This is a genomic window from Mesorhizobium sp. B2-3-15 (genome assembly GCF_006442875.1).
Taxonomy (GTDB): domain Bacteria; phylum Pseudomonadota; class Alphaproteobacteria; order Rhizobiales; family Rhizobiaceae; genus Mesorhizobium; species Mesorhizobium australicum.
On the sequence record NZ_VFVO01000015.1, the window covers coordinates 109,734 to 161,288 of the forward strand.

56 protein-coding genes, 1 tRNA gene and 1 pseudogene (1 of these 58 cut by a window edge) are annotated in these 51,555 nt (G+C 62.4%); 41 read left to right on the forward strand and 17 right to left on the reverse strand.

Annotated elements, in window-relative coordinates; translation table 11 throughout:
• On the reverse strand, positions 1 to 374 hold the beginning of the coding sequence (locus tag FJ954_RS26685) for a DUF2182 domain-containing protein (RefSeq protein ID WP_140664470.1). It extends 556 nt beyond the left edge of the window; only the first 374 of its 930 coding nucleotides appear in the window; it begins with the start codon at positions 372 to 374; its stop codon lies beyond the left edge, outside the window.
• A 72-nt stretch (positions 375 to 446) separates the two neighbouring features.
• Here FJ954_RS26685 and FJ954_RS26690 point away from each other — a divergent pair, with 72 nt between their 5' ends.
• Together FJ954_RS26690 and hspQ are read left to right on the forward strand one after the other, a co-directional pair.
• Positions 447 to 1,661: a UbiH/UbiF family hydroxylase gene (locus FJ954_RS26690; RefSeq protein ID WP_140664473.1), complete on the forward strand. Its 1,215-nt coding sequence runs from the start codon at positions 447 to 449 to the stop codon at positions 1,659 to 1,661.
• Between the two features lie 147 nt (positions 1,662 to 1,808).
• Positions 1,809 to 2,132, forward strand: coding sequence for a heat shock protein HspQ (hspQ, locus tag FJ954_RS26695; RefSeq protein WP_027142695.1), 324 nt, complete (start codon positions 1,809 to 1,811; stop codon positions 2,130 to 2,132).
• An 84-nt stretch (positions 2,133 to 2,216) separates the two neighbouring features.
• Here the strand turns inward: hspQ and FJ954_RS26700 are convergent, their stop codons facing one another.
• Positions 2,217 to 2,846: an invasion associated locus B family protein gene (locus FJ954_RS26700; RefSeq protein ID WP_015317881.1), complete on the reverse strand. Its 630-nt coding sequence runs from the start codon at positions 2,844 to 2,846 to the stop codon at positions 2,217 to 2,219.
• 232 nt (positions 2,847 to 3,078) lie between these two features.
• Between FJ954_RS26700 and FJ954_RS26705 the strand changes: the two genes are divergently transcribed.
• From FJ954_RS26705 to mgtE, 4 genes are all read left to right on the forward strand, one after another.
• The gene (locus FJ954_RS26705; RefSeq protein WP_140619652.1) at positions 3,079 to 4,899 is read left to right on the forward strand and encodes an extracellular solute-binding protein; all 1,821 of its coding nucleotides are present in this window, start codon (positions 3,079 to 3,081) and stop codon (positions 4,897 to 4,899) included.
• Positions 4,900 to 4,914: 15 nt separating this feature from the next.
• Positions 4,915 to 5,595, forward strand: coding sequence for a DsbA family protein (locus FJ954_RS26710; RefSeq protein ID WP_015317879.1), 681 nt, complete (start codon positions 4,915 to 4,917; stop codon positions 5,593 to 5,595).
• Between the two features lie 539 nt (positions 5,596 to 6,134).
• Complete coding sequence (locus FJ954_RS26715) at positions 6,135 to 8,027, forward strand: ABC transporter ATP-binding protein/permease (protein WP_181173931.1); 1,893 nt, start codon at positions 6,135 to 6,137, stop codon at positions 8,025 to 8,027.
• A gap of 270 nt (positions 8,028 to 8,297) precedes the next feature.
• Positions 8,298 to 9,662, forward strand: coding sequence for a magnesium transporter (gene mgtE / locus FJ954_RS26720; protein ID WP_140664478.1), 1,365 nt, complete (start codon positions 8,298 to 8,300; stop codon positions 9,660 to 9,662).
• A 57-nt stretch (positions 9,663 to 9,719) separates the two neighbouring features.
• On the opposite strand, the gene gor is transcribed toward mgtE, so the two are convergent.
• The 3 genes from gor to rpiA form a co-directional block, all read right to left on the reverse strand.
• Positions 9,720 to 11,111 carry a glutathione-disulfide reductase gene (gene gor, locus FJ954_RS26725; protein ID WP_140664503.1) on the reverse strand — a complete coding sequence of 464 codons (1,392 nt, stop codon included), beginning with the start codon at positions 11,109 to 11,111 and terminating at the stop codon, positions 9,720 to 9,722.
• A 116-nt stretch (positions 11,112 to 11,227) separates the two neighbouring features.
• Positions 11,228 to 11,860, reverse strand: coding sequence for a DUF2059 domain-containing protein (locus FJ954_RS26730; protein WP_140619662.1), 633 nt, complete (start codon positions 11,858 to 11,860; stop codon positions 11,228 to 11,230).
• A complete protein-coding gene (rpiA, locus tag FJ954_RS26735; RefSeq protein WP_140664506.1) occupies positions 11,847 to 12,578 on the reverse strand; it encodes a ribose-5-phosphate isomerase RpiA in 732 nt (243 codons plus the stop codon). Before rpiA ends, FJ954_RS26730 begins: the two co-directional genes overlap by 14 nt.
• 253 nt (positions 12,579 to 12,831) lie before the next feature.
• On the opposite strand from rpiA, the gene FJ954_RS26740 reads away from it, so the two are divergent.
• From FJ954_RS26740 to FJ954_RS26760, 5 genes are all read left to right on the forward strand, one after another.
• A complete protein-coding gene (locus FJ954_RS26740) occupies positions 12,832 to 13,515 on the forward strand; it encodes a phosphoglycolate phosphatase (protein WP_015317873.1) in 684 nt (227 codons plus the stop codon).
• Positions 13,516 to 13,654: 139 nt separating this feature from the next.
• Positions 13,655 to 13,729 (forward strand) — tRNA-Val (locus tag FJ954_RS26745).
• A 151-nt stretch (positions 13,730 to 13,880) separates the two neighbouring features.
• On the forward strand, positions 13,881 to 14,138 hold the full coding sequence (locus tag FJ954_RS26750; protein WP_140664508.1) for a PepSY domain-containing protein: 258 nt from the start codon (positions 13,881 to 13,883) through the stop codon (positions 14,136 to 14,138).
• A 137-nt stretch (positions 14,139 to 14,275) separates the two neighbouring features.
• A complete protein-coding gene (locus FJ954_RS26755; protein ID WP_246681156.1) occupies positions 14,276 to 15,019 on the forward strand; it encodes a lysozyme inhibitor LprI family protein in 744 nt (247 codons plus the stop codon).
• Between the two features lie 103 nt (positions 15,020 to 15,122).
• A complete protein-coding gene (locus FJ954_RS26760) occupies positions 15,123 to 15,599 on the forward strand; it encodes a hypothetical protein (protein ID WP_140664511.1) in 477 nt (158 codons plus the stop codon).
• Positions 15,600 to 15,602: 3 nt separating this feature from the next.
• Here FJ954_RS26760 and FJ954_RS26765 read toward each other — a convergent pair whose 3' ends face one another.
• Both FJ954_RS26765 and FJ954_RS26770 read right to left on the reverse strand, forming a co-directional pair.
• A complete protein-coding gene (locus FJ954_RS26765; RefSeq protein ID WP_140664513.1) occupies positions 15,603 to 17,486 on the reverse strand; it encodes a murein L,D-transpeptidase in 1,884 nt (627 codons plus the stop codon).
• A 209-nt stretch (positions 17,487 to 17,695) separates the two neighbouring features.
• Positions 17,696 to 18,442, reverse strand: a complete 747-nt coding sequence (locus tag FJ954_RS26770) for a 3-oxoacyl-ACP reductase family protein (RefSeq protein ID WP_015317868.1) — start codon at positions 18,440 to 18,442, stop codon at positions 17,696 to 17,698.
• A 100-nt stretch (positions 18,443 to 18,542) separates the two neighbouring features.
• Between FJ954_RS26770 and FJ954_RS26775 the strand changes: the two genes are divergently transcribed.
• Both FJ954_RS26775 and FJ954_RS26780 read left to right on the forward strand, forming a co-directional pair.
• Complete coding sequence (locus FJ954_RS26775) at positions 18,543 to 19,157, forward strand: TetR/AcrR family transcriptional regulator (RefSeq protein ID WP_140664515.1); 615 nt, start codon at positions 18,543 to 18,545, stop codon at positions 19,155 to 19,157.
• Between the two features lie 63 nt (positions 19,158 to 19,220).
• Positions 19,221 to 19,616, forward strand: a complete 396-nt coding sequence (locus FJ954_RS26780) for a rhodanese-like domain-containing protein (protein ID WP_140664517.1) — start codon at positions 19,221 to 19,223, stop codon at positions 19,614 to 19,616.
• Positions 19,617 to 19,628: 12 nt separating this feature from the next.
• Here FJ954_RS26780 and FJ954_RS26785 read toward each other — a convergent pair whose 3' ends face one another.
• Complete coding sequence (locus tag FJ954_RS26785) at positions 19,629 to 20,540, reverse strand: alpha/beta fold hydrolase (protein ID WP_140664520.1); 912 nt, start codon at positions 20,538 to 20,540, stop codon at positions 19,629 to 19,631.
• Positions 20,541 to 20,587: 47 nt separating this feature from the next.
• On the opposite strand from FJ954_RS26785, the gene FJ954_RS26790 reads away from it, so the two are divergent.
• Positions 20,588 to 21,040 carry a MarR family transcriptional regulator gene (locus tag FJ954_RS26790; protein ID WP_023773737.1) on the forward strand — a complete coding sequence of 151 codons (453 nt, stop codon included), beginning with the start codon at positions 20,588 to 20,590 and terminating at the stop codon, positions 21,038 to 21,040.
• Positions 21,041 to 21,056: 16 nt separating this feature from the next.
• Here the strand turns inward: FJ954_RS26790 and FJ954_RS26795 are convergent, their stop codons facing one another.
• Positions 21,057 to 21,668 carry a pyridoxamine 5'-phosphate oxidase family protein gene (locus tag FJ954_RS26795; protein WP_140664523.1) on the reverse strand — a complete coding sequence of 204 codons (612 nt, stop codon included), beginning with the start codon at positions 21,666 to 21,668 and terminating at the stop codon, positions 21,057 to 21,059.
• 65 nt (positions 21,669 to 21,733) lie between these two features.
• A complete protein-coding gene (locus tag FJ954_RS26800; RefSeq protein ID WP_140619676.1) occupies positions 21,734 to 22,087 on the reverse strand; it encodes a DUF971 domain-containing protein in 354 nt (117 codons plus the stop codon).
• Positions 22,088 to 22,280: 193 nt separating this feature from the next.
• Here FJ954_RS26800 and moaA point away from each other — a divergent pair, with 193 nt between their 5' ends.
• From moaA to FJ954_RS26860, 12 genes are all read left to right on the forward strand, one after another.
• Positions 22,281 to 23,276 carry a GTP 3',8-cyclase MoaA gene (moaA, locus tag FJ954_RS26805; protein ID WP_140664526.1) on the forward strand — a complete coding sequence of 332 codons (996 nt, stop codon included), beginning with the start codon at positions 22,281 to 22,283 and terminating at the stop codon, positions 23,274 to 23,276.
• 28 nt (positions 23,277 to 23,304) lie between these two features.
• Positions 23,305 to 23,805, forward strand: coding sequence for a hypothetical protein (locus tag FJ954_RS26810; RefSeq protein WP_246681157.1), 501 nt, complete (start codon positions 23,305 to 23,307; stop codon positions 23,803 to 23,805).
• Between the two features lie 136 nt (positions 23,806 to 23,941).
• On the forward strand, positions 23,942 to 24,301 hold the full coding sequence (locus FJ954_RS26815; RefSeq protein ID WP_015317859.1) for a hypothetical protein: 360 nt from the start codon (positions 23,942 to 23,944) through the stop codon (positions 24,299 to 24,301).
• 178 nt (positions 24,302 to 24,479) lie between these two features.
• Positions 24,480 to 25,400, forward strand: a complete 921-nt coding sequence (locus tag FJ954_RS26820) for a DMT family transporter (protein WP_140619722.1) — start codon at positions 24,480 to 24,482, stop codon at positions 25,398 to 25,400.
• Between the two features lie 53 nt (positions 25,401 to 25,453).
• Positions 25,454 to 26,080 (forward strand): molybdenum cofactor guanylyltransferase MobA, encoded by a 627-nt coding sequence (mobA, locus tag FJ954_RS26825; protein ID WP_140664529.1) that lies wholly within the window; start codon positions 25,454 to 25,456, stop codon positions 26,078 to 26,080.
• Entirely contained in the window at positions 26,077 to 26,586 is a 510-nt protein-coding gene (gene mobB, locus FJ954_RS26830; protein ID WP_140619683.1) for a molybdopterin-guanine dinucleotide biosynthesis protein B, read from the forward strand. The genes mobA and mobB overlap by 4 nt, the downstream gene beginning before the upstream one ends.
• A gap of 159 nt (positions 26,587 to 26,745) precedes the next feature.
• Positions 26,746 to 27,531, forward strand: a complete 786-nt coding sequence (locus FJ954_RS26835; protein ID WP_015317855.1) for an ABC transporter substrate-binding protein — start codon at positions 26,746 to 26,748, stop codon at positions 27,529 to 27,531.
• 74 nt (positions 27,532 to 27,605) lie between these two features.
• Positions 27,606 to 28,322: an ABC transporter permease gene (locus FJ954_RS26840; protein ID WP_015317854.1), complete on the forward strand. Its 717-nt coding sequence runs from the start codon at positions 27,606 to 27,608 to the stop codon at positions 28,320 to 28,322.
• On the forward strand, positions 28,319 to 29,143 hold the full coding sequence (locus FJ954_RS26845; protein ID WP_140664531.1) for an ABC transporter permease: 825 nt from the start codon (positions 28,319 to 28,321) through the stop codon (positions 29,141 to 29,143). The genes FJ954_RS26840 and FJ954_RS26845 overlap by 4 nt, the downstream gene beginning before the upstream one ends.
• A gap of 113 nt (positions 29,144 to 29,256) precedes the next feature.
• Complete coding sequence (locus FJ954_RS26850; RefSeq protein WP_140664534.1) at positions 29,257 to 30,126, forward strand: NAD(P)-dependent oxidoreductase; 870 nt, start codon at positions 29,257 to 29,259, stop codon at positions 30,124 to 30,126.
• A 5-nt stretch (positions 30,127 to 30,131) separates the two neighbouring features.
• Positions 30,132 to 30,836 (forward strand): DNA alkylation repair protein, encoded by a 705-nt coding sequence (locus FJ954_RS26855; protein ID WP_140664537.1) that lies wholly within the window; start codon positions 30,132 to 30,134, stop codon positions 30,834 to 30,836.
• 102 nt (positions 30,837 to 30,938) lie between these two features.
• Positions 30,939 to 31,502, forward strand: a complete 564-nt coding sequence (locus tag FJ954_RS26860) for a DUF3299 domain-containing protein (RefSeq protein WP_140664540.1) — start codon at positions 30,939 to 30,941, stop codon at positions 31,500 to 31,502.
• Positions 31,503 to 31,511: 9 nt separating this feature from the next.
• On the opposite strand, the gene FJ954_RS26865 is transcribed toward FJ954_RS26860, so the two are convergent.
• The 4 genes from FJ954_RS26865 to FJ954_RS26880 form a co-directional block, all read right to left on the reverse strand.
• Positions 31,512 to 32,003, reverse strand: coding sequence for an Lrp/AsnC family transcriptional regulator (locus tag FJ954_RS26865; RefSeq protein ID WP_006205209.1), 492 nt, complete (start codon positions 32,001 to 32,003; stop codon positions 31,512 to 31,514).
• Positions 32,004 to 32,111: 108 nt separating this feature from the next.
• Entirely contained in the window at positions 32,112 to 32,786 is a 675-nt protein-coding gene (locus FJ954_RS26870; RefSeq protein ID WP_140664542.1) for a uracil-DNA glycosylase family protein, read from the reverse strand.
• Positions 32,726 to 33,337: a glutathione S-transferase gene (locus tag FJ954_RS26875; protein WP_140664545.1), complete on the reverse strand. Its 612-nt coding sequence runs from the start codon at positions 33,335 to 33,337 to the stop codon at positions 32,726 to 32,728. Before FJ954_RS26875 ends, FJ954_RS26870 begins: the two co-directional genes overlap by 61 nt.
• A 33-nt stretch (positions 33,338 to 33,370) precedes the next feature.
• On the reverse strand, positions 33,371 to 33,994 hold the full coding sequence (locus FJ954_RS26880) for a thermonuclease family protein (protein ID WP_140664547.1): 624 nt from the start codon (positions 33,992 to 33,994) through the stop codon (positions 33,371 to 33,373).
• 76 nt (positions 33,995 to 34,070) lie between these two features.
• Between FJ954_RS26880 and FJ954_RS26885 the strand changes: the two genes are divergently transcribed.
• Positions 34,071 to 35,591 carry a HAMP domain-containing sensor histidine kinase gene (locus FJ954_RS26885; protein WP_140664550.1) on the forward strand — a complete coding sequence of 507 codons (1,521 nt, stop codon included), beginning with the start codon at positions 34,071 to 34,073 and terminating at the stop codon, positions 35,589 to 35,591.
• A gap of 49 nt (positions 35,592 to 35,640) precedes the next feature.
• A complete protein-coding gene (locus tag FJ954_RS26890) occupies positions 35,641 to 36,168 on the forward strand; it encodes a GNAT family N-acetyltransferase (protein ID WP_140664553.1) in 528 nt (175 codons plus the stop codon).
• 21 nt (positions 36,169 to 36,189) lie between these two features.
• Here the strand turns inward: FJ954_RS26890 and FJ954_RS26895 are convergent, their stop codons facing one another.
• Positions 36,190 to 37,188: a nicotinate-nucleotide--dimethylbenzimidazole phosphoribosyltransferase gene (locus FJ954_RS26895; RefSeq protein WP_140664556.1), complete on the reverse strand. Its 999-nt coding sequence runs from the start codon at positions 37,186 to 37,188 to the stop codon at positions 36,190 to 36,192.
• 198 nt (positions 37,189 to 37,386) lie between these two features.
• Between FJ954_RS26895 and FJ954_RS26900 the strand changes: the two genes are divergently transcribed.
• Together FJ954_RS26900 and FJ954_RS26905 are read left to right on the forward strand one after the other, a co-directional pair.
• Entirely contained in the window at positions 37,387 to 37,617 is a 231-nt protein-coding gene (locus FJ954_RS26900) for a DUF1289 domain-containing protein (protein WP_041163452.1), read from the forward strand.
• 10 nt (positions 37,618 to 37,627) lie between these two features.
• A complete protein-coding gene (locus tag FJ954_RS26905; RefSeq protein WP_224587214.1) occupies positions 37,628 to 38,332 on the forward strand; it encodes a TIGR02281 family clan AA aspartic protease in 705 nt (234 codons plus the stop codon).
• A 2-nt stretch (positions 38,333 to 38,334) separates the two neighbouring features.
• Here the strand turns inward: FJ954_RS26905 and dusA are convergent, their stop codons facing one another.
• A complete protein-coding gene (dusA, locus tag FJ954_RS26910; protein ID WP_140664559.1) occupies positions 38,335 to 39,330 on the reverse strand; it encodes a tRNA dihydrouridine(20/20a) synthase DusA in 996 nt (331 codons plus the stop codon).
• 458 nt (positions 39,331 to 39,788) lie between these two features.
• Here dusA and FJ954_RS26920 point away from each other — a divergent pair, with 458 nt between their 5' ends.
• The 10 genes from FJ954_RS26920 to FJ954_RS26965 are packed head-to-tail and all read left to right on the forward strand — an operon-like array spanning position 39,789 to position 48,975.
• On the forward strand, positions 39,789 to 40,523 hold the full coding sequence (locus tag FJ954_RS26920) for a heme-binding protein (RefSeq protein ID WP_246681158.1): 735 nt from the start codon (positions 39,789 to 39,791) through the stop codon (positions 40,521 to 40,523).
• Positions 40,520 to 42,397: a methanol/ethanol family PQQ-dependent dehydrogenase gene (locus FJ954_RS26925; protein WP_140664562.1), complete on the forward strand. Its 1,878-nt coding sequence runs from the start codon at positions 40,520 to 40,522 to the stop codon at positions 42,395 to 42,397. The genes FJ954_RS26920 and FJ954_RS26925 overlap by 4 nt, the downstream gene beginning before the upstream one ends.
• 46 nt (positions 42,398 to 42,443) lie before the next feature.
• Positions 42,444 to 43,247 (forward strand): substrate-binding domain-containing protein, encoded by an 804-nt coding sequence (locus tag FJ954_RS26930; protein ID WP_246681160.1) that lies wholly within the window; start codon positions 42,444 to 42,446, stop codon positions 43,245 to 43,247.
• Positions 43,244 to 43,777 (forward strand): c-type cytochrome, encoded by a 534-nt coding sequence (locus FJ954_RS26935; protein ID WP_140664568.1) that lies wholly within the window; start codon positions 43,244 to 43,246, stop codon positions 43,775 to 43,777. The genes FJ954_RS26930 and FJ954_RS26935 overlap by 4 nt, the downstream gene beginning before the upstream one ends.
• Positions 43,774 to 44,787, forward strand: a complete 1,014-nt coding sequence (gene coxB, locus FJ954_RS26940) for a cytochrome c oxidase subunit II (protein WP_140664570.1) — start codon at positions 43,774 to 43,776, stop codon at positions 44,785 to 44,787. The genes FJ954_RS26935 and coxB overlap by 4 nt, the downstream gene beginning before the upstream one ends.
• Positions 44,784 to 46,760, forward strand: coding sequence for a cytochrome c oxidase subunit I (ctaD, locus tag FJ954_RS26945; RefSeq protein WP_140619713.1), 1,977 nt, complete (start codon positions 44,784 to 44,786; stop codon positions 46,758 to 46,760). The genes coxB and ctaD overlap by 4 nt, the downstream gene beginning before the upstream one ends.
• Positions 46,757 to 47,362, forward strand: a complete 606-nt coding sequence (locus tag FJ954_RS26950; RefSeq protein ID WP_015317834.1) for a cytochrome c oxidase subunit III — start codon at positions 46,757 to 46,759, stop codon at positions 47,360 to 47,362. Before ctaD ends, FJ954_RS26950 begins: the two co-directional genes overlap by 4 nt.
• Positions 47,362 to 47,703, forward strand: a complete 342-nt coding sequence (locus tag FJ954_RS26955; RefSeq protein ID WP_015317833.1) for a hypothetical protein — start codon at positions 47,362 to 47,364, stop codon at positions 47,701 to 47,703. Before FJ954_RS26950 ends, FJ954_RS26955 begins: the two co-directional genes overlap by 1 nt.
• Complete coding sequence (locus FJ954_RS26960; RefSeq protein WP_140664573.1) at positions 47,700 to 48,578, forward strand: cytochrome c oxidase assembly protein; 879 nt, start codon at positions 47,700 to 47,702, stop codon at positions 48,576 to 48,578. Before FJ954_RS26955 ends, FJ954_RS26960 begins: the two co-directional genes overlap by 4 nt.
• Entirely contained in the window at positions 48,559 to 48,975 is a 417-nt protein-coding gene (locus FJ954_RS26965; RefSeq protein WP_140664576.1) for a c-type cytochrome, read from the forward strand. Before FJ954_RS26960 ends, FJ954_RS26965 begins: the two co-directional genes overlap by 20 nt.
• A 184-nt stretch (positions 48,976 to 49,159) precedes the next feature.
• Here FJ954_RS26965 and FJ954_RS26975 read toward each other — a convergent pair whose 3' ends face one another.
• Positions 49,160 to 49,396, reverse strand: a complete 237-nt coding sequence (locus tag FJ954_RS26975; protein ID WP_041163447.1) for a hypothetical protein — start codon at positions 49,394 to 49,396, stop codon at positions 49,160 to 49,162.
• Between the two features lie 848 nt (positions 49,397 to 50,244).
• On the opposite strand from FJ954_RS26975, the pseudogene FJ954_RS26980 reads away from it, so the two are divergent.
• A pseudogene (locus tag FJ954_RS26980) lies at positions 50,245 to 51,555 on the forward strand (hypothetical protein); the annotation flags it as partial.

Below are 51,555 nucleotides of genomic sequence, written 5' to 3' on the forward strand. Positions count from 1 at the left end.
GCGGCGATCGCCATCAGGAACCACATGAGGATGAGTGCCAAAGCACGCGGGCCGATGCTTGCGTCCAGCGGCGCTGGCGAAAGGCAAAGAACGAAAAAATGGTCCAGGAAATCGGGCAGCGGCAGCTGTGGCAGGTTGCGCAGGAGAGCGTCACCCGGCGCGCTGATCCGCGCCTCGGCGCCGCGTATCGCCATCGCGGCAAGCAGCAGCCAGGCCAACGCGATGCTTGCACAGACGACGACGTTGACCGTCAAACGCGGGTCGCGCGCGACATTTGCCGTGGCGCGGCCGGCGCGGTCGAGATGGCTGAAGTCGTCCTGTTGGCCGGTCATGACATCCGAATGGGCCGAATCGCCGCGTTGATCAAGCCGCATGATCTGCCCTATATGCCTGTTTGGACTGGCAGGTCTGGTGGCCGCCTCTCAACTGCAGACCGGAAGCCGATCTTGGAGCATCAGGAAACAGCGCGGATACTGATTGCGGGCACGGGGCCGGCGGGGTTGATCGCCGCGCTTGCCTTGGCCGATGCCGGCTTTCCGGTGACGATTGCCGGGCCGGAAACCTCGGCTCCCGACGGTCGCACTACGGCGCTCATGACGCCTGCCCTGAAGATGCTGGAACGGGTGGGCGTGCTCGATGACATCAGACCCAAGGGCGCGCCGTTGAAGGTGATGCGCATTGTCGATGCGACCGGCCGGCTGATCCGCAGCCCCGTCGTCACCTTCCGCGCCAGCGAGATCGGCGAGGAACAGTTCGGCCTGAACCTGCCCAACGGCGTCCTTGGCCCGGCGCTTGCCAGCAAGGTGGCCGCGCATTCCGGGATCGAGTGGCGCAGATCCATGGTGAAGGCATGGCATCTCGGCGCCGGCAAAGCGCATGCCACGCTGGCTGATGGCAGCGAGATCGATGCGTCCCTTGCGGTCGCCGCCGACGGCCGCCTGTCGCCGGCCCGCGAGGCCGCGGGCATCTCGACGGCGGCGCGCGCCTACCCTCAGGCGGCGTTTGTCCTCAATTTCGGCCACAACCGCGAACATGGCTTCACCTCGACGGAATTCCATACAGAGACCGGCCCGTTCACGCAGGTTCCACTGCCGGGCAATCGCTCCAGCCTTGTCTGGGTGGTCAAGCCAGAGACCGCCAAGGAGCTTGCCGCTTTGGACGATGCAACGCTCTCGCTCCGCGTCGAGCAAAAGATGCAATCGATGCTGGGCCGGGTATCCGTCGAGCCGGGTCGCCAGATTTATCCATTGTCGACGGTGACCCCCCTGCGTTTCGCGGCGCGACGGGTGGCGCTTGTCGGTGAGGCGGCGCACGTGTTCCCGCCGATCGGCGCGCAAGGCCTCAACCTAGGCATCAGGGATATTGACGATCTGGTTGGAATCGCGCGTGAAAATCGTGAGGATCCGGGGGCTGTTGCGGCCCTTGCTGCATACGATTTCAAGCGCCGGCCCGATATTCTGGCGCGCAGCAGCGCAGTCAATCTGCTCAACATGTCGCTGCTTTCGGACATGTTGCCGGCGCAGATGGCGCGTGGCGTTGGCCTGGGTGTACTTGGCGGCTTTACGCCGCTGCGCGCCTTCTTCATGCGGGAAGGGCTTCGCCCGGGCAGCGGCTTTGCGGCAGTTGCGGGCGGCCTTCGGAAGCCGGCTCGGCAGCGGTAGCGATTTTGCGGACTTTGCCGCGGTATCGCGACGTTCATCAAAACCTTTGTTGCGCATACCGCGTATCTTGAAGGCGCTCAGACGCTCGGGATTGAATTGATGCGGAGTCTGCGCCAAATAAAGCCAAGGAATTCAGTGGTGAGTGCGATGAAAACGGCCAAATTCGCGATCGGACAGGTGGTTCGCCACCGGCTGTTCCCGTTCCGAGGCATCATTTTCGACGTCGATCCGCAATTCGCCAACACCGACGAATGGTACGAGGCCATCCCCGCCGACGTACGGCCGCGCAAGGACCAACCATTCTACCACCTGCTCGCCGAGAATTCGGAAACCGAATACATCGCCTATGTGTCCGAGCAGAATTTGCTCGAGGACCAATCGGGAGAACCTGTCCGCCATCCGCAAATCAAGGAAATGTTCGACAAGAAGCCGGATGGGCGCTATGCGCCGAAACGGCAGTCGAGGCACTGACTTCCGGCATGCTGAGTATGGCCAGAAATGAAAAAAGCGGGGCATGACCCCGCTTTTTTGACTCGCTATATTCCCGACGCCGGATCAGTTGGCGGTCTTCGCCTTGTCCTGCTCGTCCTTGAGCTTCTTGGCGAAATCCTGGTTGTTCTTGGCGACGAAGTCCTGAAGCTTCTTCTGCCGGTCCTCGATGTCCGACTGCTGCAGCGGCGGGCCGTCATAGGCGCCGCTGAAGCCCTGCAGCGCGATCTTGATCGGGTTGGCCTGGTTCTGGAAATTGATCGAGGTCAGCGTGATCCCCTGACCCTTCTTGAACGAAGCGACAAGCTGATCGGTCAGCGGCACTTCCGCCACGCAACGATCCGGGAAGCAGATGACATAGTCGAGCTTCTGCGCCTTGCCGGTGTCGATCTGCAGGCCGATGCCGGGAGGCACGAGGCGGCCGGTCGGGACCGTCACCTGGAACACTTTGCGGTTCACCTTGCCCTTGAGCTCGATCAGGCTGACGCCGGTGACGAGTTGGCCATTGCCAGCGGTGACGATGTTCTGGACATTGCAGATGTCGACGTCTTCCTGCTTGGTGCAGGCCTTGAACCAGCCCTGCGGAATCTGCGGCTGCTGCTGCGCGGAAGCAGAGGGAAGTCCTGCGCCGAGAAAGCCAACCACGCCTGCGGCCATGACCGACAGGCGGTACGCGTTGCTGTTCAGGCTCGTCATGTCGTGCACTTCCTCTCAATGATCCCGGGACCGGCTTCTTCGCGCCGTGTGGTCCAGCTACCTGTTGCCAAAATGAGGCAACAGAATGACTTCGGACGGCGTGTTACACTGCAAGCGGCGTCGAATCCAGCCCGCCGACCGGTAATTCTTGACGACGCCATTGGCCGCCACGCAGGTGCCCCATGCTAGGGTGCGGACCGAATCATCAAGCCGACCTGTTAAGGAGACGGTCATGGGCCGCGTTCTTGTTTGGCTGGTCACCGCATTATCGTTTTTCAGCCTGTCGTCGCCTCCGGCGCTGTCGGAGCCGAAACACGCGATTGCGATGCAGGGCGAACCGGCCCTGCCGCCGGACTACACCCATTTCAGCTACGTCAATCCCGACGCGCCGAAGGGTGGCAGCATTACCTATTGCGTCGTCGGCAGCTTCGACAATCTCAACCCTTTCATCCTGAAAAGCCTGCGCACGACCGCGCGCGGCATGATGGACACGATTTACGGCAATCTGGTCTTCGAGCCGCTGATGCAGCGCAGTGCCGACGAGGCCTTTACCCTTTATGGGCTTCTGGCCGACACCGCCGACATGGATCCCGAGCGCAAGACCATCGAATTCCATCTCAACCCGAATGCCAAATGGTCGGATGGTCAGCCAGTGACGCCGGAAGACGTGCTGTTCACCTACGATGCCTATACGCAGAAAGGCCGTCCGCCCTACAGCGACCGCATGGCCAGGATCGCCAAGCTCGAAAAGACGGGCGACCATAGCGTGCGCTTTACCTTCAATGACAAGGCCGATCGTGAGTTTCCGCTGATCATCGCGCTGACACCGATCATCCCCAAGCACGCTTTCGACATCGACACTTTCGACAGGACGACGCTGAAGCCGTTGATCGGCAGCGGTCCCTACAGGATCGCGCAGGTGACGCCCGGCCAGCGCATCGTCTTCAAGCGCAACCCCGACTATTGGGGCAAGAACGTTCCCGCCAAGCGCGGTTTCGACAATTACGACCAGATCACCATCGAGTATTTTCTCAACGCCAACGCCAAGCTCGAAGCTTTCAAGAAGGGTCTTTGCGCCATCGACGACGACAGCGATCCGGTGAAACGCGAGCGCGATCTCGACTTTCCGGCGTTTCATAGGGGAGACGTTGTCTCAGAAACCTTCGATACCGGCATTCCACCCGTCGTGACGGGTTTTCTGTTCAACACGAGGCTGCCGAAGTTTTCCAACCCCGTGGTTCGGCGCGCGCTCGGCATGCTTTATGATTTCGAATGGGCCAACAAGAACCTGTTCGGCGGCAAGTACACCCGCACGATGAGCTACTGGCAGAACTCGGAGCTTTCCGCGCTCGGCCATCCGGCTGATGACAGGGAAAAGGCGCTGCTGGCGCCCTATCCCGGCCGCGTGCCGGCCGACGTCATGGACGGCACCTGGAAACCGCCGGTGACGGACGGTTCGGGCCAGGACCGCAAGGTGCTGAAGACCGCTTTCGATCTTCTGAAAAGCATCGGCTACCATGTGCAGGACGGCACGATGATCGATCCCGACGGTAAACCTTTCGGCTTCGAGATTCTGACCGCCTCGCAGGATGAAGAACGTCTGGCCGGCATCTATCAGCGCACGCTTGAGAAGATCGGCATCAATGTCAGCATCCGCAGCCTGGACGGCGACCAGATCCAGTCGCGCAAGCAGCGTTTCGATTTCGAGGTCCTGATCGGCTCCAGCGGCTTCAACAATTCGTTGTCCCCTGGCATTGAGCAGATCGGGCGCTGGTCGTCCGCCGCGGCCAGGACCGAGGGATCGTTCAACCTCGCCGGCGTCGCCGATCCGGCGATCGATGCGGCCATCGACGCAATGCTGCGAGCCCGTTCGAAAGAGGATTACGTCGCGGCGGTTCGCGTTCTCGATCGGCTGCTGATCTCCGGCAATTACATGGTGCCGATGCAGTACAATACGCAGCAGTGGCTTGCTTACTGGAATTATCTGGAACATCCGCGCAAGACGCCCATATTCGGTTATCAGCTGCCAACATGGTGGCGCAAACCGAACTGAAGTCCGGAGATCGAGATGAGCGAAGCGAACGCCATAACCGTCGACGTGGTGTCGGACGTCGTCTGCCCGTGGTGCTTCATCGGTCAGAAGCGGCTGGACAAGGCGATCGCCGCGGCCGGCGATGTCGAAGTGCATATACGCTGGCGGCCGTTCCAACTCGATCCAACCATTCCGCCGCAAGGCAAGGACCGCCACGACTACATGCTGGCCAAGTTCGGCAGCGACGAGCGCATTCGCGAAATTCATGCTCGCATCGAACCGCTTGGCGAAGCTGAAGGCATTTCCTTTGCCTTCGACGCTATCAAGGTGGCGCCGAACACACTCGACGCGCATCGGCTGATCCGCTGGGCCGGTGCCGCCGGCGAGGACGTCCAGAACCGACTGGTGCGCCACCTATTCCAGCTGAATTTCGAGGAAGGCGCCAATATCGGCGACCACACCGTCTTGGTCGAAGCTGCCCGCGAGGCCGGCATGGACGCCGCTGTTGTCGAAACGCTCTTGCCGAGTGACGCTGATGTCGAGGCGGTTCGCACGGAAATCGCCACCGCGTCGCGCATGGGCATCACAGGCGTGCCGTGCTTCCTGCTCGAGGACAAATATGCCGTGATGGGTGCGCAGGATGCCGACACGTTGGCCGATGCGATCCGTCAGGTCGCGGCGGCCAAGGCGCGTGGCGAGTTGGAGAAAACCGGCTGAGGCCAGGGGACGCCACTTCTCCTCCATTTTGACGTAGCTGATGAAAGAGCCGCTTGCCATTGGGCCGGTGCGGATCCCCCATTTGGTTGACGAATGGGCAAGAGAACGATCCTGCACTCCCGCTGTTCCGATGCGATATTGGCGACTTCGCCGCGGCAAGGAAGCGGCGTCGACCCCGGCCCTCATGATTTTTTAAGTCACGAAACCGTGTACCAGGTTTCCCCAGGGGAAGATCGACAAAAGCCCCGTTCGCCGCGTCCAAGCTGCTGAAACCAATCAAAATTTCCTGATCGCTGCCCACCGTTTTGCTGGCGATTCGATCTTCAATCTGTTGCTTCAGTGCAACGGCCGCGAGAGCAATCCCACAGGCCTGGTTTAAAAATTAATGGAAAATGATCAATTGGTGTTACCATCCGTAACAAAACAAAAAAGGTTTGGGCGGGATCGTGATTCGGATCGGCAGGCGATCGCAAGAGTCAGTACCGGATGGACTACGCAGCGACGCCGCAGGGCGGTCGCATTTGACGCCGGTATCCTCGATGCGCAATTTCTGGGGGCTCGTGCGAGCCTACTGGATCTCGGACCGCTGGAAGGAAGCCTGGGCGCTGACGCTGGTGATAGCCCTGCTCACCGCGCTGTCCAGCAAGGCCAGCGTGTGGTTCGCCATGGCGTCGGGCGAATTGGTGAATTCGATCGCCTTCCTGCACGATGCCGCCAACACCAGGCCCTTGGAGACAATCCTGACCAACGCCGGCATACTGGTGCTGCTGGTCATGCTCAAGGATGTCGGCTTCACCGGCGTGCGCAATCTCGTCTCGGCAACCTTGCACCGCAAATGGCGCGGCTGGCTGAACGACCAATTCAACCAGGCCTTGCTCGACGGCAACCATACCCATTTTCACGCTCAACATGGTTCCGCGGACGGCGGCATCGTTGCGCCCGACAATGTCGACCAGCGCATCCAGGAATCGATCAAGGACATGACCGGCGGTGCGATCGGCCTCGCCATGGGCGTGCTGGGGCTGGCGACTTCGCTCTATTTCATAGGCCAGAACCTGTTGCAGTCGTCAGTGGAGGTCAAAGGCCTGGAGTTCCTTGGCAGCTATGGCAGCGCTGTTCTCGCCCTTCTCGCGGTTGCCACTTACGTCCCCCTCAATACCTGGATCGCCGTCAAGCTCGGCAGCCTGCTGGAACGTCTCAATATTCGCATGCAGAAGGCCGAGGGAAGTTATCGTAGCGAACTGACGACGTTCCTGCGCCGCAGCTTCCATGTCGCCGCCTCGCATGGCGAGGGCGTGCAGAAGAGGATGCACGACCGGCTCTATGTCGACATCGATCGCACCTGGGGGCGGCTGAATGTCGTCAACTCCAGCTATATGTCGTTCGAGCTGATCTACAACTTCGTCGGCGCCCGTATCGTCGCCTATGCTCCAGGCCTTGTGCCGTTCATCCACAGCCGCTTGGACTATAAAGGCTACATCACCGGCTCCGAAATGGTCGCCCAGCTCATCAGCCAGTGTTCCTGGTTCATTCATGTCATGCCCGCCATCGCGACGCTGCGCGCCAACAGCCAGCGCGTGACGGAGCTCGCCAACGCGATCGAGAAAGTCCAGCACCCGCAGGAATTCTACAGCCAGAGCGGCCGTTCCGACTTCCACTACGCCAGCCAGAATCCGGTCTTCGGTCTGACCATCCAGAAGCTGGAGCTGGCGCATCAGGGTGAGGATGCGACACCATTCCTCAGTTCCGCCAACCTGCGCTTCCGGCGCGGCGAATGGACCTTCCTGAAAGGCGAATCCGGGTGCGGCAAGACCTCGCTGATCAAGGCGATCAACGGCCTGTGGCCTTATGGCCGCGGCACCATCGTCTTCCCCGAGGGCGTCAAGAGCTTCTATGCCGCTCAGGAGGTCAAGCTGCCGCAGGTGTCGCTGAAACAGCTGGTCTGCCTACCAGGCTCCGAAGGCGACCACGGCGATACCCAGGTCGCGTCGGCACTGCACAAGGCTGGCCTTGGCGATTTCATCGAACACATGGCCAATGAAAGCCGCGAGGGCAAGAGCTGGGATCAGGTCCTGTCGGGCGGCCAGAAGCAGAAGCTGGTGGTGGCTCGTATCATCCTGCAGCAACCGGGCCTGCTGTTCCTCGACGAGGCGACCGGGGCTCTCGACCCTGATGGCAAGATTGCCTTCCACCAAGCCATCAAGGACAACTGCCCTGATGTGACGGTGATCAGTGTCATGCACGAAGCCGTGGCACCGAGATCTGCTGCCGGGACCGAGTTCTACCACTCGATGGTCCTGATTGCCGACGGCGTCGCCACGAAGAAGCCGCTTGCCCCAAGCCTGCCGCTGGAACTCACCACGATCCTGGCCCAGCCAAGGCCGGTCGAGGACAAATGGACGCGTTTCTCGCGCCGGCTGAAGCAGAAATAACGCTGATGTCCCCGTGGCTTGCCACGGTGAACGGTCCACGGTGATCACAGTCTCGCGATCCGGGCCGTTCGGCACTGTTTTCCTTCCTCACCGCGATTGACTCGGCAAGGCGCGCTCCTATGTTGCGCCGGCTTGCAGCAGTCAAAAGCGAACCCGCAAGCAGAAAGGTCACCGCGCCATGCCTGGCGACAGTCACAGTCGAACGCAACGGCCGTCCGCCTAGACGTGACCTGAATGGTTCATGTCCTGCCGGACGGCAAGGAGTGAGCCATGAACGATTTTTTCCCCGTAGCGGACGACGAGGCCGTCGCTATCGCCCGCATCCTTGCCAATGATCACGTCGCCGACCTTGTCGAGGCGCTCAACCATGAATCGCGCGAAACCGCGACGGAGCTGCTTTGCGCCGTACCCTTCGAACGGCTGGTCGAGATTTTCGACCAGCCTGAGCTCGAAGGCGCGCCCGAACTGGCGGAGGCCCTGCCCCGTCCCAAGGCGAGCAAGCTGCTCACCGCCATGTCCGTCGACCGCGCGGCCGACATCCTGCGCGAGCTCGACGAGCCGGCACGCTCCGAGCTGCTCGATGCGCTGGCGCCGCCGCTGCGCGCCACCCTGCTTTCCATTCTGGGCTATCCCGAAGGCAGCGCCGCCTCGATCATGACCACGGAGTTCGTCAGCGTGCCCTCCGACTGGACCGTCGGACGCACGCTCGACTACATCCGCAAGGTCGAACGGACGCGCGAGACCGTCTATGCAATCTACATCGTCGATCCGCGGACAAATCTCCTGGTGCGGTCGACGGGCTTGCGTCGGCTCATCACCGGTGAACCGGACGACCCGATCCTGTCGGTAGCGCCGGACCGCCTGCCGGTGACAGTCACTCCGCTGACGGATCGTGAACACCTGGCGCAGACGATCTCCAAATACGATCTGCTCGCCGTCCCGGTCGTCGACAACGGCAAGATCCTCGGCATCGTCACCATCGACGACATCATCGACACGATGATCGAGGAGACGACCGAAGACGTGCATCGCTTTGGCGGCATGGAGGCTTTGGACGAGCCGTACATGAAGATGAGCTTTCTCGCCATGATCAAGAAGCGCGGTGGTTGGCTCTGTGCGCTGTTCATCAGCGAGATGCTGACGGCCAATGCCATGCAAAGCTATGAGGGCGAGCTGGAGAAGGCGATCGTGCTGACGCTGTTCATCCCGCTGATCATGAGCTCCGGCGGCAATTCCGGCTCGCAGGCGACCTCGCTGGTCATCCGCGCGCTGGCGCTGCGCGAAATCGGCCTTCGTGACTGGTGGCGGGTGGCGCTGCGCGAACTGCCTACCGGTCTCGTGCTCGGCGCCATGCTGGGCGCGGTCGGCGTCTGCCGCATCGCGCTCTGGCAATATATGGGCTTCTATGACTATGGCCCGCACTGGCCGTTGATTGCCGCGACCGTTGGTGCCGCACTGGTCGGCATCGTCACCTTCGGTTCGCTGTCGGGGTCGATGCTGCCTTTCGCCCTGAAACGGATCGGTTTCGACCCCGCCAGTGCATCCGCGCCGTTCGTCGCCACGCTGGTCGATGTCACCGGACTGGTGATCTATTTCTCGGTGGCGCTCGTCATCCTGCGCGGCACTTTGCTGTAGCGGTTCGACTGCCGCCGCCGGCCATGGCTGGCGGCGGCAGCGCCGCGTCAGGCGACGTCAGACGCGCTCGCCGTCCTTCACCCGATAGGTCGGCTTGTACATGGTGACGAGCTCTTCGGAGGCGGTCGGGTGCACGGCCATTGTGCGGTCGAAGTCGTCCTTGGTCAGTCCGGCCTTCAGGGGGATGCCGAGCAGCTGTGCCATTTCGCCGGCATCCGGCCCCAATATGTGGGCGCCGAGAACCCTGCGCGAAGCGCCATCGACGACCAGCTTTATCAGCATCTTTTCGTCACGGCCCGACAGCGTGTGCCGCATCGGCCGGAAGCTGGCGCGGTAGATTTCGACATCGGCGAAGCGCTTTACGGCTTCGTCTTCCGACAGGCCGACCGTGCCGATTTCCGGTTGCGAGAAGACAGCCGTTGCGATCGTGTCGTGGTCGGGCGCCGTCGGATTGTCCTTGAAGGCCGTCTCGACGAAGCACATGGCTTCGTGAATCGCCACCGGGGTCAGCTGCACGCGGTTGGTGACATCGCCGATCGCCCAGATATTGTCGATGCTGGTGCGGGAATACGGGTCGACCTTGATCGCACCGGTCGCGGCGGTCATATCGAGGCCTATGCCTTCCAGGCCCATATTCTCGGTGTTGGGGAGGCGGCCGATGGCCAGCATCACCTGATCGACCGTCAGCACCTGCCCCCCGATGAGCTGCGCGTCGAGCCGTCCGTCCGGCCGCTTGCTGACCGATTCGGAGACGGAATGGCAAAGGATCTTTATCCCCTTCTTCTCCATCGTCTCATGCAGCGTGCGCCGCAGGTCCATGTCGAAGCGGCCGAGGATTTCCTTGCCGCGATAGACCAGCGTGGTGTCTACGCCGAGGCCATGGAAGATGTTGGCGAACTCGACCGCGATATAGCCGCCGCCCTCGATCATGATCGCCTTTGGCAGGTCCTTGAGGTCGAAAGCTTCGTTGGAAAAGATGCAGTGTTCGTGGCCGGGCAGCGCCGGATGCGCCGCCGGACGGCCGCCGGTGGCGATCAGGATCTGATCGGCGGTGACGGTGCGGTCCTCGCTCAGGAGGTGGATCACGTGCGGGTCGACGATCATCGCCCGCGTGTGAAACGTCTCGCCACCCGAACCCTCGACATTCTTCTTGTAGATCGCTTCCAGCCGGCTGATCTCGCGGTCCTTGTTGGCGACCAGCGTCTGCCAGTCGAAACTGGCTTCCGGCACTGTCCAGCCATAGCCGGCGGCGTCGGCGAAATGCTCGGGAAATTGCGAGGCATAGACATAGAGCTTCTTCGGCACGCAGCCCCTGATGACGCAGGTGCCACCGAAACGGTATTCTTCGGCAATGCCAACGCGCTTGCCGAGCGCTGCCGCGACCCGCGCCGCCCTCACCCCTCCGGAGCCGCCGCCGATGACGAAGAGGTCGTAGTCATAACCGGCCATGAAGCGGCTCCTTGAACGCCAAAATTCGACTGACAGGTAGGCCGCAAACCGTCAAAAGAAAAGCCCGGACAAGCCGGGCTTCACAGATGGCCGCAAGGCCGTCGGAAAGATCACGATCAGTTCTGCGTGCCGTCCGCCGGCGCAGAACCGTCGGCGGGGGCCGCGCCATCCGCCGGAGCAGCTCCGTCCGCAGGAGCAGCACCATCCGCGGGGGCGGTTGCATCGGCGGGTGCGGCCGGCGCCTTGGCTTTTGCCGCCGCTGCCAGAGTCTCGCCGACTTGCTGGGCGAGATCGCGCGCGACGCCGTTCTGCCAGATGTCGGCGGCCTTGACGAGGTCACGCGTCACCGTCGGGCCGCTGTCGAGCAGCTTCTTGCCGGACTCGGAGCTGTAGAAAGCCGCGATGTCGGAGAGTTCCTTTTCGGAAAACACCTTCGCATAGGCAAGAGCCGCTTCCTTCTCGAGATCCGCACGGCGTGAGGCCATCGCCAGCGCCTTCTCGTTGATCGTCTTGCCGATCAGTTCCTGCATGTCCGGGTTCTTCTGGATAAGCTGCGATTCGAGCGCCGCGGCGGCCTGCGGCAGGATGTTGTCGAACGGGTCGGTCGCGTGGATCGCGGCGACCGCGGCGCGTGCGGCCTTCAGATGCGATTCCGTGACGTCCTGCGCGAAGACAGGCGAGGAGAACGCGAAGACGGCCGAAGCCGCCACAAGGACGGAAAGACGGCGAACCCGGTTATGCAACATCATGATCGGTAGAACTCCCTGGTTTTCGGGCGGCATGGACAGTTTGGATACCGTCGCCGCCGGCGATGATGGCCGCTGACGCCAGCCCGATGAAAAGACCATGCTCGACCACGCCAGGAATGGCGTGGAGAGCATTCGAAAGCGCTCTTGTATCCGGAATGCGGCCAAAAGATGCATCGAGGATAAAATGGCCGCCGTCTGTAACAAAAGGCTGGCCTCCCGTCATCCTCAATGTCACCGGACCGGAAAGGCCGAGATTTCCAGCCGCCATGGCCACGGCGATCTCGGTCGCGCGCAGGCCGAACTGGTTGACTTCTATTGGAAGCGGAAACCGGCCGAGTGTCTCGACCATCTTCGAACGATCGGCGATGACAATCATGCGCTGCGAGGCCGCGGCCACGATCTTCTCGCGCAGCAGCGCCCCGCCGCCGCCCTTGATCAATGTCAGCTCCGGGTCGACCTCGTCGGCACCGTCGACGGTGAGATCGAGCTCAGGCGTTTCCTCCAGCGTCGACAGCGGCACGCCGAGTTCGCGGCACAGCGCAGCAGTGCGTTCAGAGGTCGGCACGCCTGTTATGGTCATGCCGGTGGCGACCTTGTCGGCAAGCAGCCGCACGAACTCCTCGGCGGTGGTGCCGGTTCCGATGCCGAGCCGCATGCCGTCGCTGACATGGGCAAGGGCCGCCCGCGCGGCCTCGACCTTCAATTGCCTCGCATCCATGCTGCTTTGCTGCCCTGAAACCGAATGCATGTCGCCCAAAATGACCTCGGCTTTGGGAAAACGACATGCATGAAAGAAAGACCTGAAGCGTGCCGCATGAGTCTGTTTCGACGCGACGCGCTTTAGCGTTTTCGGCTCCTAGCATTTTTGCAGGCCGGGTCAAAGCCCTTGGCGGCCGTCCCGCCGGTCTGCTTGCCTTAACGCGTCGCAGCCGCTATCGCCTGCCCATGCACAAACCTGCGCAGGATGGATCATGACTCGCCCGATCATCGTGTTCGACCTCGATGGAACGCTGATTGACACGGCGCCGGACCTGCTCGACAGCCTCAACCACAGCCTGGCGGCCAGCGAACTATCGGCCGTCGACGAAGCCGGCTTCAAACGCTTCGTCGGCCATGGCGGCCGGGTGATGATCGAACGGGCGCATGCCGCGCAGCAACGATCCCTCAAGGTCGAGGAGCACGACCGGCTGCTGAAACTGTTCCTCGATCACTACACCGACAACATTCCGGGCAAATCCCGCCCCTACCCCGGCGTGACCGAGGCGATTGCCCGTTTTGAGAAGGCCGGCTATCTGCTGGCAATCTGCACGAACAAGTACCAGGCCAATTCGCTGGCGCTGATCGAAGCACTCGGCTTGACCAGGCATTTCGCGGCAATTGCCGGGCAGGACACGTTCGCGTTCCGCAAGCCCGATCCGCGCCACCTGATCGAGACCATCAAACTCGCCGGCGGTGATCCGCACCGCGCCTTGATGGTCGGCGATTCGCAAACCGATATCGACACCGCCAAGGCGGCCGGCATTCCTGTCGTCGCCGTCGATTTCGGCTACACCGACCGTCATGTGCGCGAGTTCGAGCCCTCGGCGGTGATCTCGCATTTCGATGCGTTAACGCTCGATCTGGCGCAAAGGCTGATCGGCGCCGCCGCACACTGAGCGCCGACGATGAAAATCTCTGCGGAACGGGCCTTGGCGAGACCGCAAATCCGATCTGTGTGACAACACCAGACGCTGCCTTGACTTAATGGGTCGGCCTCCCTTATATCGCGGCTCGCTTGGCCTTCGGGCAACGAGCGGGCGATTAGCTCAGCGGGAGAGCACACCCTTCACACGGGTGGGGTCGCAGGTTCAATCCCTGCATCGCCCACCATCTGTTTGCTGAACGTCACATCGGCAGCTACAGCCCGCCTTCCCCTTTGGCGCTCTGCCTTTCCGCACAGGCGCTGAACGCCGGAACACCCACATGCGGAACAAACCTGCATGACAGCGAGTTTCCTTGAGTCGAAACTTGAGGGAAAACCATGTCCAGATTTCTGCTTGCGGCCTACGTCGTCGTTCTTTTCGCCGCCGGACCCGCCTTTGCCGCGGATGAAACTGCACTGCCGCCACCCAATGCCAAGAAGCTGTCGGAGATCATCGCCAAGGTCGAGCAGCGTGACGGGTTTCGCTACGTGAAGGAGGTCGACTGGGACAAGGACGGCTACACCGTCACCTACTATACCTCGGACAAGGCAAAGGTCGAAATCGTCTTCGATCCTGTGACGGCCGAACCAAAATAAGGTTCGCGGACATCACGTCGCGAATGCGCTGCGTCTGCGTGTTCTCAACGACAAACCGAGCGTCAAAATTGTCCATCCTGGAGTATGTTAGGCTGGGCGCGGGGCCGCGCCCTGGGCAATCCTGTTGGCTTGGGGGCATGATGCGATGTTTCGTTAGACTCTGTCTTCTATCTGTATCCGCCATCGTCTCAGCCGGCGGCTTCCTTGCCGTTTCTCCGGCATTGGCGGACGGGCCGTCCTTCGACTGCGGCAAGGCAAACCTGCCGGCGGAAAAGGCGATCTGCGCCGACCCGCAGTTGTCGGCGATCGATCTGCTGGTTTCGAAGGCTTACAAGGAATTCGAGCCGGCGTTCGGCGGCGACAAGCGCAAGATTGCCCGCGGGCTGATCGCCGATCGCAATGCTTGCAAGAGCGATACCGCCTGTATCGCCAGCGCGCTCGACAACGCCTTGCAGACCTATGGAAATGCGCCGTCCTGGGTGCAAGACTACACCATCGCGCTGATCGGCAAGAAGGCGCTGGACGCCGCGGCACGGAACCCCGGCAATAAGGACCAGCCCCTGCCCTTGGCGATCGGCCAATGCGCGTCGACGCATATCGAGACGCTGACCACGCGGCTTGGCGACGATCCGCTGGAAACGGCTACTCCCGAAGCGGGCAGCGCGGCCACATTCACCAATGGCGGCGGCGCCGTATCCTACGATCGCGAGGCCGGCCTTGCCGCCGCCCAGGTCGGCGAACCCGTCGTCATGTGCTTGATCTCCATTCCCAGGGACTGCCCCAAGGACGACGACCGTGGCCGGGTTTATTATTCCGTCGACCTCGTCGCGAAAGGCTCCTGGGCTCTCCCGGATTCGCAGCACATGTGCGGCGGCGCCTGAGTGGCGGGATTTTCACCGGCGGGCCCAGGAGTGTTCCGTCTCCCCTTGCGTCAATTCGCCATTGATGGCTGATTGTGGAGGGACCGGGCTTCAGGGGGTGGGTATGTCGGCTGCGAAGCACTTGATGAAGCGCGTCCTCATGATGCTGGCCGGCTATCTCGTCGCCATACTGGTTGGTCTGATCGCCGTCGTGGCGATCTATGCCGCGCTGAGTTCCCTGCCCAACGCGCCAGCCTATTTCGACCTCATGGGGGTCTCGCCGATCGCGGCCTTTGTGGTACCGCCGCTCGGCATGTTCATCTATTTCCTGACCATCGTGGTGACCGCGCCCCAGACGCTGATTTTTGCGCTGATCGCCGAATTCTTCTCTCTTCGCAACGCTATGCTGCACATGGTCTTCGGCGCCGCGGCTGCGGCCGGAGGTTTCTTCCTGATCTGGCCGGGCGCGGCGGAGGACGTGGATCTGGAGCGCTGGGTCGACATCGGCATCATAGCCGCCGCCGGTCTGGTTGCCGGGCTGGTCTATTGGCTGATCGCCGGGCGCGACGCCGGTTTCAGGCGCTCGCTGTCGGAGCGATAACGACTAGCTCGAGGGTGAGCGCACCGCCTCGGTTGCGTCCAGGGCCTGCTTCAGCCGGGAATCGCGATCGTAGACGTCGCTGAAATACTCGACCTTGCCGGACATGTCGGGCCAGGCGGTGAAATAAGCGACATAGACTGGGATCTTGCGTATCACATCCTCGGTCGAGTGTCCGTGCTTCAATTTCTCCGCGATATAATCGACCGAGGTGCCGAGCACTGCCGCCGCCATGCCGCGCGGATCCTGCAGGCGCACGCAGCCATGGCTGAGCGCGCGCATATCCTGCTTGAAAAACGATTTCTGCGGCGTGTCGTGCATGTAGATCGCGTGCTTGTTGGGGAACAGGATCTTCAGTTCGCCCAGAGCATTGGCCTCGCTCGGCTGCTGGCGCACATTATAGGGAATGTTGGCGCCATAAGCGCCCCAGTTCACCGCCGACGAAGGGATGCGCTTGCCGCGTGAATCCGTCACCTCGTAGCCGGCCCGGTCAAGATAGCCGGGATCGCCGCGCAACCTCGGCAGCATTTCGTTGACGATGATCGACTGCGGCACGCCCCAGTAGGGGTGGAAATCGACCTGCTTGATCTGGTCGTAGAAGAAGGCGGTCTGGTTGGTGACGCGGCCGACGACGGCACGCGTCTTCAATTTTTCCTGGCCGTCGTCGATATAGCTTGCGGTGAAGGCAGGCTGGTTAATGAAAACACGCGGGCTGCCGAGATCGGAAGGCAGCCAGCGCAGTTCTTCCAGCGCCACCTCCACCTTCAGCAGCCTGTCGGCCTTCGACGTCCCGGCCAGCGTGGCGACCGTGCGTGGACCGATGACGCCATCGCCCTTCATGCCTTCCTTCTGCTGCACCGCCTTGATCAGCGGCACCAGCTCGGGAACGTAGACTTCGCTGGTTGCCAGCCGCGACAGGACCTCGCCATAGGTGCCGCCCATCTCGTCATCGAGATTACGCGCGATCAGCGACAGCAGCTTCGGCAATTCGGGGCTGGTTTCGCCTGGCTTCAGAAGCAGCTTGGGATCGACGACGATTTCGTTCTCGGCGCTCGCCTGCAGCGCTTCCAGTTCGACGCGCAGCGCCTGATATTCCGCATTCTGCGGATGGCGCGATTCCAGATAGGTGCGAACCTCCTGGGTATGCGCCAGAGTCTTCAGCACGCCCATCATGTCGAGCGGCTTGGCCGGGAAATCGTAGTAGCCGGTCATGCGGTTGGGCTCGACACGGCCATTCTGGGCGTCATGGGCATAGCGCAGGACACGTGCCGACAGCGCCATCTCGAATCGCACGAGCTCCTTCAGCTTGACCTCGTCGTCCGCCGAGGACGAACTGGCGGCAGGCACATCGACCGTGTAGTCGGCAGGCGTGAGGCCGTAGCTTGCAGCCTCGCCAAGCACCCGCACGGCATCCTGCGCGCGGTTGTTCGGGGTGGTTCCGGTCACCCAGATGAAATCCGGGTTGGCCGAGTAATAGGCGATCAGCGCCTTGGCGATGTCGGGCTCGGCATAGAGTTCATAGTCGGCGAGCCCGGCAATGGCTTCATGGAAGGCAGCACCCGTGGCCGAAGGCACGAAAGCGGCGTCTTGCGGTGCAGCCGGCTGCGGCGCCGTCGCCAGCGTCGAGAAGTCGACACGCACCAGCTTGTCGGCCTTGTAAGTATAGTAGGACGGACTGCTGATCCTCGCGCCGCCGCCGGCCGGAGCGTTCGGCTTGGGTTTGTGCTTTGGCGGAGGAGGCGGAAACTCGCCTTTCGGCTCATGCCTGATGCCACCGCCGAACAGCATGTCGAAAAATCCCTGGGCTCCTGCCTGAGGCATGCCGAAAGCCAGCGTCGCCGTAATCGCCACCAGCGGCATCACGGTTGCTTTTTTACCGAGGAATTTCATGGATCACCCGCTCCGGTCGCAACCGGTTCCCGTTCCGCACGCTAGACCGTCCCGCTCACCGCATGGCGGATGTAAGGCGCGACTATACCGATTCATACCGATTTCGTTAAGCTTTCATAAATTTCGGCAGGGCTGTTGCAGAACGGTTTCACAACATCGTGACGGCCGGCGCGACCGAACTGTCGCGCCGGCCCGGGAATCCCTGTGGCTTACGCGTTTGCGCCTCCATCGATGGTCAGCGCGGCTCCGGTGACGAACCTGCCCTCCGGTCCGGCGAGCCAGGCAACCATGCCGGCGATATCGTCCGCCTGGCCGAATCGCGGGGTGGCCATCTTCTGGCGCTGATGCTCGGCATGCGGGCCGTCGGCCGGGTTCATGTCGGTGTCGGTCGAACCGGGATGGACGACATTGGCGGTGATGCCGCGTGACCCGAGGTCGCGGGCCAATGCCTTGGTCAGGCCGACCAGCGCCGCCTTGCTGGCCGAGTAGGCGCCCAGGCTGGTGTCGGTGACCCGCTCGGCCAGATTGCTGCCGATCGAGATGATCCTGCCGCCCTCGCCCATGTGCCTTGCCGCCGCTTTCGAGGCGATGAACGGCGCTCTCAGATTGATCGACATGGTTTCGTCGAAATCGGCAAGCGACAGCGCATCGATCGGCGCGGCGCGCCAGATGCCGGCACTGTTGACCAGGATGTCGAGCCGGCCGAAGGCAGTCACAGCATCGGCCACCGCCTGGTCTATGGCCTCGGCGTCACGGTTGTCGGCTTTAATGGCAATGGCGCGACCGCCCTTGGTCTCTATCTCGGCGACGACGGACCGAGCCTGCTCCTCGCCATGCACATAGGTCAGCGCCACATCGGCCCCCTCCGCCGCCAACCTTCGTGCAATGGCCGCGCCGATACCGCGGCTGCCTCCGGTGACGAGTGCTGCCTTGCCGTTCAAATTTCCTGATGACATCGGTTTCTCCATTTATGTAGCGATTGATACATAAATACCTGCCAGCCTTGCCTGGCCGCGTCAACTCATTTATGTATCGATCAACACAGAAAAGAGCATCATGTCGGAAAGAGGCCGTCCCCGAACCTTCGATCGAACCGCGGCCTTGCGGCGCGCGATGGACGTGTTTTGGGCCAAGGGCTATGAAGGCGCATCGATCAGCGATCTTGCCGTGGCAATGGGCATAAATTCGCCGAGCCTCTATGCCGCCTATGGCAGCAAGGAGGCCCTGTTCCTCGAGGCGACCGATCTCTATTCCCGCGTGGAGGGCGCCGACATCTGGCTCGCGCTGGAAGAGGCGCCAACGGCGCGGCTTGCGATCGAGCGGTTCTTGCGCCGGACCGCGAAGGCCTATTCGCAAAGCGATCGTCCGCAAGGCTGCCTGATTACGCTGGGTGCGCTGCACGAAGACTCGAGCCGGGGCGCGATCTGCGCGGATTTGCGGCGCCGGCGCGCCGAGAATCTTACCGCGCTGAAGAAACGTCTGGAGCGCGGCGTGGCCGAGGGTGAATTGCCTGCCGACTTCGATTGTCGTGCAGCCGCGACCTTTTTCGCAACGGTCCAGCATGGCATGTCGATTCAGGCGCGTGACGGCGCTTCCCGCGCCGCCCTGATGGCGACGGTAGCCGGGGCAATGGCTGCTTGGAAGGCCATGGCCGGCACCATCGAGGCGTGACAAACACCATCCGTTGTGCTCGAAATCCGACTTGCCAGCAAACTTGCGGCCGGAGGGAACCACGTGAAAAAAGGGTATCGCGAACTGCTGGATGAGGCCAACGCCGAGATCGAAGTGGTTTCGCCCGAGGAAGCGGCAGGGCTGCTTGAGGACGAAGACACCATCTTCGTCGATCTGCGCGATCCTCGTGAAATCGAACGCGACGGCAGAATTCCCGGCGCCAAGCACGTCACGCGTGGCATGCTGGAGTTCTGGATCGATCCCGAAAGCCCCTACCACAAGCCCTTCTTCGCTTCCGGAAAAACCTTCGTCTTCTTCTGCGCCGGCGGCTGGCGTTCAGCGCTGGCCACCAAGACGGCGCAGGACATGGGTCTTTCCCCGGTCAAACACATCCTCGGCGGCTACACGGCCTGGAAGGCTGCCGGACTGCCTGTAGAGCCCGGAGACAAGAAGAAATAGCCTGAGTGCCGCTCAGTGGAGCAGCGACGGGTTCTGCTGCATGGTCACGAAGCCGACGGCGCGTTCAACCACGCCCTTGTCGGCCAGAATGCGGCGATGGCCGAGCCCGTCGGCCCAGTGCAGCCGTACATGGTCGCCGGCGCCGGCATAGCGTCGTGCATGTGCAGCCGGCACCTCCCGGTCGTCGGGCGCGTGGATGACCAACGTCGGCACGGGCGCCTGGGCGAGCTGCCGGTCACCGGTGAATTCGTGCAACGGCCGGCCGGAGAGATATTCGACGCGGTCAGCCATGGCGACCTGCGAGCGGGGACCGACATTGAGCATGCGGCTGAAGTCGGCGAAGATTGCCGGCAGCGAGCTTGGTGCCGCGATCAGCACAAGACGTGCGGCCGACAGCGGCGGGATGTCCTTGACGGAGCCGGCGATGGCATTGGCGGCAACGGCACCTCCGAAGGAATGGCCGACGGCAGCCACGAACGGCCCAAACCATTCGCCGGCCACTCTTGCGGCTTCGACGGCATTGACCATGTTCAGGTGCCTGCCCTGCGAATGGCCATGACCGGGAAGATCGAGTGAGACGACCTTGTAGCCGGCGGCGCGAAAACCTTCGATCAGCACGCGCATATATTCGGTACGCGAGCGCCAGCCATGGATGACGAGGACGGTGCCGGCGGACTCGCGGCCCGGCTCGGGGCGGAATTCATGAACCATGACGCAGCCGGTCGCGGTCTTCAGCCGGTGATGCCGCGCCTCGGCCATGAACTCCGCGGCGCGGTCGATGGCGCGGCGCTCGCCGTCGGTCAGTGTCCTGGTGCTTGGCGTACGGCAGAACAATTCGAAAGCCGCACGCCCGGTGATGCGCGGCGCGACATGTTCGGCCGCACCAAACACGCCTCGGATGACCTTCAGCCCGAATGATGCCATAGTCAGAATCCATCCATACGTTCAAGCATGAACATAATAGTTCAAAGATGAACAATAAACAAGAGCTACCCTGGGACAACCCGCGTTTTCGCAACTGGGTCGCGGTGGCGCGCGCCTGCCATGTGCTGGAGCGCACGCTGGCGGTGAAACTTGCGCCGCTCGACCTGAAGCCGGCGCAGCTCGACGTGCTGATGAACCTCTACCGCCATCCGGGCATGTCGCAGCACGACCTCGCCCGCAAGCTGCTCGTCGGCCGCTCCAACATCACCATGCTGTTGCCGCAGTTGGAGACGCGTGGCCTGCTGCGGCGCGAAGGCGATGAGAAGGACAAGCGCATCTTGCGGCTTACGCTGACCGAAACCGGCGAGGCGCTGCTGATGCGGGCGCTGAAAGTGCATATGGCGCTGATCGAGAAGGCAATGAGCCAGTCGACGCCGGAACAATGCGACATGATCGGCGAGCAGATGCGCAAGATCTATGACGTGCTGAACGAGGCGTGATCGCCCTTTCAGGCGATCACCACATCGATTTCTTCGCCCGCTCCGGCCACTCCCTGTCGTAGGTTTCGCCGTCGATATTCTTGCGGCTGGTGATCTCTAAAATCTTTCCGGGTGTCGGCAGCGACTTCGGGTCGACATGCTTGGCAGGGTTCCACAGTTCCGACCGCACGATGGCGCGAGCGCACTGGAAATAGACCGAATCGACATCGATCACGGTGACCGAACGCGCAGGCTTGCCGTCGACCATGAACGACGCGCACAGCGCTGGGTCCGTGGTGATATGGGCCCGGCCGTTGATGCGCAGCGTCGTGCCGGAGCCCGGCACCAGGAACAAAAGGCCGACGCGCGGATCCCTGATGATGTTCTTCAGCGAATCGGCACGGTTGTTGCCGCGCCGGTCCGGCATCATCAGCGTTTTCACATCGACGATGCGCACGAAGCCCGCGAGATCGCCGCGCGGCGAACAATCCAGCCCCTCCGGGCCATTGGTGGCTAGCGCGACAAAGGGCGAGGCTTCGATAAAGGCGGCGTATTCGGGAATGACATGGTCGAGTTCCTTGACCACCGAGGCCTCGCCCGGCAATCCGTAAAGGGCTTCGAGTTGTTCGACTGTGGTGATGACCGACATTTTTTTCCGTCTCCCGTTCCGCCGCCCTACTCCCGATCAGTGACGTTTTGACGACGCAATGGCGGCTAACGATCGCGGCTCAGGCCCTTCTCGGCGAGTTCCGCGAGATAGGCATTCCAGCGCGCATCCTTCTCATGGCCGAGCGTGTGCAGGTAATTCCAGGTGAAGATGCCGGTGTCATGGAAGTCGTCGAAGGTGATTCGCACCGCATAGTTGCCGACCGGCTCGATCTTCAGGATGGCCACATCGCGTTTGCCGGGAACCGTCACCCGCTGTTCGGGCGAATGGCCCTGCACTTCCGCCGACGGTGAGGCGACGCGCAGCAGCTCGGCCGGCAACTCGAACGGCTGGTGGCCGGGAAAGGTCACGGTGAGCAGCTTGCGGTCCTTGGAGACCCTCAGTTCTTTCGGAGCCGTCATGATCGATCCTGCCTGAATTTGCCCTTCCCTACGCTGCTTCGCGCCAAGCGAAAAGGTATGGGATCGTGCCGACACGCAATGTCGGTCGCGGAATGTTACCAAAGATCGAGGTCGGCTATCTTGAATGGCGGGCTGGATCGTATCACATAGCTGTATATAACGGCGCCGTTAACGGCCACGGAAACGCTCGAACATGAACATGATCGACCCCTTCGGTCGCACGATCAGCTATCTTAGAGTGTCGGTCACCGACCGCTGCGATTTCCGCTGCACCTATTGCATGGCCGAGGATATGGCCTTCCTGCCCAAGAAAGACCTGCTGTCGCTGGAAGAACTCGACCGGCTCTGCACCGTGTTCATTGAAAAGGGTGTCAAACGGTTGCGCCTCACCGGCGGTGAGCCGCTGGTGCGCAAGAACATCATGCATCTGGTGCGCCAGCTTTCCCGGCACCTTGACAGCGGCGCACTGGAAGAACTGACGCTGACCACCAACGGTTCGCAGCTTTCGCGCTTCGCCGCCGAGCTCGCCGATTGCGGCGTCAAGCGCATCAATGTTTCGCTCGACACGCTTGATGCCGACAAGTTCCACGCCATCACCCGCTGGGGTCATCTCGGCAAGGTCATGGCCGGCATCGACGCTGCCCAGGCGGCTGGCTTGAAAGTCAAGCTCAACGCGGTGGCGCTGAAGGATTTCAACGACGCCGAACTGCCCGAAATGATGCGCTGGGCGCATGGTCGCGGCATGGACCTTACCGTCATCGAAACCATGCCGATGGGCGAGATCGACGCCGATCGCACCGACCAGTATTTGCCGCTGTCGCTGCTGCGCGCATCACTCGAGCGCCAGTTCACGCTGACCGACATTCCGTTCAAGACCGGTGGCCCGGCCCGCTATGTCCAAGTCGCCGAGACCGGCGGAAAACTCGGCTTCATCACGCCGATGACGCATAATTTCTGCGAAAGCTGCAACCGGGTCAGGCTGACTTGCACGGGCACGCTCTATATGTGCCTTGGCCAGGAAGACGCGGCCGACCTGCGCGCTCCGTTGCGCGCGTCGGAAGGCAATGAACTGGTTGCCGACGCTATAGATGAAGCCATCGGCCGCAAGCCGAAGGGCCATGACTTCATCATCGACCGCCGCACCAGCCGTCCGTCGGTGTCTCGGCATATGAGTGTCACGGGCGGCTGACCTTGTCGCCTGTCCGTGCGAGAATGCCATGCAATCATCGGCTTCGGGGCAAGGCATGCGACGGCTCTACTCAATCATCATATCTCTTGCCGCGGTCTCGGCGAATACCGCGTTTGCCGCGCAATCCACCTACGTGAACGAGCGCTTCGGCACCGTTTGCACCTTCCCCGACGATATCTTCACCGATCGCCAGCCCGAGCCTGAGAATGGCGACGGTCAGGTATGGCTGAGCGCGGACGGCGCCAGCCTGACATGCTCCGGCATCCTCAACATTGACCATGAGACGCCGAAAGACTTTGTCGTCGGCGAAAAGGCGAGCAAGGAGCCTGGCTACAAGGTCACCTACGGCAAGGCCGGCAAGGATCGGGCGGTCCTGTCGGGCGTGAAGGACGGAAAGATTTTTTACGAGCGGCGGCTGTTTGGCGGGGATGGCGTCATCCGCACGATCTGGATCGACTATGCGCCGGCGCTGAAATCGAAATATGACCCGCTGGTCGGCGCCATCGCTGGCAGCCTCAAGGGGCCATGAACCGTTCGAGCCAAGAGTATTTTAGCCACACCGCAAACAAATCTCTGTCGGCAAATGTCGGTCTGATTTACTGGTCATGGTTTCCCGCCTACCCTCCGTTCCGTAGCGATTCATCGCATTTTCGGGGGATTACATCATGCGCAAACTTCTTCTCGCTTTCGCCTTGCTCGGCTTGGCTGCCCTGCCGGCGGCTGCCCAGTCGATCGGCGGCACTTACACCGTTGCCGGCACCAATTTCGATGGTTCGTCCTATGGCGGCGAAGCCACCATCACGCTGACCAGCGGCACCACCTGCACGATCCACTGGGAGACCGGCGGTTCTTCTTCCGATGGCATCTGCATGCGCAACGACAACGCATTCTCCGCTGGCTACGAAATGGGCAAGGATATCGGCCTCGTCGTCTACAAGGTCGAGGATGACGGGTCGCTGCATGGTCTGTGGACCATCGCCGGCAAGGAGGGGAACGGCACCGAGGTGCTGTCACCCAAGAAGTAGACAATCCCTCGTCCGCACCGTGTCGGGAGGCGTTGCCGCCTTCCGACAGAATTCATACCTCGTCCGGGATGGTTTCACGCCGGCGAAGATGGATATCGGGTCCTGGCCCAGCCCTTTGCCGTTGCTGTCTCGTGGCGGGCTGTTACAGCCTTGCTTGCCAAAGCAACCGGTAGATGTCTTGCCCCTTTCCCCAAATCTTCGCGGCGCGTTGTTCATGGTGGTAGCGATGGTTGGCTTCACGCTCAACGACGCCATCACCAAATACTCTTCTGAGTCGATGAACATGGCGCAGGTCATGTTGATCAGAGGGGCGTTCGCCTCGCTGTTCGTCGGTCTGCTGGCTTGGCAACGTGGCGCACTTTTTCAGCCGCGCCTGATGCTGCAGCCGCTGGTGGCGGTCCGTGTCCTGGGCGAGGCGGGCGCTACGGTGTCCTTCCTGGTCGCGCTCGCCCATTTGCCGATCGGCAGCGTTTCGGCCGTTCTGCAAGCGCTGCCGCTGGCGGTGACGATGGGCGCGGCGCTGTTTTTCGGTGAAGCGGTCGGCTGGCGGCGCTGGCTGGCGATCGCCATCGGGTTTGCCGGGGTCATCATCATCGTGCGGCCGGGTTTCGAGGGCTTCAGCATTTACTCGCTGGTGGCGCTGGCATCCGTCGCCTGCTGCACGGTGCGGGACCTTGCCACCAAGCGCATCCCCCAGGCCATCCCGACGATGCTGGTCTCGACCGCCACCGCGCTGGCCATGACCGTAGTCGGTGCGTTTTTGTTGACGCCGATGGGTGGCTGGACACCGATGACCGGCAAAAGCACGGCGCTGCTGGCGCTGGCCGCGGTGCTGGTGCTCATCGGCTACCAATTCATCATCATGGCGATGCGATCGGGTGAGATCTCCTTCATCGCCCCGTTCCGCTACACGGCGCTCCTCTGGTCGATACTGCTTGGCTTGATTATTTTCGGTGACATACCGGACGTGCCGATGATTGGCGGCGCGGCAATAGTTGTTGGCTCGGGTCTCTATACGCTTTATCGCGAGCGGATGGTCGGCCGGCGAAAGATCGTCGCCGAAAGCACCGGCCCGGCCATGGCGCCGGAAGGACTCTAGCACCCCCTTGAAGCCGCTTGCGATTTCCGCGGCTGGCGTACAGGCTGGATAGCATGAAGCGGGATATTGCTGGGCTCATCCTGGCAGGTGGCCAGTCGAGGCGGATGGGCGGTGGCGACAAGGCGTTGTTGCCGCTGGGCGGCGGCTGCGTGCTCGACCAGGTGCTGTCGCGATTTGGCCCGCAGCTCGAGACCCTGGCGCTCAGCGCCAATGGCGATCCGGCGCGGTTCGCCCGGTTCGGGCTGCCGGTGCTTGCCGATACCATCGAAGGCTTTGCCGGGCCGCTTGCCGGAATCCTGACCGGCCTGGAATGGGCCGCCGCCGGCACGCCTTGCAGGGCGATCGTCACAGCGGCCAGCGACACGCCTTTCCTGCCGCCGGATCTCGTTGATCGTCTTGCGGCGGCGGCGCATCAACACCCCGGTTCGATCGCCGTCGCCTCTTCGGCGGGCCGGCGGCATCCGACCTTCGCGCTGTGGCCAACCGGATGCCGCGAAGCCTTGCGGCATTTCCTGGTCGATGAGGACAACAGGCGCGTTTCGACCTTTATCGAACAACACGGCCATGTCGACGTGGAATTCCCTGTCCCGCAATCCGCCGGAATCGATCCTTTCTTCAACATCAATGTGCCGGACGATCTTGCCCAGGCTGAACAGCTGTTGCAGAGCATGTCGCCATGAACAGACGCATCTTCGGCATCACCGGCTGGAAAAACTCCGGCAAGACCACACTGACGGAAAGGCTGGTCGCGGAGCTTGTGCGGCGCGGCTGGAAAGTCTCGACGGTCAAACATGCTCATCATCATTTCGACATCGACAAGCCCGGCGCCGACAGCTTCCGCCACCGGCAGGCGGGTGCTACCGAGGTTGCGATCGTATCGGGCAGTCGCTGGGCGCTGATGCACGAATTGCGTGGCGAGCAGGAGCCGCCGCTGGACGCCATCCTGTCGCGGCTCGCCCCCTGCGACATCGTGCTGGTCGAAGGCTACAAGCGCGAATCCCACCGTAAGATCGAAACGAGGCGGCTGGAAGCGAAGGACCGGACGCCGCTTGCGGTGGATGATCCCAATATTGTCGCCGTCGCCGCGGATTTCGCCATCGCCGACCAGAGCCTGCCGGTGTTCGACCTCGATGACGCAAAATCCATAGCCGACTTCATCGAGCGTACGACCGGCCTCGTTGCTTGAGAAGTAACGTAACGGTAGAAGCCCATTACCGATTTCGGCGGTTTTGCGGTTGCTTTTTTCTTGGAAAGAGTGGGAGTATCGGCCTAGCGGGCGGTCAAAAAGCACCGCCCCACAGAGCCGTTTCGGAACGACGGCCGGGACCATAAAGAGAGGACTATCATGCGTATTGCACTGCGTATCGCGCTCGCCGCATCGGCTGCGCTGCTGACGCTCGGCGTAGCCCAGGCCCAGGAGAAGACCCTGCGGATCGGCACCGAAGGCGCCTACCCCCCCTTCAACAACCTCACCGCCGATGGCCAGCTTGTCGGCTTCGACATCGACATCGCCAAGGCACTTTGCGATGAGATGAAGGTCAAGTGCACCTTCGTCGCCCAGGATTGGGACGGCATCATCCCCGCACTTCAGGCCGGCAAGTTCGACGCCATCGTGGCCTCGATGTCGATCACGCCGGAGAGGCAGCAGAAGGTCGACTTCTCGCACAAATACTACAACACCCCGTCGGCGATCGCCGTGCCGAAGGATTCGCCGCTCAAGGGAGTGACCAAGGAAGACCTCGCCGGAAAGAATATCGGCGTCGCCACCACCACCACCCATTTCAACTATGCCTCGAAGACCTACACGGACAGCACCATTAAGGGCTATCCGAGCAGCCCCGAGGAACAGGCTGACCTCGCCAATGGCCGTCTCGACGCCATCGAGGACGATATTGTCGTGCTGCAGCAGTTTCTGGATTCGCCTGAAGGCGCCTGCTGCAAGATTCTCGGCCAGCCCTCGCCGCAACCTGTCGAAATTTTCGGACCTGGCGCCGGCATCGCCGTTCGAAAGGGCGATACCGACCTGGTCAACAAGCTGAATTCCGCCATCGACGCCATCCGCGCCAACGGAAAATACAAGGAAATCAACGACAAGTACTTCAAGTTCGACGTCTACGGCGCCGAGTCCTGATCATCATTGCCAAGGCGGCGGGGTTTCCCTGCCGCCTTGTTCATCTCGGGAGCGCCGTGGGGTAAGGCCAGTCAATGCCAGTCCAAAGCATATGGACACTGCTCAGTTGGGGACCGGAGGGCTGGAGTGACGATATTGCCTATGGTGCGTTGGTCACCATCGCGCTCGCGCTTGCAACGCTGCCGATCGGCCTGACGATCGGCTTTTTCGTAGCCTGGGCCAAGCAGTCCGAAGAACCGTCGCTGCGGCTGGCCGCCAACATCTACACCACCATGTTTCGCGGCCTGCCGGAATTGGTGACGCTGTTCCTGTTCTTCTTCGGCATGCCCATCTTGCTGCAATACGTCATCCGCCTCTTCAAGCCCGAGGCAACGATCGATGTCGACAGCTTCATCGCCGGCATGATCGTGCTGTCGCTGATCTTTTCTTCCTACGCCAGCGAGGTATTCCTCTCCGCCTTTCGCGCCATTCCGAAGGGCCAGTATGAAGGCGGCTATGCAATCGGCCTGTCGAAATGGCTTACCATGCGCAAGGTGATCCTGCCGCAGCTGCTGCGCATCGCCTTTCCCGGCCTTGAGAATTGCTGGCTGAGCCTGCTCAAGGACACCGCCCTCGTCTCGGTCGTCAACCTCGCTGAAACCCTGCGCAATGCCGGCGTGGCGGCACGTGTCACCAAGCATTCCTTCCTGTTCTACAGCGTCGCCGCACTGGTTTTCCTCGTCCTGGCGATCCTGTCCTCGATCGCAACCGGGTTCATCTTGCGCTCGCTGGGGCGGAGGGAGGCACGATGAGCGTCACGGAAGCGATCTCGGTCGACCGCCCGCCGCCGCGGGCACGCGGCTGGCCGCGCACCCGCATCGTCGGTTACGCACTCGTCGGCCTCTGGATCCTCTTCGGCCTCGGTATCCTCGCCTATCTCGCCTACGCCTGGAATGGCGAGTTCTTTGCCAGATATGCACCCGCCTATCTGCAGGGACTGTGGACCACGCTGTCGCTCGTGGCGATCTCGATGGTGGCCGGCGCGATCTTTTCGCTGCCCGTCACCTATGGCCGCATGTCGAAGAACCGGTTCTTGTCTGGCCTTGCCTATTGCTATGTCTATTTCTTTCGAGGCACACCGCTGCTCGTCCAAGTCTACCTCGTTTACTATGGCTTGGGTTCTTTCCGGCTGCAGCTCGAGTCCATCGGGCTGTGGTGGTTCTTCCGCGAGGCCTTCAACTGCGGGGTGTTCGCCTTTGCGCTCAACACCGCGGCCTACCAGGCCGAAATCCTCCGCGGCGCCATCGAGAGTGTTCCCAGGGGCCAATGGGAAGGTGCTGCCTCGCTCGGCCTGCACAAGCTGCAGACGCTAGGCAAGGTCATCCTGCCGCAGGCGTTCATCGTGGCCTTGCGGCCCTACGGCAATGAACTGGTTCTGATGATCAAGGCCTCGGCCATCGTCGCCATCATCACGGTCTATGACCTGATGGGCAATGCGAAGCTTGCCTACGCCAAATCCTTCGATTTCCAGGCCTATGTCTGGGTCGCCATCGTCTATCTGGTGATGGTCGAAATCCTGCGCCATGGCGTCGAATGGATCGAGCGCAGGATCACGATCCACCTCAATCGCTGAGCCGCTCCGGATCGGCCTGTGCCAGTCGATGCCGCAGCGCGCGCCTTGACGAATTCGTCGCATGGCCTAGAGCTTCCGCAGCTGAAATCTCTTTTCCGTCGGAAGGACAAGGCATGGCATCGGTGGCATTTCTCGGTCTTGGCGTCATGGGCTATCCCATGGCCGGACACCTGAAGAACAAGGGTGGCCACGACGTGACCGTCTACAACCGCACCCAAGCCAAAGCTGAGCAGTGGGTCGCCCAACATGGCGGCGGCTTTGCCGCGACGCCGGCCCAGGCCGCCGAGGGCAAGGATTTCGTTTTTTCCTGCGTCGGCAACGATGACGACCTGCGTTCCGTGACCACGGGCCCCGCGGGCGCCTTCAAGGCGATGAAGAAAGGCTCGGTCTTCATCGACAACACCACGGCTTCAGCTGAAGTCGCGCGCGAACTGGCCGAAGCCGCGCAATCGGGCGGCTTCTCATTTCTCGACGCGCCCGTCTCCGGTGGCCAGGCCGGCGCCGAGAACGGCGTGCTGACCGTGATGGTCGGCGGCGATGAGGCCGCCTTCGACAGGGCCAGGCCAGTTATCGACGCTTTTGCCCGCATGGTTGGACTGATGGGATCGGCGGGCGCCGGGCAGCTCACCAAGATGATCAACCAGATCTGTATCGCCGGGCTGGTGCAGGGGCTTTCGGAAGGCATCCATTTCGGCAAGAAGGCAGGTCTCGACATTGAGAAGGTCATCGAGGTGATTTCCAAGGGCGCGGCCGGTTCCTGGCAGATGGAAAACCGGCACAAGACCATGAATGCCGGCAAATATGACTTCGGTTTCGCCGTCGACTGGATGCGCAAGGATCTCGGCATCTGCCTTGAAGAGGCCGATCGCAATGGCGCCAGGCTGCCGGTGACCGCGCTGGTCGACCAGTTCTACAAGGACGTGCAGGCGATGGGCGGCAAGCGCTGGGACACGTCCTCGCTGCTGGCGCGGCTGGAGAAGTAGGCGCAGTGTCCCTGCCCGTTCCAGGCTGGACCGCGCAGGACATCGTCGCTCATCTGCATTCGATCGGAACCGAGGAAGTCCGCGCCGGCATGGGGCGGTTCGGTATCAACACCGCGACCGCGCTCGGTGTCGCCAATGCGGATTTGCGGCCTTTGGCGCGCAAGCTGAAGCGCGACCACAAGCGATCCCTGGCGCTGTGGGACAGCGGCGTTCGCGAAGCACGGCTGATGGCGGCCTTCACCGGCGAGCCGAAAAAGATTACCATTGAAGAATGCCGCCGCTGGGCCGGCGATTTCGACTCCTGGGAGATCGTCGACACCGTCTCGGATCTGTTCGTGGACACGCCGTTCTGGCGCCAGCTGGTCGAGGAGTTTGCCGCCGACGAGCGCGAATTCGTCCGCCGCACGGCCTTCGCGATGCTGGCATGGGCGTCAGTGCATTTGAAAAAGGAGCCGGACGCGACGTTTCTGTCCTACCTGCCGCTAGTCGAGGCTCATTCCCGCGACGAGCGCAATTTCGTCAGGAAAGCGGTCAACTGGGCGCTGCGGCAAATCGGCAAACGGTCGGTGGGTTTGCATGGCCCTGCCCTTGCCCTGGCGCAGGAACTTGCCAACTCCGCGAACAGGACGGCGCGCTGGATCGGCAAGGATGCGGTGAAAGAACTCTCGCATGCCAAAACCCACGAACGCCTCGCCACCAGAAAGACCTGACAAGGCGAGGATTGCCGCGGCCGGTTCTCGCCGACATGTGACGCGGCTCGAGCATTGACGCCACCGACAGCGGCGTCTTTACTCGCCGCAAAGGATGCGACCATGAACCATTTCAAAGCGATCCTGGCGCTTGCAGCCGCGCTTGCACTCTCCACTGCGGGCGCTTCGGCCGAGACCACGCACATCTTCTGGAAGGATCTGCGCCCGGCGACGCAGGCCATCGCCGAAGACGCCGGCTTGCCGATGATCGCGGCGAAACTGCCGGATCATGGCGAGACGCTCTCAGTCGCCCTGCACGACAAGACCATACAATTAGCCGGCTATGCATTGCCGGTGGATCGCGACGGAGATCTCGTCTATCAGTTCCTGCTGGTGCCATGGACGGGTGCGTGCAGCCACATGCCGACGCCTCCGCCCAACCAGATCGTGCTGGTCACACCAGCCCATCCCTACAAAATGTCCGAGGCCTACCAGTCGGTTGCCGTCACCGGCGTCCTGAAGCCGGATATGGAGAAGAGCCAGCTGTTCATTCTCGACGGCGTCAGCGTCATCCAGTCCGGCTATAGCGTGCGCAAGGCAGATGTCGTGGCCGTCGACACGGTTCCGGACTCCGTTGTGTTGCCGGTGAACTCGCCCTGGAGCTTCCTCAACAAGAAGAAGAATTGAACGGCGGGCTCAGGCTGCGTTCGCGCCCGACTCCTTGTCCAGCACCATATAGTCGAGCGGGATTTCGGTCGTGTACTTGATCTGCTCCATGGCGAAGGACGACGACACGTCCCGGATCTCGATCTTGGCGATTAGCCGTTTGTAGAAGGCGTCGTAGGCGGCAATGTCGGGCACCACGACGCGCAAGAGGTAATCGACGTCGCCACTCATGCGATAGAATTCGACCACCTCGGGAAATTCCTGGATGACCTCGGAAAACCGGCGCAGCCATTCATGACTATGCGAATTGGTGCGGATCGACACGAAGACGGTGACCCGCACATTGACCTTCTCGTGGTCGAGAATGGCGACGCGCCGCTTGATGACGCCCTCCTCCTCCAGCTTCTGGATGCGCCGCCAGCACGGCGTGGTCGACAGGCCGACTTTCTTGGCGACATCGGCGACCGCGAGCGTCGCGTCCTCCTGCAGCAGGCGGAGAATTTTTCGGTCGAGGCGATCCATCGGAGGCTCCTGGTGGAATAGTTTCGCTATATTCCCTTTTATTTGGGCCATTCACAAGAAAAAAATTCTGCCGCTTGCGTCGAAAGCGAGTGTTTTCTTGCTCAATGCCTAACCGAGGCGATAGCGGATTTCCGAGCGCAGGAAAGGCAGTAAATCCATTTCAAACCACGGATTCTGCTTCAACCAGCCTGTGTTGCGCCAGGATGGATGTGGCAGCGGCAGCACTTTGGGGCCGCCGGAATTCTCCCAGATGGCGCGCCAGTCCATCACCGTTTCCGTCAGCGAGGCGCGCCGCGACGCGCCCATATGCCAGGTCTGCGCGTAGATGCCGATCGTCAGCACCAGGTCGATCCGCGGCATCAGCGCCATCAAGGGCGCGCGCCAGGCCGGGGCGCATTCGCGCCTCGGCGGCAGGTCGCCGCCCTTGGCGTCCTGTCCGGGAAAGCAGAAGCCCATCGGCACGATGGCGAATTTCTCGATGTCGTAGAATTCGTCGCTGGTCACATCAAGCCAAGTCCGCAAACGGTCGCCCGAAGCATCGGTGAAGGGCATGCCCGACAGATGCACCTTGGTTCCCGGTGCTTGGCTGGCGATCAGGATACGGGCGCTGGAAGAGGGTCGCAGCACCGGACGCGGCTCATGCGGCAGCGGCTTGCCGATGGGATTGTCCGCGCAGATGCGGCAAGCGCGGACCGTCGTGGCGAATCTGTCCAGTTCCACGCTCAAGCAGCGGCACTCGGCCGGCTGGAGATTGCCTGATGCCAACGCGACACATTGGTGCATTCCTCCGGCACCTTGATGCGTGCCGGCTTCATGAAGTCGATCGCGATCAGCCCTGTGATGTCGGCAATGGAATAGCTGTCGCCGGCGACGAATTCACGACTGCCGAGTTCAGCATCGAGCAGCATGAGAAACTCCACCGCCTTCGGCTTGTTGGCCTCACCCCATTCGGGGACCTGCGGAATTTCCCATTCCTTCATGGCGGGATGGACATGGCGGAAAGCCTGCGTGACGCTGCTGAGCAGGTTGAACTCCATCCGCCTCTGCCACATTTCGACCTGCGCCTTGCCAAGCGCGCCGTTTCCGAACAATGCCGGCTCGGGATGGAGTTCCTCGAAATAGCGGCAGATGGCGACGGATTCGGTGAGGATGGTGCCATCATCGAGTTCCAGCACCGGCAGGCGCCGCAGCGGGTTGCGCGAGCTTATTGGCTGCTGCTTGTGTTCCAGCGCGCCCATGTCGACGGGCACCAACGGAACCGCGATTCCCTTCTCGGCGAGAAAAACCCGAACCCGCCGAGGGTTGGGTGCCCGGCCGCCGTCGAACAGCTTCATTTCGATCCTCCTCTTCCTTCCGCCAGACACGCTTCACCAGAAGCGAAAGATCTCGCGCGCCGCGTCGCCGATCGACGCCAGTGTGCCATGTTTTCGCTCGACGACCTCGCCGTGGTGACTGTCGCGCCAGTCCTGTGGCAGGTCGAACGTGCCCGCCCAGATGCCAACCCTGGCCGCGCGGGCCGTTGCTTCATCGCCTTCGAAAGCGCCATAGGCAACGGCCCAGCCGGCCTCGACCTGGGCGCGGTTTAGGTCGGTGCCGCCGGCCTTGCAGTCGCCGAGCAACCGGCCATAGCGGTCGCGCTGCCAGCCGCTGCAGGTGACCGGCCTGCCGGCGATCAGCCGCACCAGCGACTGGCGCGCCAGCGTGCCACAGGCATAATCGGCGCCGTTCTTGTGGCAAGTCTGGGTGTATTCCGGGGCGTCGATGCCGCGCATGCGGATGCGCTCGGTGCCGAGCGTGATCGAATCGCCGTCATTGATGATGGCTGTACCTTGCGTCTTGCGTGTCTCCACTCGATCGAGACGCGCCGCAAGCAGGATCAGCAGCCCCAGAATGATGACGGTCAGCCCGTAATCCAGCAGCTTTCGCCACGGACTTCTCGGGCGCGCTGCCGCGTACCTCGGGCGCGACCTTGGCGACCACGAACGGCTCATATGGCAAACGGTTGGTTAATCATTCGAACGTAGCTTAACACCTTGAAATCGCTGCGCGCATAAATTGAAGCTTTTGATGCCCTTGCAACGCTCGAACACAGCGGACAAGTTCATTGTGGACCGCAGGAAACGGCATCGCAACAGCGATGTCGCGCGCGCGGTGCGCAAGACGCGCGACCGTCTTTCGCAGCAGGCCGGCAATCTCGATTTCGACCGCGAGCTGCTGAAGCTCCATGCCCAGGCGATGACCAGCGGCGCCGTCGTCATCCCGATGCTCGTCCTGGCGATCGCCGCGGCGGGCCGTCTGGCCGGTGTCGGCAATGAGATCGGGCTCTGGGCGTTGTTTACGCTGACCTCGTATACGATCGTCGTTTTCATGGCGCGGCGCATCGAGCGCACGGAAGCTTCCGAACTTAACGTCTTGCAAACGCGAAGGGAATTCCTGGTCGGCCACTTCCTTTGTGGTCTGGGCTGGGCCTGGTTCGTCTGGCTGGGCTGCGGGGCCTGCGAGGTCGACCAGTTCCAGGCGGTCAAGGCGGTGGTGCTGCTGTTTGTCATGGCAGGGACGGCGCTCATGGCCTCGTCCCTGGGCGGAGCACTGCTGGCGACCTTCGCGGTTCCAGTGGCGCTCTACGCCTATGCCGCGACCAAGTCCTGGATGCCGGTCGAGGCCATCATGGCCGCGTTGCTTGTCCTGTCGCTGCCTTTCTTCGCCTATATCGCCAGTCACCTCAATCGCTTCTCCCTGCTGCTGTTGTCGTTCCGCTCCGAAAAGGACGCGCTGATCGCCGAAGTGGAGACGGCGAAGTCGATGTCGGACGAGGCGCGGCGGCGGGCTGAGGACGCCAACCTGGCAAAATCGCGTTTCCTCGCTTCGATGAGCCACGAATTGCGCACGCCGCTCAACGCCATTCTCGGCTTTTCCGAGGTGATGGCGAACGAGGTCCTCGGGCCGATGAGCAATCCCACCTATCGTGACTACGCCCACGACGTGCATGACTCAGGCCAGCATCTGCTCGACCTGATCAACGAGATCCTCGACCTATCGCGCATCGAGGCCGGCCGCTACCAGCTCAACGAGGAGCCGGTCATGTTGCTCAACATCGTCGAAGATTGCTGCCACATGATGGAGTTGAAGGCGCGCAACAAGGACATCCGCGTCCTCCAGGATTTCGAACAGACATTGCCGCGGCTGTTCGCCGACGAGCGCGCCGTGCGCCAGATCACGCTCAACCTTCTGTCCAATGCCATCAAGTTCACCGCCACCGGCGGCGAAATCCGCGTCCGGGTCGGCTGGACGGCGGGCGGCGGACAATACATTTCGATCAAGGACAACGGTCCGGGCATTCCCGAGGACGAGATTCCGGTCGTGCTTTCAGCCTTCGGCCAGGGTTCGATCGCCATCAAGAGCGCCGAGCAAGGCACCGGGCTTGGCCTGCCGATCGTCCAAGGGCTGCTCGCCATGCATGGCGGCGAGTTCGAGCTTCATTCCAAGCTGCGCGAAGGCACCGAGGCGATCGCTATTTTCCCGCTGAGCCGGGTGATGGAAGAACTGCCGGCACTGCCGACCGCGGCGGTGGCCGCGCGACGGCGGTAGCACGCTGCGGATCCGCGTCGGCGGACTGGAAGAAGGTACGCAGAGCGCGATGACGGCAGATTGGGATGGCAGCGGCGTCGAAATCAAATCGGAACGGCTTGGCCTGAAGCTGTTTACCGCCGACGATGCCGCGGAGATCTTTGCCGCGATCACTCCCGCGATCACCCGTTTCATGCAGTGGGAACCACCTCGATCGCCAACGGCTTTTGCTGAGGTGTGGAGGTCCTGGTTGGCGCCGATCCTTGACGGATCGGATCTGCATTTCGTCGTGCGGTCGTTGGCGGACGGTCGCTGTCTGGGGCTCGCCGGCCTTCACGCGGCCAGCACTGCCTGTCCCGAGATCGGAATTTGGATCAGGGAGGACGTACATGGAAACGGCATCGGCCGAGAGGCCGTTGCCGCTCTGGCGGCATGGGCATCCGACGAGCTCGATCCCGATTGCTTCGAGTATCCTGTCGCGGAAGGGAACGTGGCGAGCAGAAGGATTGCCGAGGGCCTTGGCGGCTCGATAGTCGGGACCCGCTCCAATTCGAAATATACCTCGGTCGTTTATCGTATCCCAAATCCCAGGCGTTAACAGGCCAAGGGCTGGAACATTCTAGCCCCGCACAGCCGCCGCCATGCCCGAACTGGTCAGTGCCGCCGCCTTGACCAGCCCAGCCGCCAGAGCGGCTCCCGCCCCTTCGCCGTGGCCGATCCCCAGATCGAGCAGCGGACGCAGCCCGAGGTGCTCGGCCGCCCTTGCATGCGCGCACTCCGGCGACAGGCTGGCGAGAAGACAATGATCAAGGGCTGCGGGGTTCGCTGCATGCAGCACCGCCGCGGCTGCCGTTGCCGCGAATCCATCGAGCAGTACCGGTATCCGCTGCATCCGCGCGGCAAGGATTGCGCCGGCTATCGCCGCGAACTCGCGGCCGCCCACCCGGCGCAGCGCCTCAAGCGGATCTTCTAGATGGCGGCCGTGAAAGGCCAGCGCCGCATCGACCACCTCTGCCTTGCGAGCCCGCATCGCCGCGTCGGCGCCGGATCCCGGGCCAACCCAGTCGGCACCCCTGCCCCCCAAAAGCGCGGCGAGCAGGGCGGCGGCGACGGTGGAATTGCCGACGCCGAGATCGCCGAGGCAAAGCAGGTCGGTGCCGCCGGCAATCGCCTCCATGCCGAAGGCCATGGTGGCGGCGCAACCGCGCTCATCGAGCGCGGCGTCCTCGGTGATGTCGCCGGTCGGGATGTGCAGGGCAAGATCGAACACCTTCAGACCGAGGTCGTTGGCAATGCAGATCTGGTTGATCGCCGCACCGCCGGCCGCGCAAAGCTCGACCGCGTTAGCGGTCGCCGCCACGGGCCTCGGCGAAATGCCTTGCCTGGCAACGCCATGGTTGCCGGCAAAGACAGCCATCAGGGGCCTGGTCACGGCAGGCGGAGCGCGACCGCTCCAGGCTGCGAGCCAGGCGGCGATGTCCTCGACGCGGCCAAGCGAATTCTCAGGCTTATCGGCCTTGGCAAACAGTGTGCGCACGCGCGCTTCAGCTTTGAGGTCGGCCAATGGCAGATTGCCGAGCAGGTCGCGGAAATCATCGAAAGGCAGTGCACTGGTCATGTCGCGAACAATCGTTGCTGGAGCAGAGGAGCGGAATAGCTGTCTTGCGTGACCGGCACAACCTCCTCGATCGTCCTTCCTGATTTGCCGCAAAGGCGGCCACGGAAGGCGCGATCGGGAGGGCTTGCATTGGCTTTGCCATTGCACCATGTGGAGGTGGAAGAGCGGATTCCGGACCGGGTCCACCGAGAGAAAGTCATGACGGCCATCGAATCTCCCTGCATCCTGGTCTGTTCGATCGATATGAAAACCGGCTTCTGCTTCGGTTGCGGCCGCACGCGCGAGGAGATCGGCGCCTGGATAGGGATGACGCCCGAGACGCGCCGCAGCGTGATGGCCGAACTGCCAGCCCGGCTCGAAACCGTCGAGCGCCGGCCGCGCCGGGAAACGCGCCGCACCCGCATGGCACGCGAACGCGACGCACTCTAGCGAGGGACGAGTGAGCAGCCGGCTGTTCTGGGTTGTGATGGCGGTGATCGGTGTAGGGGCAGCCCTGCTCATGCTCAACGATTCCGCCGGCAGCACGTTCGGCGTCGAGAATTACGATTTTGGCCGGCTGATCTGGCTTGGGGCTTTCGGCGCCCTTATCGGCGCCGGCTTGCTGCGGTCCGCTCCGCTGGGAGTAATGGCCCGCAACCTCGGCGCCTGGGCGGCTATCGTGCTCGCGCTGATCGCCGGCTATCAATATCGCTACGAGCTGCAGGACGTCGCCAGCCGGGTGACCGCCGGCCTCGTTCCCGGCAGCCCGCTGGCGCTCGGTGTCGAAGACGGCCACGCCACCGTGACCTTGGACAAGGCCGACAATGGCCATTTCGAAGCGCGCATCCTGGTCAACGGCAACGCGGTTCGCGCCGTTGTGGACACCGGCGCCACCAGCACGGTTCTGACTTCGGAGGACGCCCAGGCCGCAGGCTTCAATCCCGCGGCGCTCAACTACACGATACCGGTTTCGACCGCCAATGGCATGGCGCGCGCCGCGGCGGTCAAAACCGACGAACTGGCGATCGGCGGCATCGTGCGCAAGGATATGCCGGTGATGATCGCCGCTCCCGGCATGCTGAGCCAAAGCCTGCTTGGCATGAACTTCATCGGTTCGCTGTCGGGCTTCGACGTGCGTGGCGACCGGATGATCCTCAGGGACTGAGCTCAGGCCGCTTCGGCGGCCGCTCCACCGAGTTCGACAGCCGCGAAAGCCGTCTTCAGCATATCCGCCCCGGCCCCGGGTCGGGTCGCGTCGGTGGACAGGATCTGACGGTAGCGGCGCGCGCCGGGCAGCCCGTGAAACAGCCCGACCATATGGCGGGTAATATGGCCGAGCCGGCCGCCCTGTTCGATATGGTGCGCCGCATAGTCCGCCATCGCATCGATCAGTGCCGCGAAATCGAACGCTTCCGACCGCGCACCGTAGAAGGCGGCGTCAACACCGGCCAGAATGCCTGGTGTGTGGTACGCGGCGCGGCCGAGCATGGCTCCGTCAACATGATCGAGATGCAGCCGCGCCTCGTCAAGAGACTGAATACCGCCATTGATGCCAATGAATTTGTTTTGTTTTCCAGCCTTCAACCGATAGACCCTGTTATAGTCGAGCGGCGGGATGTCGCGATTTTCCTTGGGGCTCAGCCCTTCCAGCCACGCCTTGCGAGCATGCACCCACAAGGCATCGGCGCCGGCATCGAAAACCCCATTCGCCAGCGCATCGAGCGCCGGCTCCGGATCCTGTTCGTCGACGCCGATGCGGCACTTGACCGTGACTGGCACCGTCACCGCCGCCTTCATCGCCGCGACGCAGGTTGCGACGAGGTCGGGTACTTTCATCAAGCAAGCGCCGAACGTGCCCGACTGGACGCGGTCGGACGGGCAGCCGACATTGAGATTGATCTCGTCATAACCAAAGGCTTCGCCAACGCGCGCCGCTTCGGCAAGTTTTGCCGGATCGGAGCCGCCAAGTTGCAGGGCGACGGGATGTTCCACCTCATCGAAGCCAAGCAGCCGCTCGCGCGCGCCGTGGATAACCGCGTCGGCCACAACCATTTCGGTATAAAGCAGCGCATGTGTCGTCAGCTGGCGATGGAAGAACCGGCAATGGCGGTCCGTCCAGTCCATCATGGGTGCAATAGCCAGTCTATATTGATTTTCCAGCATTTTCTTTAACATTCAAAACGCTAGACCCTGCCGGGTGCACACGAATTTACGCCAAGTCGATCATGGTGAGACGCTGACAAAGTCCCGTATAGCGCGCCTGAAGCCCTTCGGCGGGTTCATCGACCTTCATATCGACGACATGTGCGATGTAGGCAAGTCCCTCTCCGATCTGTGTCGTAAGCACAGGAGTTGTCCGGATTAGGTAGCAGATGAGTTGTCCGGGTTTATCGCCCGCCAAAGGAGGCTTGGGATGACACGGACAGCATGGCTGAACACCAGCCTTCAAATCCAACTGCACGAATTTTTCCAAAGCAGGAACATAGAAGCATTGTGCGAGTTAGGCACGGACGCCTGCTCGCGTTCACGATCTGCCAGGGTTCTCTTTGATGTTCGAACGAATGCCCAAGACAATGTATCGCTGTCAGCTTTTCGTATCTGCCTTTGGTTTGTTGTTGCTGATGGGCGACCTGCTCCACGATGACAGGGCCATGGCGCAGCAGGCTTGTCCGGCCGATCACGATAGGCTGCTTACAGTCCTCAAAGCCAATGTGAAGGCAAGCGGCGGACCAGCCAATGGCGGCTTTGAAACCAACGAATGGGGCGCGATCGTTGCCCGCGATGGCACTGTCTGCGCGATTGCGTTCAGCGGCCCCGCAGTCGATTCGCAATGGCCGGGCAGTCGGCTCGTCGCAGCGGAGAAAGCCAACACCGCCAACGGTCTCAGCCTGGCTCAAATGGCCCTGTCGACGGCCAATCTCTACGCTGGCGTGCAACCGGGTGGGCCGCTGTTCGGGCTGCAGGCGACCAACCCCGTCAACCAAGCCGCGGCTTATGCGGGCGATCCCAAAGCCTTCGGCAGCGCCAACGATCCGTTGGTCGGCAAGCCTATCGGCGGCGTCGTCGTGTTTGGCGGGGGCTTGGCCCTTTACGACGGCAAAACGATCGTTGGCGCGCTTGGCGTCAGTGGCGATTCCTCTTGCGCCGACCACAATGTCGCCTGGCGCGTTCGCGCGGCTCTCGGCCTCGACAAGGTCCCGGCAGGCGTCAATCCCAACCGCAAGGATGCCATCATCTATGATCTCGATCCCGGCGGAAAAAGCGCCTCCGGCTGGGGTCACCCGCTATGCTCGGGCACCGAGGCCGACATCGCAGCGGAAATCGGTTCAGGCGTCGGAGGCGCGACACCGAAATGAAGCAAGCAGCGCGGTGTGCAACACCCTGCGTTGACGCGGTACGCACGAACCGCCCGGCGGCAGCTAGAAAACGTCTCCAGAGCTTCCTTGCGGGGTTGCTGCTGGCTTGCACTCCTCTGCTGACGGGCGCTTCCGAAGCTCCGCCACCGTCAGCGATCTCGCCGCCGGCTTCCGCCGCACCGCGCGACGATGGGCAATGGACGATGCCGGCCAAGAACTACGCGTCGACCCGCTACAGTGAGCTCACGGAAATCAACGAAGGCAATGTCAAGAACCTGCAGGTGGCCTTCACCTTCTCCACCGGGGTCAACAAAGGCCAGGAAGCGGCGCCGCTGGTCGTCGGCGGCACTATGTACATCGTGACCCCCTTCCCCAACATGGTCTACGCGCTCGACCTCACCAAGCCAGGCGCGCCGATGAAATGGAAGTTCGAACCCAATCCCGAACCCGCGGCGCAAGGGGTTGCCTGTTGCGACGTCGTGAATCGCGGCGCGGCTTTCGCGGACGGGCGCATCTTCTTCAACACACTGGACGGTCACACCATCGCACTCGATGCGAACACCGGTCAGCCGATCTGGAACTCCCATATCGGCAACATCAACATAGGAGAGACCATCACCATGGCGCCGTTGGTGGTGAAAGGCAAAGTGCTGGTCGGCAATTCAGGCGGCGAGATGGGCGTCCGCGGCTGGGTCAAGGCGCTTGACGCCGGCGACGGTCATGTCGTCTGGACGGCCTACGGCACCGGACCGGACAAGGACGTGCTGATCGGCCCCGATTTCAAGCCGCATTACGACATGGACAAGGGCAAGGACCTTGGCGTCACGACATGGCCGCCGGAAGCCTGGAAAATCGGCGGCGGCAACATGTGGGGCTGGATTTCCTACGACCCGGATCTCAACCTGATCTTCCACGGCACCGGCAACCCTGGACCGTGGAACCCGGATCTGCGGCCCGGCGACAACAAATGGACGTCAGGGATTTTCGCCCGCGACCCTGATACCGGAGCGGCGAAATGGTTCTACCAGTGGAGCCCGCATGACCTCCATGACTATGACGGGATCAACGAGCAGGTCCTGCTCGACATGACCTGGCAGGGCAAGCCGCGCAAGGTGCTGGTCCGGCCCGAGCGCAACGGCTATCTCTACATTCTCGACCGGACCACCGGCGAAGTGCTGTCCGCGAAGCCCTACGGCCCCGTCAATTCCAGCAAGGGTGTCGACCTCGACAGCGGCCGTCTGGTCGAAAATCCGGACAAGAAGACCGGTACCGGCAAGGTCGTCCGCGACATCTGCCCGACCGCATCGGGGCTCAAGGACTGGCAGCCTTCCGCCTTTTCGCCGAAGACCGGGCTGCTCTACATCCCGCATAACAATCTGTGCATGGACGAAGAAGGCGTCGAGGTGAACTACATTGCCGGCACGCCCTATGTCGGCATGAACGTACGCATGATCCCCGGGCCCGGCGGAAACCGGGGCGCCTTCACCGCCTGGGACATCGCCGCGGAGAAGCCCGCCTGGAGCCTCAAGGAGAACTTCCCGGTGTGGAGCGGCGCGGTCGTGACCGCCGGCGATGTCGTCTTCTACGGAACCATGGAGGGTTGGTTCAAGGCGGTCAGCGCCAAGACCGGCGAGCTGCTTTGGCAATTCAAGACGTCGTCCGGCATCATCGGCCAGCCCATCACATATCGCGGCCCCGACGGACACCAATATGTGGCGATCCTGTCGGGTGTCGGCGGCTGGGCCGGCGCCATCGTGTCCGGCGATCTCGATCCGCGCGACGCCACCGCTGCCCTCGGTTTCGTCAACGCGATGAAGGATCTCAAGGACGCGACAACGGCGGGAGGCACGCTCTATGTGTTCCGGCTCCCCTGAGGCACTCGAGCGGGCCCCGCGCCAGGTGCGAAAGGCGCTCCAGCGAATGGCAACCGGCATGGCCGTCCTCGCCTTGCTGCTCTTGCCGGCGACAGCGAATGTGCGTGAACTGAGGGTCTGCGCCGACCCGAACAACATGCCCTTCTCCAACGCCGCCGGTCAGGGCTTCGAGAACAGGATCGCTGAGATCGTGGCCGCCGATCTCGGCGCCAAACTGACCTACACTTGGTGGGCACAGCGCCGGGGCTTCGTGCGCAACACGCTGAAGGCCGGCCTTTGCGATCTCGTGCCCGGTACGCCGGCCAATCTCGAAATGCTGCGCACCACCACCCCCTATTATCGCTCGTCCTATGTTTTCGTCACCCGCCAGGACGGTCCGGATGTGGCATCCTTCAACGATCCGCGGCTGCGCGCCATGCGGATCGGCGTGCAACTCATCGGCGACGACGGGGCCAATTCGCCTCCCGTCCAGGCGCTCGGCCGCCGCGGCATCGTCGGGCATCTCGTCGGTTATCCCGTCTATGGCGACTACTCCGCACCCAACCCTCCGGCGCGCATCGTCGAAGCAGTGGCGACCGGAGACATCGATCTTGCCGTCGTCTGGGGCCCGCTCGCCGGCTACTTCGCCGCCAAGCAGAAAGTGCCTCTCCGCGTCACGCCCGTCACGCCTCGCATCGACGGGCCGCAATTGCCCATGATCTACGACATCTCGATGGGCGTTCGGCGCGAGGACGATGCGCTGCGTGGCGATGTGAACAGCGCGCTGGCCAGGCACAAGGCCGAGATCGACGCATTGCTGTCGCAATATGGCGTGCCGCGCCTCGATGGCCCGGGGAGACCAGTGCGATGAAGCACGGTGCCGCCATGCTCTTGTTTACGGCCCTAGCGCTTACGGCATGCCAGCGCGAGGAGCGCGACACGCGCCCGCAATCCTCGCTCGGATCGGGCGAGCAGCCGATGCCTGTGACGACACTGGAACCCGGTGGACAGCGGCCTTCGGCCAGCGACAACAAGGCAGCCAGCTTCGAGGCTAATGCCTTCCACCTCAGCGAGGGCAAGCGCCTGTTCAGCTGGTTCAACTGTTCGGGCTGTCATGCCAATGGCGGCGGCGGCATGGGGCCGGCCTTGATGGACCAGAAATGGCTTTACGGCAGTTCGATCGAAAGCATCCACGCCACGATCCGCGATGGGCGGCCAAAAGGCATGCCGAGCTTCCGCGACAAGATTCCCGATGACCAGATTTGGGAGCTTGCCGCCTTCGTTCGCTCGCTGAGTGGCAACGCACCCTCGTCCGCCGCGCCGCAACGCAACGACGACATGATGCCGCATCCGTCGGAAAACCGCATGCCGGATGCAGCCACGCTGGGGAAATCACCGTGAAGCGCCTTGCGTCGACCGGGTTCGGCACGGCCTGCGTCTTGTTTCTGCAGGGATGCGCGGGATGGCAATCAGCGCTCGACCCGAAAGGGCCAGCTTCCAGTGAGCTGGCATGGCTCATCTGGTTTTTCACCGCGCTTTGCGCGGTGATCTGGGTCCTGGTGATGATCGCTCTTGCCACACCGTTGATGATGCGGTCGCGGGACGGCGCCGAGCCGCTCGTGCTCGACGCCGGCGCCGACCATCGAAAGTTGCGCGTTGTCGTGATCGCCGTCGGGCTGACCGCAGTGATCGTGGTCGGACTGACCTTGCTGAGCTTCTTCGCCAACAGGACACTTGCGGCGATCGGCTCCGACGCCGCGCTCACCATTCGCGTCACGGGCCACCAATGGTGGTGGGAAGTCCGCTACGAAGACGCCACGCCGAGCCGCATCCTGACCACGGCGAACGAGATCCACATCCCCGCCGGGGAGCCCGTACGGCTTCTGCTGACATCGACGGACGTGATCCATTCCTTCTGGGTGCCGAGCCTTTCCGGCAAGCTCGACCTCATCCCCGGCCATATCAATGTGCTCGACATTAAGGCCGACAAGCCTGGCGTATATCGCGGCCAGTGCGCCGAGTTCTGCGGTGCGCAGCATGCGAACATGGGTACCTTCATCATCGCTGAGCCGAAGGAAAAGTTCGACGCTTGGTGGAACGACCAGTTGCAGCCGTCTGGCCCTCCGGCGAGCGACGAGGCCAAGGCTGGCGAGGACCTGTTCCTCAAGCGTCCCTGCGTGATGTGCCACAGGATCGGGGGCACTCCAGCGGGAGGAACCGTCGCGCCGGATCTGACGCATATTGCCAGCCGGCGCACGCTCGCCGCCGGCACGTTGACGATGAGCCGAGGCAATATCGCTGCCTGGATAGCGGACCCCCAAGGCGTGAAGCCCGGTTCCCACATGCCTGTGGTGGAGCTCAACGGCGACGAACTCAACGCCATCGTCGCCTACCTTGAGGGTCTGAAATGAGCAGCGCGGATCTGATCAGCGAACGCGACCTGCCGCCGAAACGCGAGACCGCCACCAAGGGCGACCTGGCTCCCGAGCATGACGGACCGCGCGATACTGGCATGGACGATGCCAGCCTGCACCACTGGCTCACGCGGGCATGGCGCACGCCGCCCGGCATCATCGGAGCATTGTCGAGCGTCGACCACAAGGTCATCGCAAGGCGCTATCTGATCACGGCCTTCATCTTCCTGTGCCTTGGCGGGCTGAACGCGGTCGCCATGCGAATCCAACTCTCCGGGCCACAGCGCGGGCTGATCGGGCCGGACCTCTACAACCAGCTGTTCACGATGCATGGCGTCACCATGATGTTCCTGTTCGCTGTGCCCATCGTTCAGGCAACGGGAATCTATCTGGTGCCGCTGATGGTCGGCACCCGTAACATCGCCTTCCCGCGGCTCAATGCATTCGGCTACTGGATCTACGTCTCGGGCGGGGCCTTTGCCTGGATCTCATTCCTCCTCAACATGGCGCCCGACGTCGGCTGGTTCGCCTATGTGCCCCTATCCGGACCGGAATTCTCTCCTGGCAAGCGCGCCGATGTCTGGGCGCAAATGATCACCTATACCGAAGTGTCGTCGCTTGCGGTCGCCGTCGCCACCATCGTCACCGTGTTCAAGCAACGCGCGCCCGGCATGTCGCTGGACAAGATACCGCTTTATGTGTGGGCACTGCTGGTCACTTCCTTCGTCGTCGTCTTCGCGATGCCGGCGGTCATGATCACCTCGACCTTCCTCATTCTCGACCGGCTTGTCGGAACCCACATTTTCAACCCCGCGGAGGGCGGCGACGCCCTGCTGTTTCAGCATCTGTTCTGGTTCTTCGGTCATCCCGAGGTCTACATCATCTTCCTGCCGGCGACGGGCATGGTCTCCTCCATCATTCCCGCTTTTGCCCGGCGACCGACGTTCGGCCATTTAGGGCTGGTCCTGTCGCTGATCGCGGTGGGTTTCCTGTCGTTCGGCCTCTGGGTGCATCATATGTTTGCAACCGGATTGCCGAAGCTCGGGGCGAGCTTCTTCACGGCGTCCAGCATGCTGATCGCCATCCCCAATGGCGTGCAGATCTTCTGCTGGCTGGCGACCTTGTGGGATGGCAGACCGGTGATCCGCACGCCGCTGCTGTTCGTCTTCGGCTTCTTCTTCATCTTCGTCATCGGCGGGCTAACCGGCGTCATGCTCGCCTCGGTGCCGCTCGACCTTCAGGTGCACGACACCTACTTCGTCGTCGCCCACTTCCACTATGTGCTGATCGGCGGATCGGTATTCCCGCTGCTGGGCGCGGCCTATTTCTGGTTCCCCAAGATCACCGGGCGCATGATGAGCGAACGTCTCGGACGCTGGCATTTCGGGCTGGCCTTCATCGGCTTCAATGCGGCCTTCTTCCCGATGCATCTCGTGGGCCTGTGGGGCATGCCGCGCAGGGTCTATACCTATCCGGCGGAGCTTGGCTGGGGCAACATCAACCTGTTCATCAGCGCCGGCGCGGTGCTGTTCTTCCTGAGTTTCGTGCTGTTCACCTTCAACCTGATACATGGCGCATTGAAAGGGGCTCCTGCCGGCGATAACCCCTGGGATGCCGGCACCCTGGAATGGGCCACGTCGTCCCCGCCTCCAAGTTACAATTTCTCGCGCATTCCGATCGTGACGAATGTCGAGCCGCTGTGGGCCGAACGAGAGGCGCTTCCCGTCGCAACTGGACTCCGCGTCGATGTCCGCGAGTTGCTCATCTCGACGGTGGCGGAGGCCTACCCCGACATCCGCGAGAAATCGGCGACGCCGTCGATCTGGCCGCTGCTGGCGGCGATCGCCGTGGGCGGCACGTTCCTCTACTCGATCTTCACGCCGTGGGCGATCGTCTGGGGCGCCATGCCGATCGCGCTCACGCTGCTCGGCTGGTTCTGGCCCAAGGGCGATCCGGAGGACGAGGAATGAACCAGCGGCCCGTCACCGACCTTTCCGCCCTCCCTACGTTTGGCCATGGTCCGCGCAGCCCAACCTGGTGGGGCACGCTCGGCTTCATGGCATTGGAAGGGACGGGCTTCGCGCTGGCGGCCGGCGCCTATCTCTATCTGGCGATGTCATGGCCCAACTGGCGTCTGAGCGCCCCGGAACCTAACCATTGGCCGGGAACGATCGTCACCCTGTTGCTGATCGCCAGCCTGGTGCCAAACCACATCCTCAATCGCTACGCCGAGCATTGCGCCATGGTGCCGGTGCGGATCGGCATGGTCGTGATGTCGCTGTTCGGTGTCGCCCCGCTCGTGGTGCGCTGGTTCGAGTTCCCGGCATTGAATATCTTTTGGGACACAAACGCATACGGCTCGATGCTTTGGGTGTTGCTTGGACTGCACACCACGCATCTGATCACCGACGTGGGCGACACGATCGTGCTGACGGTGCTGATGTTCACACGCCATGGGTATAGCGGCCGGCGCTTCGGCGATGTGGGCGACAACGTCTTCTACTGGGATTTCGTGGTGCTCACCTGGATCCCGATCTACCTGCTCATCTACTGGGTACCGAGGCTAGGCTGATGCGCGCGCTGCGGTTGGGAATGTCCTGGGGTGGTCTTCTGTCGGGGCCTTTGGCTTGGGCAATCTCGACGCAGCTGAACTACGCGCTTGTTCCGTGGCAGTGCAATCGCCAGGTTCCGGTCGTGCTTCCGATCGCATTGCTGCTGGCCTTCCTTTCACTTCTCGGCGGCATGCTTTCTTGGCGGGCACGGCGGCAAGGGGGCGCGGCTTTCAAGCCGGAGCGCACGCGCGGCACCGAGCAATTCGTCGCCGATCTCGGCATTCTTGCGGCTTTGCTTTTTGCCCTCGTGATCGTCATGCAGGGCAGCGCCGCACTCATTCTCGACGAGTGCCTGCGATGAGCTTCGAGGCCTTCTTCTCAACCTCGATCTGCTATGGCGCCGGCGCGCCCGAAGCGGGATGGACGCTTGCGTTTCCCATCACGCTCCCTTTGGCCGCAATCGCGCTCATCTATGCGCTCGGAGCGAGCCGGCTATGGCGCCGCAGCAGCCGGGGCCGCTCCGAGCGGACGCGGCAAGTTCTGTTGTTCACCGCCGGCTGGGGCGTGCTGACCGGAGCGCTGGTCAGCCCGATCCATGCGCTTGGCGAACGGGTGTTTGCCGCCCACATGATCGAGCATGAACTGCTGATGGCGGTAGCGGCGCCACTCCTTGTCGCCGCCTGCCCCGGCGCAGCCCTGATATGGGCATTGCCGGCCGGACTTCGCCGAGGGACGGGAAGGCTCACGCACGGCAGGACTCTTCATGCGATCTGGACCGTTGCCAGCCGCCCCCTCAACGCAACCGCCATCCACGGCATCGCGATCTGGATCTGGCACGTTCCCGTCCTGTTCGAGGCAGCGCTTCAGCAGGGCGTGCTGCACTACGCCCAGCATGCGAGCTTCCTCGGCACAGCCCTGCTGTTCTGGTGGGGGATTCTGCCGCGTTCCGGCCGCCAGCAGGCCTATGGCAGCGCGGTCATGCATCTCTTCTTCACGTCACTGCACACCGGTCTGCTCGGCGTGCTGCTGCTGTTGTCGCCCAGACTCTGGTACCCGCAGAATGCCGCCGGTGCGGCGCTCTGGGGTCTAACCCCGATCGAGGACCAGCAGCTCGCCGGACTGGTGATGTGGGTTCCGGCTGGCCTGATCTATGGCGGAGCCGCCTTGCTGCTTGCCGGCCTTTGGATAAGTAAGAGCGGAATCAGGGAGGCAAGCCATGCGCTCCGGCCTGGCTAGGATGGTGGGCGGCGCGCTCGCCGCGATCCTGCTGCTGACCGCGGCAGTCGCCGCAGCGACCTTGTGGTCCGACCGGCGCGATCGTGTTCGCCACGAATCGGACACGGCGACCGGCGGCTTGGAAGCGCGCGCCATTCCGATCATGATCGCGAACGGCTGCTCTGGATGCCATACGATCCCCGGCGTGCCGGGGGCACAAGGCCAGGTTGGTCCGCGCCTCGATTCCAGCCTTGCCGACCGGGTCTTTATCGCCGGCGTGCTGGCGAACAATCCGGAGAACCTGATCCGCTGGATACGAGCGGCCAGGGAGATCAATCCGCACACGGCCATGCCATCGACGGGGATCACAGAGCAGCAGGCGCGTGATATCGCTGCCTACCTCTACGGCCTGAAATGATCAGCCCTCGCCGCCGCCCCGGGACCACAGGCCGCGGCCGGGGTCGTAGCCGACCACTGCCGCCAGGAAAAACACGACGAGGCAGGCGAGAACGACAAGGGCGGAAACGGGATCAAAGCGTAGATAGAGCGTGAAGCGTATCAGTTCGACCGCCGAACTAAACGGCCCTCGAGCGACAGCGCCTTCATGGACCGATCACCACCGACTTCACCACCTCCTCATTCTCCAGATCGATGAACGAGATGTCGCCGGAATTGCCCTTAGCGCTGACCAGGCGCTTCTGGTCATCGGACAGCGCCAAGTGCCACGGCCGCTGGCCGACGAGATAGAGGCGGCGCACCGCCAGCGTCTTGGCATCCACTTCGGCCACCCGGTTGGCCGAACCGAGCGCGACATAGGCAGTGGCGCCGTCGCGTGCCATTTCGATGTCGACCTGGACGCCCTCGCTGCGGATGCCGGGGACCTCGAACTCGACCTTGCCGGTCTCTGCACGAGACGTGGTGTCGAGGCGGTCACCGTCCCGGGACCAACAGAAGCAGCAGGATCGAGAGCGCCAGTTTCATTGATGGAGAGGTTGGGCGAGAATAGGAGTTCATTGACGACCTGAGGATCGGCCACGTCGATCTTCGCCTGCGGGCCGTCAACTGGCGACGGAAGAACCGGCAATACCGATCCGTCCAATCCATCATAGGTGCAGTTAGCGAATTTTGCTTCCAGCATGTTTGATTTTAGTTGCTCTCTGCCGAGGCTGGTCAGTGTTGATCACCGAACAGCGTGCAAAGCCTGTAATTTACTGCATTCTCTTTGCATTTCAAACACTTGGCAGGCGAGAATTGCCGCGATTCACGGCTGTTCGATGCTCGTTTGAATCGGTTTAGATTCATATTAATTTCAAAAATGCAATAGGCATATTGAATTATCCACAAATTGGAGTAGCTTTTTAGCTATTGCTAATAAAAGGAGGACGGCATGCACATCCGTGCGTGCCAAGGGAGGGGGGTCATCATCATGGCCTATTTATTGCCTGATAGCATCCGCCGGCTGCGGATGATCCACGCGCGCAGGACACGTCCGCGCGGGAACGCCTGACCGGGGCATGAGCGAAGGGCTTGGAACGCCCTCGACGCCCTACCCCCGATCCATTCCACCACTCCACTTTCTTTAACGAGGACGCGTAGCGCCGGCCGTACCGGCGGATGCGCGCCCATGCGGCCGGTTGCCGGCGTTGGGGCCGATTTCCGCCTGCCGCAATAACCAGGGAGAATTCCGATGGCACTCGACATCCTCGCCCAAGACATCATCATCGACGAAACGACCGGCCTCCAAGACAATGATATCAACCCGGCCGTTGCGCCGTACAGCACCAACACGACGCTGCAATATCTCGAGACTCTCGGTTCTCCGCTCGAAACCGCATTCCAGGCTAACTTCGTGCGGGCCACGGCGAGCGCCGGAGAAACCATCAACTCGATCGTTCTTACGCAAAACGCTTCCGGCACGCCGTTCTCCACCACGGTTGGCGTGAACAGCAACCTTCAGACTGACGACGGAAAATATATATGGCTGTTCCAGGACGCAACGCATGCGAACGTCGTGATCGGTGTCATCGGCACCTCTGATCCGTCTGCCGCGCCCGTTGCGAATGGCCCCCTCGCCTTCTCGTTTGGTCTGGACTCCACGAGCGCCACAAACGCGGACCTTTACTTAGTCGAGTATGTGCCGTTGCACCATCCGGACGCGACCAACCCGGACGACCGCATCGATCTAACCGATAAGGTGTTCGCATCGGTCGCCGGAACCTCGGTGGTTAATTTCTCGGGCCAGAACGCGGCTCCCGGCAATCATGATTTCTATGTGATCGATTCGGGAAGCGACGCTACGAAGCAGATTTTGGTGACAGGTTTCCTCGGGGCGGCCAATGCCACCGCCAACGTCAGTACACAAGGCTTCGGCGTCAATAACCAGAGCATCAATCCGGCTGAGGCGTTGCAGGTCGATTTCGTGACTGGCGGCACCTTGGCCGCGGGTACCGCTTCGCAGATACAGTACGGCGGCCACCTCGAGAACATTACGCAGGCCGGGTTTACGATCAACCAGATCACGCCTTCCAATCCGAGTTTGCGGGTGGACATCAAAATCAGCACCGTCAATGTCACGGGCAACGAGCAAGGCTTGAACTTTTATGACGGCAGCCCCACCACCCCCGCGCCCATCGCCAGCCTTACGCTGACCGGCACATCCGGGTTTGCGTCGCCGATCACCGCTAATGGCACCTATGCCACGGGAAGCGGCAACGTCACCGTCAGCGGCATGGGCACAGGCACCGTAACCATCACCGGCCTCGACAACGTCACCACCGTCAACATCACCACGAGCAATCCCATGGATCGGCTGACGGTTACGGGGGTCGATGCAAACGAAGGCTGTGACATCACCGAGTTCCATTTCACGGCGCAAAACACCAATGGCCATACCGAGGAGGTCGGCTCTTTCATCAACTTTGACGATGACGGGCCGAGCATATCGACGACCGGCACCGAGCCGACGCTAACCGTCGACGAGACGGTTCTTGGGACCGAC

Excerpts from the sequence above, each read along its gene's own strand:
- FJ954_RS26880 (WP_140664547.1), bottom strand. The coding sequence starts at position 33,994 with ATGAGCCGTTCGTGGTCGCCAAGGTCGCGCCCGAGGTACGCGGCAGCG.
- FJ954_RS26765 (WP_140664513.1), bottom strand. The coding sequence starts at position 17,486 with ATGAAATTCCTCGGTAAAAAAGCAACCGTGATGCCGCTGGTGGCGATT.
- rpiA (WP_140664506.1), bottom strand. The coding sequence starts at position 12,578 with ATGGATGCGAGGCAATTGAAGGTCGAGGCCGCGCGGGCGGCCCTTGCC.
- FJ954_RS26775 (WP_140664515.1), top strand. The coding sequence starts at position 18,543 with ATGTCGGAAAGAGGCCGTCCCCGAACCTTCGATCGAACCGCGGCCTTG.
- FJ954_RS26785 (WP_140664520.1), bottom strand. The coding sequence starts at position 20,540 with ATGGCATCATTCGGGCTGAAGGTCATCCGAGGCGTGTTTGGTGCGGCC.
- FJ954_RS26710 (WP_015317879.1), top strand. The coding sequence starts at position 4,915 with ATGAGCGAAGCGAACGCCATAACCGTCGACGTGGTGTCGGACGTCGTC.
- mobA (WP_140664529.1), top strand. The coding sequence starts at position 25,454 with ATGAAGCGGGATATTGCTGGGCTCATCCTGGCAGGTGGCCAGTCGAGG.
- mgtE (WP_140664478.1), top strand. The coding sequence starts at position 8,298 with ATGAACGATTTTTTCCCCGTAGCGGACGACGAGGCCGTCGCTATCGCC.
- FJ954_RS26850 (WP_140664534.1), top strand. The coding sequence starts at position 29,257 with ATGGCATCGGTGGCATTTCTCGGTCTTGGCGTCATGGGCTATCCCATG.
- FJ954_RS26920 (WP_246681158.1), top strand. The coding sequence starts at position 39,789 with ATGGGCGACCTGCTCCACGATGACAGGGCCATGGCGCAGCAGGCTTGT.
- FJ954_RS26700 (WP_015317881.1), bottom strand. The coding sequence starts at position 2,846 with ATGACGAGCCTGAACAGCAACGCGTACCGCCTGTCGGTCATGGCCGCA.
- FJ954_RS26930 (WP_246681160.1), top strand. The coding sequence starts at position 42,444 with ATGGCAACCGGCATGGCCGTCCTCGCCTTGCTGCTCTTGCCGGCGACA.
- FJ954_RS26925 (WP_140664562.1), top strand. The coding sequence starts at position 40,520 with ATGAAGCAAGCAGCGCGGTGTGCAACACCCTGCGTTGACGCGGTACGC.
- FJ954_RS26705 (WP_140619652.1), top strand. The coding sequence starts at position 3,079 with ATGGGCCGCGTTCTTGTTTGGCTGGTCACCGCATTATCGTTTTTCAGC.
- FJ954_RS26740 (WP_015317873.1), top strand. The coding sequence starts at position 12,832 with ATGACTCGCCCGATCATCGTGTTCGACCTCGATGGAACGCTGATTGAC.
- FJ954_RS26950 (WP_015317834.1), top strand. The coding sequence starts at position 46,757 with ATGAACCAGCGGCCCGTCACCGACCTTTCCGCCCTCCCTACGTTTGGC.
- FJ954_RS26935 (WP_140664568.1), top strand. The coding sequence starts at position 43,244 with ATGAAGCACGGTGCCGCCATGCTCTTGTTTACGGCCCTAGCGCTTACG.
- gor (WP_140664503.1), bottom strand. The coding sequence starts at position 11,111 with ATGGCCGGTTATGACTACGACCTCTTCGTCATCGGCGGCGGCTCCGGA.
- FJ954_RS26860 (WP_140664540.1), top strand. The coding sequence starts at position 30,939 with ATGAACCATTTCAAAGCGATCCTGGCGCTTGCAGCCGCGCTTGCACTC.
- FJ954_RS26730 (WP_140619662.1), bottom strand. The coding sequence starts at position 11,860 with ATGATGTTGCATAACCGGGTTCGCCGTCTTTCCGTCCTTGTGGCGGCT.
- FJ954_RS26840 (WP_015317854.1), top strand. The coding sequence starts at position 27,606 with ATGCCAGTCCAAAGCATATGGACACTGCTCAGTTGGGGACCGGAGGGC.
- mobB (WP_140619683.1), top strand. The coding sequence starts at position 26,077 with ATGAACAGACGCATCTTCGGCATCACCGGCTGGAAAAACTCCGGCAAG.
- FJ954_RS26795 (WP_140664523.1), bottom strand. The coding sequence starts at position 21,668 with ATGTCGGTCATCACCACAGTCGAACAACTCGAAGCCCTTTACGGATTG.
- FJ954_RS26965 (WP_140664576.1), top strand. The coding sequence starts at position 48,559 with ATGCGCTCCGGCCTGGCTAGGATGGTGGGCGGCGCGCTCGCCGCGATC.
- FJ954_RS26885 (WP_140664550.1), top strand. The coding sequence starts at position 34,071 with ATGCCCTTGCAACGCTCGAACACAGCGGACAAGTTCATTGTGGACCGC.
- FJ954_RS26890 (WP_140664553.1), top strand. The coding sequence starts at position 35,641 with ATGACGGCAGATTGGGATGGCAGCGGCGTCGAAATCAAATCGGAACGG.
- FJ954_RS26875 (WP_140664545.1), bottom strand. The coding sequence starts at position 33,337 with ATGAAGCTGTTCGACGGCGGCCGGGCACCCAACCCTCGGCGGGTTCGG.
- FJ954_RS26900 (WP_041163452.1), top strand. The coding sequence starts at position 37,387 with ATGACGGCCATCGAATCTCCCTGCATCCTGGTCTGTTCGATCGATATG.
- ctaD (WP_140619713.1), top strand. The coding sequence starts at position 44,784 with ATGAGCAGCGCGGATCTGATCAGCGAACGCGACCTGCCGCCGAAACGC.
- FJ954_RS26975 (WP_041163447.1), bottom strand. The coding sequence starts at position 49,396 with ATGGCACGCGACGGCGCCACTGCCTATGTCGCGCTCGGTTCGGCCAAC.
- FJ954_RS26895 (WP_140664556.1), bottom strand. The coding sequence starts at position 37,188 with ATGACCAGTGCACTGCCTTTCGATGATTTCCGCGACCTGCTCGGCAAT.
- FJ954_RS26835 (WP_015317855.1), top strand. The coding sequence starts at position 26,746 with ATGCGTATTGCACTGCGTATCGCGCTCGCCGCATCGGCTGCGCTGCTG.
- dusA (WP_140664559.1), bottom strand. The coding sequence starts at position 39,330 with ATGCTGGAAAATCAATATAGACTGGCTATTGCACCCATGATGGACTGG.
- FJ954_RS26865 (WP_006205209.1), bottom strand. The coding sequence starts at position 32,003 with ATGGATCGCCTCGACCGAAAAATTCTCCGCCTGCTGCAGGAGGACGCG.
- FJ954_RS26800 (WP_140619676.1), bottom strand. The coding sequence starts at position 22,087 with ATGACGGCTCCGAAAGAACTGAGGGTCTCCAAGGACCGCAAGCTGCTC.
- FJ954_RS26770 (WP_015317868.1), bottom strand. The coding sequence starts at position 18,442 with ATGTCATCAGGAAATTTGAACGGCAAGGCAGCACTCGTCACCGGAGGC.
- FJ954_RS26760 (WP_140664511.1), top strand. The coding sequence starts at position 15,123 with ATGTCGGCTGCGAAGCACTTGATGAAGCGCGTCCTCATGATGCTGGCC.
- FJ954_RS26790 (WP_023773737.1), top strand. The coding sequence starts at position 20,588 with ATGAACAATAAACAAGAGCTACCCTGGGACAACCCGCGTTTTCGCAAC.
- FJ954_RS26750 (WP_140664508.1), top strand. The coding sequence starts at position 13,881 with ATGTCCAGATTTCTGCTTGCGGCCTACGTCGTCGTTCTTTTCGCCGCC.
- FJ954_RS26715 (WP_181173931.1), top strand. The coding sequence starts at position 6,135 with ATGCGCAATTTCTGGGGGCTCGTGCGAGCCTACTGGATCTCGGACCGC.
- FJ954_RS26845 (WP_140664531.1), top strand. The coding sequence starts at position 28,319 with ATGAGCGTCACGGAAGCGATCTCGGTCGACCGCCCGCCGCCGCGGGCA.
- FJ954_RS26960 (WP_140664573.1), top strand. The coding sequence starts at position 47,700 with ATGAGCTTCGAGGCCTTCTTCTCAACCTCGATCTGCTATGGCGCCGGC.
- FJ954_RS26810 (WP_246681157.1), top strand. The coding sequence starts at position 23,305 with ATGCAATCATCGGCTTCGGGGCAAGGCATGCGACGGCTCTACTCAATC.
- FJ954_RS26755 (WP_246681156.1), top strand. The coding sequence starts at position 14,276 with ATGATGCGATGTTTCGTTAGACTCTGTCTTCTATCTGTATCCGCCATC.
- FJ954_RS26815 (WP_015317859.1), top strand. The coding sequence starts at position 23,942 with ATGCGCAAACTTCTTCTCGCTTTCGCCTTGCTCGGCTTGGCTGCCCTG.
- FJ954_RS26870 (WP_140664542.1), bottom strand. The coding sequence starts at position 32,786 with ATGCACCAATGTGTCGCGTTGGCATCAGGCAATCTCCAGCCGGCCGAG.
- FJ954_RS26955 (WP_015317833.1), top strand. The coding sequence starts at position 47,362 with ATGCGCGCGCTGCGGTTGGGAATGTCCTGGGGTGGTCTTCTGTCGGGG.
- moaA (WP_140664526.1), top strand. The coding sequence starts at position 22,281 with ATGAACATGATCGACCCCTTCGGTCGCACGATCAGCTATCTTAGAGTG.
- hspQ (WP_027142695.1), top strand. The coding sequence starts at position 1,809 with ATGAAAACGGCCAAATTCGCGATCGGACAGGTGGTTCGCCACCGGCTG.